The organism is Ferrimicrobium sp. (genome assembly GCF_027364955.1).
Lineage (GTDB): Bacteria > Actinomycetota > Acidimicrobiia > Acidimicrobiales > Acidimicrobiaceae > Ferrimicrobium.
Genome location: NZ_DAHXOI010000004.1, coordinates 1 through 57,671, shown reverse-complemented (window position 1 = coordinate 57,671; position 57,671 = coordinate 1). Strand labels below are relative to the sequence as shown.

General features: G+C 57.8%; 59 protein-coding genes and 1 other RNA gene (1 of these 60 running past the window's edge). 18 read left to right on the top strand and 42 right to left on the bottom strand.

Annotated features, from left to right (window positions below; genetic code table 11):
- Together M7Q83_RS04050 and M7Q83_RS04045 are read left to right on the top strand one after the other, a co-directional pair.
- Nucleotides 1–65 carry the 3' portion of an SRPBCC family protein gene (locus M7Q83_RS04050; protein WP_298335641.1) on the top strand. The gene continues 394 nt to the left of window position 1, outside the view, so 65 of the gene's 459 nt are visible here — the last part of the coding sequence; its start codon lies off the left edge, out of view; it ends in the stop codon at nucleotides 63–65.
- Between the two features lie 27 nt (nucleotides 66–92).
- Complete coding sequence (locus M7Q83_RS04045; protein WP_298335639.1) at nucleotides 93–2,420, top strand: DEAD/DEAH box helicase; 2,328 nt, start codon at nucleotides 93–95, stop codon at nucleotides 2,418–2,420.
- A gap of 82 nt (nucleotides 2,421–2,502) precedes the next feature.
- Here the strand turns inward: M7Q83_RS04045 and nth are convergent, their stop codons facing one another.
- Nucleotides 2,503–3,156, bottom strand: a complete 654-nt coding sequence (gene nth, locus M7Q83_RS04040) for an endonuclease III (protein ID WP_298335637.1) — start codon at nucleotides 3,154–3,156, stop codon at nucleotides 2,503–2,505.
- Between the two features lie 43 nt (nucleotides 3,157–3,199).
- Here nth and mshD point away from each other — a divergent pair, with 43 nt between their 5' ends.
- From mshD to M7Q83_RS04025, 3 genes are all read left to right on the top strand, one after another.
- Complete coding sequence (gene mshD / locus M7Q83_RS04035; protein ID WP_298335635.1) at nucleotides 3,200–4,132, top strand: mycothiol synthase; 933 nt, start codon at nucleotides 3,200–3,202, stop codon at nucleotides 4,130–4,132.
- A 125-nt stretch (nucleotides 4,133–4,257) separates the two neighbouring features.
- Nucleotides 4,258–4,446 carry an aminotransferase class V-fold PLP-dependent enzyme gene (locus M7Q83_RS04030; RefSeq protein ID WP_298335633.1) on the top strand — a complete coding sequence of 63 codons (189 nt, stop codon included), beginning with the start codon at nucleotides 4,258–4,260 and terminating at the stop codon, nucleotides 4,444–4,446.
- Nucleotides 4,447–4,540: 94 nt separating this feature from the next.
- On the top strand, nucleotides 4,541–4,702 hold the full coding sequence (locus tag M7Q83_RS04025) for a hypothetical protein (RefSeq protein WP_298335631.1): 162 nt from the start codon (nucleotides 4,541–4,543) through the stop codon (nucleotides 4,700–4,702).
- Between the two features lie 259 nt (nucleotides 4,703–4,961).
- Here the strand turns inward: M7Q83_RS04025 and M7Q83_RS04020 are convergent, their stop codons facing one another.
- From M7Q83_RS04020 to M7Q83_RS04010, 3 genes are read right to left on the bottom strand one after another with little or no spacing between them, the layout of a single operon-like run.
- Entirely contained in the window at nucleotides 4,962–5,147 is a 186-nt protein-coding gene (locus M7Q83_RS04020; protein ID WP_298335629.1) for a DUF6186 family protein, read from the bottom strand.
- Nucleotides 5,135–5,572 (bottom strand): hypothetical protein, encoded by a 438-nt coding sequence (locus M7Q83_RS04015; RefSeq protein WP_298335627.1) that lies wholly within the window; start codon nucleotides 5,570–5,572, stop codon nucleotides 5,135–5,137. The genes M7Q83_RS04020 and M7Q83_RS04015 overlap by 13 nt, the downstream gene beginning before the upstream one ends.
- A 47-nt stretch (nucleotides 5,573–5,619) precedes the next feature.
- Nucleotides 5,620–6,150, bottom strand: a complete 531-nt coding sequence (locus M7Q83_RS04010; RefSeq protein ID WP_298335625.1) for a hypothetical protein — start codon at nucleotides 6,148–6,150, stop codon at nucleotides 5,620–5,622.
- A 58-nt stretch (nucleotides 6,151–6,208) separates the two neighbouring features.
- On the opposite strand from M7Q83_RS04010, the gene M7Q83_RS04005 reads away from it, so the two are divergent.
- The 3 genes from M7Q83_RS04005 to M7Q83_RS03995 all read left to right on the top strand — a co-directional run bounded on the left by M7Q83_RS04005 (nucleotide 6,209) and on the right by M7Q83_RS03995 (nucleotide 8,107).
- Nucleotides 6,209–6,847: an exonuclease domain-containing protein gene (locus M7Q83_RS04005; protein ID WP_298335623.1), complete on the top strand. Its 639-nt coding sequence runs from the start codon at nucleotides 6,209–6,211 to the stop codon at nucleotides 6,845–6,847.
- A complete protein-coding gene (locus tag M7Q83_RS04000; RefSeq protein ID WP_298335621.1) occupies nucleotides 6,844–7,098 on the top strand; it encodes a hypothetical protein in 255 nt (84 codons plus the stop codon). The genes M7Q83_RS04005 and M7Q83_RS04000 overlap by 4 nt, the downstream gene beginning before the upstream one ends.
- Before the next feature lie 721 nt (nucleotides 7,099–7,819).
- Nucleotides 7,820–8,107, top strand: coding sequence for a hypothetical protein (locus M7Q83_RS03995; protein WP_298335620.1), 288 nt, complete (start codon nucleotides 7,820–7,822; stop codon nucleotides 8,105–8,107).
- On the opposite strand, the gene trpD is transcribed toward M7Q83_RS03995, so the two are convergent.
- Genes trpD through M7Q83_RS03980 form a run of 3 tightly spaced genes read right to left on the bottom strand, consistent with a single transcriptional unit; the run spans nucleotide 8,084 to nucleotide 12,114 of the window.
- Nucleotides 8,084–9,205, bottom strand: coding sequence for an anthranilate phosphoribosyltransferase (gene trpD / locus M7Q83_RS03990; RefSeq protein WP_298335618.1), 1,122 nt, complete (start codon nucleotides 9,203–9,205; stop codon nucleotides 8,084–8,086). The two genes, M7Q83_RS03995 and trpD, sit on opposite strands and share 24 nt — an antisense overlap.
- A 9-nt stretch (nucleotides 9,206–9,214) precedes the next feature.
- The gene (locus M7Q83_RS03985) at nucleotides 9,215–11,884 is read right to left on the bottom strand and encodes an EAL domain-containing protein (RefSeq protein ID WP_298335616.1); all 2,670 of its coding nucleotides are present in this window, start codon (nucleotides 11,882–11,884) and stop codon (nucleotides 9,215–9,217) included.
- Nucleotides 11,881–12,114: a hypothetical protein gene (locus tag M7Q83_RS03980; protein ID WP_298335614.1), complete on the bottom strand. Its 234-nt coding sequence runs from the start codon at nucleotides 12,112–12,114 to the stop codon at nucleotides 11,881–11,883. The genes M7Q83_RS03985 and M7Q83_RS03980 overlap by 4 nt, the downstream gene beginning before the upstream one ends.
- A 248-nt stretch (nucleotides 12,115–12,362) precedes the next feature.
- Between M7Q83_RS03980 and M7Q83_RS03975 the strand changes: the two genes are divergently transcribed.
- On the top strand, nucleotides 12,363–14,702 hold the full coding sequence (locus M7Q83_RS03975) for a diguanylate cyclase (protein WP_298335613.1): 2,340 nt from the start codon (nucleotides 12,363–12,365) through the stop codon (nucleotides 14,700–14,702).
- Nucleotides 14,703–14,868: 166 nt separating this feature from the next.
- Here the strand turns inward: M7Q83_RS03975 and M7Q83_RS03970 are convergent, their stop codons facing one another.
- The 4 genes from M7Q83_RS03970 to M7Q83_RS03955 form a co-directional block, all read right to left on the bottom strand.
- Nucleotides 14,869–16,044 (bottom strand): acyl-CoA dehydrogenase family protein, encoded by a 1,176-nt coding sequence (locus M7Q83_RS03970; protein WP_298335611.1) that lies wholly within the window; start codon nucleotides 16,042–16,044, stop codon nucleotides 14,869–14,871.
- A 69-nt stretch (nucleotides 16,045–16,113) separates the two neighbouring features.
- Entirely contained in the window at nucleotides 16,114–16,704 is a 591-nt protein-coding gene (locus M7Q83_RS03965) for a DUF3501 family protein (protein ID WP_298335609.1), read from the bottom strand.
- Entirely contained in the window at nucleotides 16,704–18,011 is a 1,308-nt protein-coding gene (locus M7Q83_RS03960) for a heterodisulfide reductase-related iron-sulfur binding cluster (RefSeq protein WP_298335607.1), read from the bottom strand. The genes M7Q83_RS03965 and M7Q83_RS03960 overlap by 1 nt, the downstream gene beginning before the upstream one ends.
- A gap of 710 nt (nucleotides 18,012–18,721) precedes the next feature.
- A complete protein-coding gene (locus M7Q83_RS03955) occupies nucleotides 18,722–19,141 on the bottom strand; it encodes a rubrerythrin family protein (protein ID WP_298335605.1) in 420 nt (139 codons plus the stop codon).
- A gap of 655 nt (nucleotides 19,142–19,796) precedes the next feature.
- On the opposite strand from M7Q83_RS03955, the gene M7Q83_RS03950 reads away from it, so the two are divergent.
- A complete protein-coding gene (locus tag M7Q83_RS03950) occupies nucleotides 19,797–21,206 on the top strand; it encodes an FGGY family carbohydrate kinase (RefSeq protein WP_298335603.1) in 1,410 nt (469 codons plus the stop codon).
- Between the two features lie 113 nt (nucleotides 21,207–21,319).
- Here M7Q83_RS03950 and M7Q83_RS03945 read toward each other — a convergent pair whose 3' ends face one another.
- Nucleotides 21,320–22,288 carry a cytochrome c oxidase assembly protein gene (locus M7Q83_RS03945; protein ID WP_298335601.1) on the bottom strand — a complete coding sequence of 323 codons (969 nt, stop codon included), beginning with the start codon at nucleotides 22,286–22,288 and terminating at the stop codon, nucleotides 21,320–21,322.
- Between the two features lie 176 nt (nucleotides 22,289–22,464).
- Here M7Q83_RS03945 and M7Q83_RS03940 point away from each other — a divergent pair, with 176 nt between their 5' ends.
- Nucleotides 22,465–23,544: a 5-(carboxyamino)imidazole ribonucleotide synthase gene (locus M7Q83_RS03940; RefSeq protein WP_298335599.1), complete on the top strand. Its 1,080-nt coding sequence runs from the start codon at nucleotides 22,465–22,467 to the stop codon at nucleotides 23,542–23,544.
- Nucleotides 23,537–24,025, top strand: a complete 489-nt coding sequence (purE, locus tag M7Q83_RS03935; protein WP_298335597.1) for a 5-(carboxyamino)imidazole ribonucleotide mutase — start codon at nucleotides 23,537–23,539, stop codon at nucleotides 24,023–24,025. The genes M7Q83_RS03940 and purE overlap by 8 nt, the downstream gene beginning before the upstream one ends.
- A 308-nt stretch (nucleotides 24,026–24,333) precedes the next feature.
- Here the strand turns inward: purE and M7Q83_RS03930 are convergent, their stop codons facing one another.
- Nucleotides 24,334–24,957, bottom strand: coding sequence for a GNAT family protein (locus tag M7Q83_RS03930; RefSeq protein ID WP_298335595.1), 624 nt, complete (start codon nucleotides 24,955–24,957; stop codon nucleotides 24,334–24,336).
- Between the two features lie 433 nt (nucleotides 24,958–25,390).
- Nucleotides 25,391–25,597 (bottom strand): hypothetical protein, encoded by a 207-nt coding sequence (locus M7Q83_RS03925; RefSeq protein WP_298335593.1) that lies wholly within the window; start codon nucleotides 25,595–25,597, stop codon nucleotides 25,391–25,393.
- An 88-nt stretch (nucleotides 25,598–25,685) separates the two neighbouring features.
- Between M7Q83_RS03925 and rnpB the strand changes: the two genes are divergently transcribed.
- Nucleotides 25,686–26,031, top strand: an RNA gene (gene rnpB / locus M7Q83_RS03920) — RNase P RNA component class A.
- 1,331 nt (nucleotides 26,032–27,362) lie between these two features.
- Here rnpB and M7Q83_RS03915 read toward each other — a convergent pair.
- A complete protein-coding gene (locus M7Q83_RS03915; protein ID WP_298335591.1) occupies nucleotides 27,363–28,109 on the bottom strand; it encodes a hypothetical protein in 747 nt (248 codons plus the stop codon).
- A gap of 80 nt (nucleotides 28,110–28,189) precedes the next feature.
- Here M7Q83_RS03915 and M7Q83_RS03910 point away from each other — a divergent pair, with 80 nt between their 5' ends.
- Nucleotides 28,190–28,384, top strand: coding sequence for a hypothetical protein (locus M7Q83_RS03910; protein WP_298335590.1), 195 nt, complete (start codon nucleotides 28,190–28,192; stop codon nucleotides 28,382–28,384).
- A 398-nt stretch (nucleotides 28,385–28,782) separates the two neighbouring features.
- On the opposite strand, the gene M7Q83_RS03905 is transcribed toward M7Q83_RS03910, so the two are convergent.
- Nucleotides 28,783–29,247, bottom strand: a complete 465-nt coding sequence (locus tag M7Q83_RS03905; protein ID WP_298335588.1) for an RDD family protein — start codon at nucleotides 29,245–29,247, stop codon at nucleotides 28,783–28,785.
- Nucleotides 29,240–30,460: an MFS transporter gene (locus tag M7Q83_RS03900; protein ID WP_298335586.1), complete on the bottom strand. Its 1,221-nt coding sequence runs from the start codon at nucleotides 30,458–30,460 to the stop codon at nucleotides 29,240–29,242. Before M7Q83_RS03900 ends, M7Q83_RS03905 begins: the two co-directional genes overlap by 8 nt.
- 71 nt (nucleotides 30,461–30,531) lie before the next feature.
- Here M7Q83_RS03900 and M7Q83_RS03895 point away from each other — a divergent pair, with 71 nt between their 5' ends.
- The 4 genes from M7Q83_RS03895 to M7Q83_RS03880 are packed head-to-tail and all read left to right on the top strand — an operon-like array spanning nucleotide 30,532 to nucleotide 32,309.
- Nucleotides 30,532–31,014, top strand: a complete 483-nt coding sequence (locus M7Q83_RS03895) for an inorganic diphosphatase (RefSeq protein WP_298335584.1) — start codon at nucleotides 30,532–30,534, stop codon at nucleotides 31,012–31,014.
- Nucleotides 31,014–31,337, top strand: a complete 324-nt coding sequence (locus M7Q83_RS03890) for a NifU family protein (protein ID WP_298335582.1) — start codon at nucleotides 31,014–31,016, stop codon at nucleotides 31,335–31,337. Before M7Q83_RS03895 ends, M7Q83_RS03890 begins: the two co-directional genes overlap by 1 nt.
- A 3-nt stretch (nucleotides 31,338–31,340) precedes the next feature.
- Nucleotides 31,341–32,075, top strand: a complete 735-nt coding sequence (locus tag M7Q83_RS03885) for an enoyl-CoA hydratase-related protein (RefSeq protein WP_298335580.1) — start codon at nucleotides 31,341–31,343, stop codon at nucleotides 32,073–32,075.
- 15 nt (nucleotides 32,076–32,090) lie between these two features.
- Nucleotides 32,091–32,309 (top strand): hypothetical protein, encoded by a 219-nt coding sequence (locus M7Q83_RS03880; protein ID WP_298335578.1) that lies wholly within the window; start codon nucleotides 32,091–32,093, stop codon nucleotides 32,307–32,309.
- 711 nt (nucleotides 32,310–33,020) lie between these two features.
- On the opposite strand, the gene M7Q83_RS03875 is transcribed toward M7Q83_RS03880, so the two are convergent.
- From M7Q83_RS03875 to M7Q83_RS03755, 25 genes are all read right to left on the bottom strand, one after another.
- Nucleotides 33,021–34,004, bottom strand: coding sequence for a class D sortase (locus M7Q83_RS03875; RefSeq protein WP_298335576.1), 984 nt, complete (start codon nucleotides 34,002–34,004; stop codon nucleotides 33,021–33,023).
- 414 nt (nucleotides 34,005–34,418) lie between these two features.
- Nucleotides 34,419–35,369, bottom strand: coding sequence for a glycosyltransferase family 2 protein (locus M7Q83_RS03870; protein ID WP_298335574.1), 951 nt, complete (start codon nucleotides 35,367–35,369; stop codon nucleotides 34,419–34,421).
- 69 nt (nucleotides 35,370–35,438) lie between these two features.
- Complete coding sequence (locus M7Q83_RS03865) at nucleotides 35,439–37,496, bottom strand: DUF2079 domain-containing protein (RefSeq protein WP_298335572.1); 2,058 nt, start codon at nucleotides 37,494–37,496, stop codon at nucleotides 35,439–35,441.
- Entirely contained in the window at nucleotides 37,493–39,568 is a 2,076-nt protein-coding gene (locus M7Q83_RS03860; protein WP_298335569.1) for a hypothetical protein, read from the bottom strand. Before M7Q83_RS03860 ends, M7Q83_RS03865 begins: the two co-directional genes overlap by 4 nt.
- Complete coding sequence (locus M7Q83_RS03855; RefSeq protein WP_298335567.1) at nucleotides 39,565–40,464, bottom strand: hypothetical protein; 900 nt, start codon at nucleotides 40,462–40,464, stop codon at nucleotides 39,565–39,567. The genes M7Q83_RS03860 and M7Q83_RS03855 overlap by 4 nt, the downstream gene beginning before the upstream one ends.
- Nucleotides 40,461–41,168 carry a hypothetical protein gene (locus M7Q83_RS03850; protein WP_298335565.1) on the bottom strand — a complete coding sequence of 236 codons (708 nt, stop codon included), beginning with the start codon at nucleotides 41,166–41,168 and terminating at the stop codon, nucleotides 40,461–40,463. The genes M7Q83_RS03855 and M7Q83_RS03850 overlap by 4 nt, the downstream gene beginning before the upstream one ends.
- A 723-nt stretch (nucleotides 41,169–41,891) precedes the next feature.
- Nucleotides 41,892–42,992 (bottom strand): PLP-dependent aspartate aminotransferase family protein, encoded by a 1,101-nt coding sequence (locus M7Q83_RS03845; RefSeq protein WP_298335563.1) that lies wholly within the window; start codon nucleotides 42,990–42,992, stop codon nucleotides 41,892–41,894.
- A 21-nt stretch (nucleotides 42,993–43,013) separates the two neighbouring features.
- A complete protein-coding gene (locus tag M7Q83_RS03840) occupies nucleotides 43,014–43,307 on the bottom strand; it encodes a DUF2469 family protein (RefSeq protein WP_298335561.1) in 294 nt (97 codons plus the stop codon).
- A 34-nt stretch (nucleotides 43,308–43,341) separates the two neighbouring features.
- Nucleotides 43,342–43,683: a 50S ribosomal protein L19 gene (gene rplS, locus M7Q83_RS03835; protein ID WP_298211152.1), complete on the bottom strand. Its 342-nt coding sequence runs from the start codon at nucleotides 43,681–43,683 to the stop codon at nucleotides 43,342–43,344.
- Nucleotides 43,680–44,447 carry a tRNA (guanosine(37)-N1)-methyltransferase TrmD gene (trmD, locus tag M7Q83_RS03830; protein WP_298335559.1) on the bottom strand — a complete coding sequence of 256 codons (768 nt, stop codon included), beginning with the start codon at nucleotides 44,445–44,447 and terminating at the stop codon, nucleotides 43,680–43,682. The genes rplS and trmD overlap by 4 nt, the downstream gene beginning before the upstream one ends.
- Complete coding sequence (locus M7Q83_RS03825; protein WP_298335558.1) at nucleotides 44,444–44,938, bottom strand: hypothetical protein; 495 nt, start codon at nucleotides 44,936–44,938, stop codon at nucleotides 44,444–44,446. Before M7Q83_RS03825 ends, trmD begins: the two co-directional genes overlap by 4 nt.
- Nucleotides 44,895–45,380, bottom strand: a complete 486-nt coding sequence (locus M7Q83_RS03820; protein ID WP_298335556.1) for a KH domain-containing protein — start codon at nucleotides 45,378–45,380, stop codon at nucleotides 44,895–44,897. The genes M7Q83_RS03825 and M7Q83_RS03820 overlap by 44 nt, the downstream gene beginning before the upstream one ends.
- Nucleotides 45,377–45,628, bottom strand: a complete 252-nt coding sequence (gene rpsP, locus M7Q83_RS03815) for a 30S ribosomal protein S16 (protein ID WP_298335554.1) — start codon at nucleotides 45,626–45,628, stop codon at nucleotides 45,377–45,379. Before rpsP ends, M7Q83_RS03820 begins: the two co-directional genes overlap by 4 nt.
- Nucleotides 45,629–45,700: 72 nt before the next feature.
- Entirely contained in the window at nucleotides 45,701–47,035 is a 1,335-nt protein-coding gene (gene ffh / locus M7Q83_RS03810; RefSeq protein WP_298335552.1) for a signal recognition particle protein, read from the bottom strand.
- Nucleotides 47,028–48,221 (bottom strand): signal recognition particle-docking protein FtsY, encoded by a 1,194-nt coding sequence (ftsY, locus tag M7Q83_RS03805; protein WP_298335550.1) that lies wholly within the window; start codon nucleotides 48,219–48,221, stop codon nucleotides 47,028–47,030. The genes ffh and ftsY overlap by 8 nt, the downstream gene beginning before the upstream one ends.
- Before the next feature lie 201 nt (nucleotides 48,222–48,422).
- Entirely contained in the window at nucleotides 48,423–51,791 is a 3,369-nt protein-coding gene (locus M7Q83_RS03800; protein WP_298335548.1) for an AAA family ATPase, read from the bottom strand.
- Nucleotides 51,791–52,627 (bottom strand): bifunctional DNA-formamidopyrimidine glycosylase/DNA-(apurinic or apyrimidinic site) lyase, encoded by an 837-nt coding sequence (gene mutM / locus M7Q83_RS03795; protein WP_298335544.1) that lies wholly within the window; start codon nucleotides 52,625–52,627, stop codon nucleotides 51,791–51,793. Before mutM ends, M7Q83_RS03800 begins: the two co-directional genes overlap by 1 nt.
- A complete protein-coding gene (gene rnc / locus M7Q83_RS03790) occupies nucleotides 52,620–53,390 on the bottom strand; it encodes a ribonuclease III (protein ID WP_298335542.1) in 771 nt (256 codons plus the stop codon). The genes mutM and rnc overlap by 8 nt, the downstream gene beginning before the upstream one ends.
- Before the next feature lie 2 nt (nucleotides 53,391–53,392).
- Nucleotides 53,393–53,671: an acyl carrier protein gene (locus M7Q83_RS03785; protein ID WP_298335540.1), complete on the bottom strand. Its 279-nt coding sequence runs from the start codon at nucleotides 53,669–53,671 to the stop codon at nucleotides 53,393–53,395.
- Complete coding sequence (plsX, locus tag M7Q83_RS03780) at nucleotides 53,664–54,647, bottom strand: phosphate acyltransferase PlsX (protein WP_298335538.1); 984 nt, start codon at nucleotides 54,645–54,647, stop codon at nucleotides 53,664–53,666. Before plsX ends, M7Q83_RS03785 begins: the two co-directional genes overlap by 8 nt.
- Before the next feature lie 4 nt (nucleotides 54,648–54,651).
- The gene (gene rpmF / locus M7Q83_RS03775; RefSeq protein ID WP_131493653.1) at nucleotides 54,652–54,834 is read right to left on the bottom strand and encodes a 50S ribosomal protein L32; all 183 of its coding nucleotides are present in this window, start codon (nucleotides 54,832–54,834) and stop codon (nucleotides 54,652–54,654) included.
- Between the two features lie 242 nt (nucleotides 54,835–55,076).
- Nucleotides 55,077–55,568 carry a DUF177 domain-containing protein gene (locus tag M7Q83_RS03770; RefSeq protein ID WP_298335534.1) on the bottom strand — a complete coding sequence of 164 codons (492 nt, stop codon included), beginning with the start codon at nucleotides 55,566–55,568 and terminating at the stop codon, nucleotides 55,077–55,079.
- Nucleotides 55,561–56,145, bottom strand: a complete 585-nt coding sequence (locus M7Q83_RS03765) for a hypothetical protein (RefSeq protein ID WP_298335533.1) — start codon at nucleotides 56,143–56,145, stop codon at nucleotides 55,561–55,563. Before M7Q83_RS03765 ends, M7Q83_RS03770 begins: the two co-directional genes overlap by 8 nt.
- Complete coding sequence (coaD, locus tag M7Q83_RS03760; RefSeq protein ID WP_298335531.1) at nucleotides 56,142–56,624, bottom strand: pantetheine-phosphate adenylyltransferase; 483 nt, start codon at nucleotides 56,622–56,624, stop codon at nucleotides 56,142–56,144. The genes M7Q83_RS03765 and coaD overlap by 4 nt, the downstream gene beginning before the upstream one ends.
- Nucleotides 56,625–56,937: 313 nt before the next feature.
- Nucleotides 56,938–57,486, bottom strand: a complete 549-nt coding sequence (locus M7Q83_RS03755) for an RsmD family RNA methyltransferase (protein ID WP_298335529.1) — start codon at nucleotides 57,484–57,486, stop codon at nucleotides 56,938–56,940.
- Nucleotides 57,487–57,671 lie beyond the last annotated feature (185 nt).

Below are 57,671 nucleotides of genomic sequence, written 5' to 3'. Positions count from 1 at the left end.
GGAGAGGCAATCTGCAGAGATTCGAGCAGTCGGCCATTCGACGGCTAGAATCGAAGAAGCCATGATCAAAGCCAAGCGACGACCCAGAGACTTTGCCCAGCGATCTTGAGGCGCGTTTTCGAGCGCTCTCGCACCGAGCGCCCGTCGCGTCGGAGCGTTCAGTCGATGGTGGCGTCTCCTCAATGGCCGACCTTCTTGAGCGCGCTGGCTTTTATCAAGGTCAGATTGTCCAGACGATCGTCATCCCGGCCCGCGATGCGCGTTTTCTCGAACCCACAACCCCACTCTCAGCGCAGACCAAACGCATCGCCGATACATTAGGGGGCCAGCTCTATACGCACCAGGCGCTTGTCTACGACCACGTCCAACTCGGCACCAACGTGGTACTTGCAACACCAACCGCATCAGGCAAAACCCTCGCCTTCGTGTTGCCGACACTTGAGCGGCTCCTCCGGGACCCACAGGCGACCGCTCTCTTTCTCTACCCCACAAAGGCGCTCGCCTACGACCAACTCGAGCGCCTACAGGAGCTCGACCGGAGCCTTAGTGGATCACTTCGCCCTGCCGTCTACGATGGCGACACACCAACCAGCGAACGGGCAAAGATTCGAGCAAATGCTCGCATCATTATCTCAAATCCACATGGTCTGCATCTTTACCTTGGCTGGCATGCAAGTTGGGAATCGTTCCTGGCCAATCTCAGCGTCGTGGTGATCGACGAGGCTCACCACTACGTCGGCAGCCTTGGCGCCTCGTTCGGGGGCCTACTGTGGCGTCTGCAACGGCTGACAGCTCACTATGGTGCCCGACCAGTGCTCATCGCGGCCTCTGGGACGATCGCCAATCCGCAAGAACACCTCGAGACGCTGACCGGGCTGCCCTTCGTCGTGGTGGATCAAAGTGGCGCCAGCCAATCAGCACGCACGATCCTCTTCTGGGACTGTACCCGGGACCCCAAAACTCCTCCCTCAACGCAGGCCGCCTACCTCACGCGTCATCTCGTCCGCATGCGTCGCTCCGTCGTCGTCTTTTCCAACACTCGTGCCCAGGCGGAGTACGTCGCGATGGCAGGTTCCGATCGAAGCCATCGCATCTTGCCCTACCGGTCTGGCTACTCCCCGGAGATGCGCCGTCGAGTCGAACATGAACTACGTTCGGGTGCAATCCGCGGCGTCTCAGCCACCAGCGCGCTCGAACTTGGTGTCGATATCGGTTCCCTCGATACTGTCGTACTCAATGGTTACCCAGGTTCGATCTCATCCCTTTGGCAGCGCCTTGGCCGGGCTGGCAGGACCAACCTTGAGGCTCTCGGCATCGTGATGGTTGGCGGGGATCCGATCTCTCGTTCGCTCCTCGCCAACGCCAGCGAACTCCTTGAGCGCAGCCCAGAACATGCCATCGCCGCCTCTGACGACACCGACATCCTCACCCGTCATCTCCTCCTCGCCGCTGCCGAGCTCCCCCTGAGCGAGGAATCAGTGACTGATGGACCTGGGGCCAGAGCCGCTCTTGCCGATCTTTTGGGTCGTGACCTTCTGATCCGAGACGGAGCTCACTATCTCTCCACTCGACAGCGCCCCCACCTCTCCACTCCATTCATGGAGCGAGAGGCAAGCTACGAAATCCACTTTCAAGGCACACGCGATCATCGAACCGTGGAACGCATATCGATCCGCCAGGCACTTCGTGAAGCGCACAAGGGAGCTGTCTTCCTACACTTTGGCACCCCATTTCGAGTGCAACGCGTCGATGCCGAACATCGACAGATCTTTTGCATTCCTGAGACCGATGGCCATCATACGCAGCCAACGCTGTTTCGATCGCTCTCTCAAGGAAGAACGCTTGAGCGCCTCGAGCCCCATCCACTACTCGCAATGGAACGTATCGAAGCGCTCGTCGTAGAGCAGGTGACTGGGTACAAGGAGTTTGACCACCAATCACGTCAGGTGGCCAAACGCAAGGTCGCCAGCCCCGTCATCTCAAGCCCGGCCGAAGCCGTCGTGATCGCCTGTGCCGACCCCATCTACCTCGGTATCGAACCTGAGGAATTCTTCGCCGCACTCCATGCGCTTGAACACGCGCTCACCAAAGTACTACCCCTGTTGACCAACGGAGGTACCTCTGATCTGGCGAGCCTCACCCTCCGCAACGGCGACGAACCGTCGATAGTGATCTACTACCTTACCAAGTCGCATCCATCCGCGATGATCACCAAAGTCATGGAACATCTCGGCGAAGCCCTCCATCTCGCCGAGCGCATGATCACCGAATGTTCCTGCGCCAACGGATGCGCCTTCTGTGTCCTTGACCCCCGGTGTGACGACGAGGTGATCGACAAAGACGCCGCAATCAGCCTCTCTGGATCCCTCCAAAAACTACTTCACCATCCCGAGCCACCTACGCAGGGCAACGACGACTGAGCTATCTTTTGCGAAGCAGCGTCACAAGCGCTGCCCAGAGATATCAGTGATCTGTACCTTGCTCCCCTACCATCGTGCGAATCTACGAGGAGACACGTACCGACGAGGGCGCGGAATCGCAGTAGGAAGCGAGCTCACAGCGAAAACACGAAGGTGTCTTTGCTCGGCAGATGCGCCTGCCGTGCAGGATGAGTTGCAGCGAGAACGAACCCCACCGATCCTGGGGAACGAGTGTGCAAAGATCCTGTTCGATCGCCTCGGGAGTCTGTGCACTACTCAGACCCAGTCGGCTGGACAGCCGACTGACATGGGTATCGACAGGAAGGCCTGGTAGGCCAAAGTAGACAGACCGGACAACATTGGCCGTCTTGCGGCCTACGCCAGGGAGGGAGATGAGCTCGGACAGATCGCTCGGAACCTCCCCCTCGTACTGGGAAGCAATCCGATCCGCAAGTGCGACCACATGGCTCGCCTTGGTTCGGTAGAAACCAGTCGAGTAGATAAGCTGCGCCACCTCCTCGACCGCCGCCGAACCAAGGGCGTCGGGCGTCGGAAAACGCGCAAAGAGCGGCTGGGTAACCGAGTTCACCACGGCGTCAGTCGTCTGAGCTGAAAGCACCGTAGCAACCAAGAGCTGGAATGGGGTCTCGAAATGGAGCGCGCACAACGTTTTTGCATCGCCTGGGTAAAGGCTAGCAAGTTGCTTGATGATCTGCTCGACCTGTTGTCTTCCCACCGTAGTGACCCTCCCCTACCCTTGCCTACGTTAGCCTAGTACTATGGCTCATCTTGATGTACGCACGCTCAACCCTGACCGCCATCTTTCTTCCATCATCTCGCTGGCGCAAGAGGTTGAAACGGTGGAGCATCATCGAGCACTTGCCGACCACCGCTGGATCGACCTCACCAACCACCATGCAGAGAGCCTCGAATCGCTCGTCGTCGTCGATTTAGACACTGAGGTCGTAGCCGGCATTCTCACCCGTAATGCGACGAACAAGGGAATAGAGTTCGAGCTGGCCATCCGCCCGAGTTACCCTTATGCACTCGTAGTCCAAGAGCTCCTCGATCGAGCGCTGAGCGATTCCACCATACCTACGACCCAACGCGTGAGCCTCTGGATACCCAACCCCAATCAGGAGCGTGACCGCCTCTATCGTAGTCTCGGCTTTCATGCCGATCGCGAAGTACTCCAGATGCGACGAACCCTTCCCTTCGAGGGTCGCTTACGCTCTGAGGCACTCAAGTTCCGAACCTTTCAACCCGGCGTAGACGAGGCCGCCTGGCTTAGCGTCAACAACCGAGCCTTTGAATGGCACCCAGATCAAGGTGACTGGGATCTCGCCACCCTGCGCGAACGAGAGGGTGAGCCGTGGTTCGATCCCAACGGATTCTTTGTCGTCGATGACGGGACTCGCATGCAAGGATTCTGCTGGACCAAGATTCATCACGACTGTCAACCTCCCGTCGGCGAGATCTACGTGATCGCTGTCGATCCAGAGGATGCCGGCAAGGGAATCGGTAAAGCGCTGCTGTTCGAAGGCATGCACTACTTAGGAGAGGTACGCAAACTCTCCTCCATCATGCTCTATGTCGAACGCAGCAACGAGGGTGCCCAAGCGCTCTACCAAAGCTACGGCTTCTCCATTGACCACGCGGACCGCCGCTACGTGCTTTTCCCTTCAACGAACGCGCTGCCAGACGACCACTAGGTCCCCTCTCGCCTGGAGTCCACAAGAACCCGAATCACCATGACGATAGACATCAATATGTCGGTGTTGCCTCTATTAAGCCAAGTGAACCTTATCTCATACAGACTGATCGGGGCATCGAGATCATGAGGGTTGGCGAAGAGGATCTCATCGATGCTATCGGCGCCTCCGTTACCCTGGTCGCTGTATCAGCAGTCCAGAGCGTCAGTGAGCACATTACTGATTTGCAAGCGCTCAAACAGCGGACCAAGCAAACTGGAGCTATGGTGGCAGTGGATGCCACGCAGGCCGCCGGCTGGCTTCCTCTCTCTTGACGGCCTCGATGCCATCGTCAGTTCCGGCTACAAATGGCTATTGTCCCCTCGTCACACGGCCTAGCTCGCGCGCTCCCAACGTCTTGGGGCCATGATGAAGCCGCTCTATGCGAACTGGTGTGCCGGTGACAGTATCGCCAACTCCTACTACGGAACTCAACTCCATCTCGCCAAGAGCGCCGCAAGGACCCCTCTCCTGCGTGGCTGTCGTGGATCGGAGCAGGAGAGTCCCTTGCACTCATCGATCATCGCGTGATCAGCGCAATGCATGACCACGGCGTCGCTCTCACCGCCGAACTTCTCACTCGGCTCGACCAACCTCTGCCGAAGAGGGCCACAGCGATCGCCTCGCTCAAGCTAGTACTGCCCATCGACCAAACCTTCCTTCCCATGACGGTATCCCTGTGGAGAGGCATCCTGCACTACGACGTTCGATCCCAGGCAGGGCAATGGTAGATCCTCGTCCGCTCGGATAGGACAATGCCATGGTCCTATCAGGATGTCCTGAGAACCTCCTAGCGCACGAGAAAGTGCCAGCCGACCCAAGCCCATCCGAGGGTCAAGGCAATCGCTCCAATCGGCCGCGAGCGCAGGGCTGCGACGAGATCACACAGTCGATGCCCTCGGATGTGAGTAACCACTGCCGTCACCAGCAGGCCCGTCGCGATGAACGCCCAGATCGCTAAACTTAGGCTCCGCATATCGCCAACCAGACGCCAAGACCGAGCCAGGCAATAAAAAGAATCACCCGTGCCTCAATACCGTAACCGAGCGCGCCATTGATGATCGATGAGATCGTCGGATGGGAGGGCCGCGCACCACCAAACAGGTTCAATAGCTCAAATGTGAGTACCGCCAAGGCCGCGAGCGACCACGTCCATACTGCCACCCTATCGAAGGAGTGTGGAGCTTCGTGTTGCACCTTACGATAGAAGACAACGATAACCACCGCAATGGCGATACCCGTCAGCACCTCAGCTCGGCGGGTAAAGGTATGGCTCAGCGCTTCTAGATACGTCCATGTGAGCCCAAAGGCTCCACCTGCAAGTAACAAAATGGTGTGTCGCAGCCCAATGAGGCGCCTCGCACCACCTGCGAGTAGTCGAATGAAACGCCTCAGCCTCATGAGTAGCTTTGCTCCACCTGCGAGTAATTGGATGGAGCGTCGCAGCCTCATGCGTCGCTTCGCACCAACTTGGAGCGCATCAAAGCAAGTCCAACGACGGTTGTTCCAAGCGCCACGAGGGAGAACACCATGGGCACAAACCCATCAGCGTGGTGTAGCACCAGAAAGCCCAAGAGGACAAGGAGCGCAGGAAGAATGAGGACTCCGCGCATTCGATAACCTAGTTGATGGAGCCGTGCTGCGTCATAGGCCGCGATCCGCCCCTCAAGTTCGAGATCAAAGCCAGACAGACAACCAGCGGACCCCGCCGCTGCACAGTTGGCGCACTGTGCGCCACAGCTATCAGTGACGTCGGGCTCACCCTTGGCCCTTGAACCGATCACAACAGCCGCACCAACAATGAGTCCGGCGACGAGTCCACCAAGCGCGACCATCATGGCATCGAGCCCCAAGAGTTTCAGACAAAGGGAGATCATGCCGGCAAAGAACGCTCCGATTGCAATCGCCCAGACAAACCTGACAAGCACCATCCGATGATAGAACGCACTGGCTTGGTGTTTGCTAAAAGATTGGGTCACGTGAGTTATTCTACCTCCCGGATCCTGTTGTCAGAAACCCGACGTAGGATGATGGATCATGGGCATCGCGACCACTCATGCCGCTCTTCATCCCGCAACGACACAATTACAAGCGACGACGTTCGTTATCGTCGATACCGAGACCACTGGTGGATCTGCAAACTATCACCACCTGACTGAGGTGGCTGCGCTCAAGGTCTGTGGCGGACACGTCATTGGCCACCTTCGATCGCTCATAGTGAACCGCTTGCCCATCCCCGCCATGATCGTGACGCTCACCGGTATCACTGATGCGATGTGTTGCGTCGCACCGGAAGAGATAGAGGTCCTAGGGGCCTTTACCTCCTTTGTCGGCGACGCAACCCTTGTGGGCCACAACCTGCGCTTCGACCTGAGTTTTCTTAACGCTGCCCTCTCCCGTTGGCATGCTCCCGCGCTCAACGGTCCAACGATCGACACCCTGAGCCTCGCACGTCGTCTACTCCGGGGCGAGGTCGAGAACTTTAAACTCGCGACGCTTGCAGAGTACTTGGGCCTTCGTCGACCAACTCATCGAGCCCTTGCCGACGTACTAACCACGACCGACCTCCTCCACGAACTCATCGGTCGCCTCGGCAGCATGGGCGTCACCACACTTGAAGATCTCGAACACTTTTCCACACCAAAATCATCCCGTCATGATCTGACCCGTACATGAACGACGCGCTTGCTCTGGAGAAGGCCGATTCCTTTGAACCGTTCTTTGGAGCGCCGATTCCCATCACGAACCTCACCGAGTTCGCTGGTTGGCCAGCTGGCTGCGCACATGAAGTCAACAGAGGAGAGGGAGCTGGAGGTAACCGCGCTCGCAGGTACTGGTTTCCTCCCTTTGGTCGCACCAACACCTTCGCATTTGGTCCGATTCCGGTCACTAACAACCTCCGGTTTGGTGTTACCGCGAACCCATAGGATCTCAAGCGAACGCCGGGACGGTCGAGTGGCGGCAACGGTGGCTGTCCAAATGGTACCCCTGGCCCATACCGACGATGGCGGTAGCTCGATCAAGATTCTGATGTCATGCTGGGGCTTGGTTGGTCTCGAGGTCTCTCGATGGAGGGCACCCTCCCCGAACATCTCGCAGGAAGGTGGATCGGTCGAGGAGGGGTTGATACTGAGATCTAAGGCGGACGATGCAGATCACGTAGCCTCTAGGAACCTCGCATTAAAGATCGAAGATCGCCAGATCAACCGGTTCACTCCCTATACGGAAGTGAAGAAGATCCTTGACGCGAGATTCCTACACCGAATGAAAAATCGGAATATCCCAGTGGATGTCGAGGCTACCGCTCACGGCAGGACTCCAAGAATATCACGACAACCCAAGTTGGAGGTGGTGGGAGGTGTACAACCACCGACTCGCCTTAGTTCTGTCCCATTGGGTGGGGCAGAACATAAGAAGGCGTCTTACAAACGAAGTGGACCAGGTACGAGGGGCCTTCCGATATCAATGTGTATGTGCCTCGGAGCGGAACCCATCAACACAACGCGTCTTGCACTAAGCGAACTGTTATCAGACACATCTAGTGGCAAGGTTATAGCAATCGCTTGACGGTGATCCTTAGGTCTCGGTATCAATGGGTGTGGCACTTAGAAAATAAACCAGTGAGAATGAAAAGGAAGACCTGTTCGAATGGCTACGTACGAGCAAGCGGTCGGGAACCAGACGACTCACGAAGTAACGGCCCTACGCTGGTCAACCGACTCCACAACGGCGTACCGATTCCTGGTCGATCTTGGTACCGAAGGAGCGCTTATTTCAGACGATCCCCTTTTCAACACCTGGGTCATCAGCCATTGTCCACCAACGATGAACTTTCAGCAATCGCCTCGATCCTCGTCAATCGCCGTTCCCACAAAGAACGATCTCGTCATCGCCAACGACCGCATGCATCCGCTATCCAGGCTGGCGCGCCACTAAGTCATCGAGATACGCCCCTGCGCGTCCACTTGTGAGCGTCAGTATGGCACGATCAACCCCTTCGGCGATGGTGGTCACCAGGTCAGCGGCGTAGAGGGCTGCACCCGCATTGAAGGCCACGAGGTCGCGTCGCGCGTCGCAGATACGTCCATGTAAGATGTCGTGAAGAATATTAGCATTCTCTTTTGCGTCTCCGCCCTGAAGCATCGCTAGGTTCGTTGGCTCAAAACCGTAGTCGTTTGGCTCAATGACATAGGAATCCACCTCGTGCCCAGCTCGTACCTCCCATACACGAGTCGGCGCCGTCAGACTCACCTCGTCCATGCCATCGTCGCCAGAGACGATCAGGGCATGCTGCGAACCCAACGCAAGAAGCACATTTGCCATCGTTGGCGCCAAACTTCGGTCAAACACACCGACTAACTGATACCGCGCACGCCCGGGATTGACAAGAGGTCCAAGAAAGTTGAAGGCGGTGGGAATCCCAAGGGCACGTCGAATCGGTGCAACCGCCGCCATCGCGGGATGAAAGCGAGTTGCTAAGGCAAAACCAAATCCCGTCGTCTCCACCATATGAGCGACCTCAGCAGCATCGAGACCAACATTGATACCAAGTTGCTCGAGGACATCAGCTGAACCAGTCTTCGAACTCGCAGCACGGCCACCATGCTTGAGCACCCGAGCACCAGCGGCACTCGCCAGCAGGCCCGCCGCGGTCGAAACATTGATCGTCCCTTGGCGATCTCCACCCGTTCCGCAAGTATCGAGGATCTCGCCATTGACAGGAACGGCGACCATATGAGAGCCCATCGCTCGGGCAAAACCGAGTAACTCCTCAACCGACTCCTCTCGTTGACGAAGCAACACCAAAACGCCTGCAATGATCGGAGCCGGTACCGCACCATCGAAGACGACTTCAAGCATCTGATGCGCCTCGCTCTCGCTGAGCCGTTCCCCTTGCATAAGGCGGGCAAGAAGCGCAGACCAAGCGAGATCAGTGCCCGGATCGGTCACAGGAGTAGACGGTCGCGCCGGTACTCCAGTTGGCGTAGCAAGGGTCGAAGCGGCATCAGGATGCGACATCATGGGATCAGGCATGTGCCTATGCTAGACGCGGGTGTTGGAGGACTCATCTCTCCCAAGAAGCTTTAGCAGAGCTGCTTCGCGGAGCGGTCGAGCAAGATGAAAACCCTGGACCTCGGGCACGCCGAGCTCTTTTAAGACGTCAAGACAAGCTTGGTCACCCACCCCCTCTGCCACCACAGAGATGCCGAGCTCTTTCGCGAGTGCTGCGAGACCGGCAACCAATCCCCGGTCGCCACCGGAGCCGAGGTCTTTGACGAACTGCCGGTCGATCTTGACAATATCCACCGGCATGATCTGCAGATGACGAAACGACGACGTTCCGACTCCGAAATCATCCAATGCAATCAAGAAACCTTCACTCTTGAGGCGGCGCATCATACGGGCGATCCGGTCAATCAGCAGATCAGAGAGCTCCGTCTCTGTCAACTCGATGACCACCATGTCACGTGGAATGCCGAGCCGATCAGCTAACTGGCAAAAATCCTTTACCGTCCGTCCCTCAGCAGCATTCACACCGCTCAAATTGATAGAAAGACGCATCTGACCAGCCAGCCCCGCTGAACGCCAACGTGCAAAACGCATCATCGCTTCCGCACGAACAAAGGCATCGAGCTGGTCCATCAGACGATACTGAAGCGCAAGCGACAGGAATCGACCTGGCAACAGGAGGCCTTCGGTGGGGTGCTGCCATCGCACCAAGGTCTCCGCTCCTGTGACCGACCCGCTCTGGGTATCAAAAAGCGGTTGGAACCGCAGTAGCAGAGCACCACCGCGTTCATCTCCACGCAACACGCGTACCAAATCCGGACCTAGTTCGATCTCTACCGCATCTTGGGTACCGCGATGCAAGTGCAGGAGATCAGGGCGCCGGCGTGAGAACTTGTCCTGATACATCGCCGAATCAGCGACGGACATCAACTGGTCCAGATCGACCGTCGTCGTGGATCCCGTCGCCATCCCGACCGCGGCGGTCACCCGTAGCTCAATCGTCCCAACCGCTACCGGGTTGAAGGAGATCGCCGCTGCGAGGCGATCCGCCAGCTGGCGAATCACCCTGATCGAATCCATCCCAATGACAAGTACGGCAAACTCATCGCCACCGATTCTGCCAACGACATCGAGTGGGCGCACGCTCGTGCGAATGCGATTCGCTACCTCATTGAGTACTCGATCACCAATCGCATGACCAAACTGATCGTTGACAACCTTAAGACCGTCAACGTCAATAAAGAGAACTCCGACTAGCCTCTCCTCGCCATCGTCAAAGTAGGCGTTAGCATGCTCAAAAAACCCCGCACGATTGTTGAGCCCCGTCAAGGGGTCCATATGTGCTAATTGGCGCACTCGCCGGCGCTCCACGTTGCGTTCTTGAATGTCGCGAACAGCCAGCAAGGTGCCAGTGACGCCAGAGGCTGCATCAACAAAACGACGCCGATAGGACTCCGTCACAAACGTTGATCCGTCCAGTCGCAGGCGTTCCTCTTCTTCCACCTGTGCGCCCTGATCGGAGAGGGTCCTCAAAGGCTTACTTTCAAATTGGGAGGCCAGCATTCCGCGCAACGAGACGTTCTCTTCGCCTCCATGCAACCGCGCAAAGGCTCGGTTATGGAGGGCAATCACCTCCTCGTCGTCAACCAAAGCCACCCCGTCTGGCATAAAATCCAACACCTGTGATGCAAGCGCAGATCGCTCCTGACCGGCAACCACGAAACTGAGGGTCTGTCGTTGGGCCACGATCGCACCTGCGAACCGGGCAAGCTCGCGAACGGTCTGGAAATCTCGGAGAGAAAATCGATAGGGTGAAGGGCTAAAAACGGCAATCAGTGCGACCAATGTCCCAGTCGTATCCACAATCGGAACGACAACCGCTGAGTCGTTCTCCGTCTCGCCTCGAATCGATGCGATGGCCTCCTCGTCCGTGGTTGTCCGATCCGCTAATGAGCCGATCAGCACCGCTTCCCCAGTGGTTCCGACCCAGGCGAGCAACCCACTGTGACGGTCGATGATGTCACCAGGCTGACGCATCGTCTCGCCAACGGCTGCCGAAACCCAGGTGGCATTTGGACGGACCTCAACCACCAACGCGCTATGAGCGCCGGTGAGGAGGCGAGCCTCGCGTCCGAACTGCATCCAAGGGACAGCGGTATCATTGACGCTTAGCAAGCCCTCTAAGAGACGCTGATTGGTTCGAACGCGTCGATTCAGCCAACGCCTCGACCGTTCCTGAGCATAGCTCTCGCCCGCGACCCGAACAGCTGGCGCAGCCTGCTCAAGCAGTCGGTAATCGTCAATCGATAGTTGCTCCAAGTCGATCATCGCAAGCATCAACGACTCACCAAGGCGCAGCAGCGTGAGCGAGGTTCCACGGATACGAAGCAACCAATTGTCGGTCCCTCCAGCGACGAACGGTGGAGGCTCAAGACCGACAAAATCAGCAAACTCCTTGCCGCGCTCAGCTACAACGAGCCGTAACCGTCCGAAACCGGGCTCAACTTCCATGACGGTGATCGGTGTTGCAAAGCGCTCATACAGGACATCCAAGAGCTCGAGCAGGACCCCACGTGAACCGAGATCACCTGCCAGGATGCGTGAAATGCTGCGCATCAACGCGGCGTCGGGCGGCGCACTCACCGGGGGTAGATTCGCAACAGAGGCGCCAATAACCGGGAAGTGATTGGCGTCTAGGCTCACCGCAACCGCATCCGTTCCTGCGAGACCGCACCCTTCATCGGCGCGTATTGTCCAAAAGAAAACCCGGATATGCGCAAGAAACTCACCCCAGCAAACGCACCGTCGCTCGACGAATCGCCACCTGGAGTACCGGCACCCAATGGAAAACGGTACCGCCCGGCGAGACGGTTAAACCGCGCCTCAAGCGAACCGACCGTACGCAGCGTCAGCATCGGACGCCGTTGACACACAAGGCACCTACCACGAGAAATACCCAAGCGACCTATGCAGCAACAAACCCACCACGACCACGATCCTAGCAACAATTACCACTCCTTGTGTGCAGACCATAGAGATTTGCCCAAGAAATCTTCAACGTGCGTTGATCACCTGCAAAACCGAATGCGCAAAACACCTGCGGGTTCTTGTTGCTAAACTAGGTTTGAATCACGACCCAAGGAGCCATCGTTGGAAGTAGATTACTCTATGGATGCATGCGGTGGGAATCGTGTCCGAATCTAGCTATGTCTTTCGAGAGATCTCGGCGATCATTGGGTCAAGTGAGACGCTTGAGCAACGGATCGCGCGGCTCAAGGAACTCTGCATTACGTGCTTTGATCAATCACAGTTCGTCGAAGGATTCGAGTGCACCGACCCAGAGAGCTTCACCACACTCGCCCTGAACCAGCTGCGCGGCTTTCAACTCATCGTTCCACAGGATCGCACTCGCGGCACAAAGGAGTGGGACACCGCGCTCGCGCAGGCCTTCGTCAACGCCTACGCGCTCTTGATGCACCAGCTCCAGGTTGAGCTTGACCAAAGCGGCGCCCTCCTCGAAGTCCACGCTACCAATCAGATGATTATGGCCCTACTGGGGTTAGACAAAGGTACGGCCGACTGGCAACGCGTCACAGAGGGAATTCTCGAACGGCTCTTTGGGGCCGAGGCGCACGTGTTTGCGCTCGCTGACGCGCCTACCACCTCACCAATTGCCGCCTGGGCGGCCAAAGTAGGTCAGAATTTACACTTTACTGACCTGTTAGTCCATGGCGTAACCATTATTGAGAGGGATATGCCGATGCGCTCCGTCTTAGTAGCCATTGACCGTGCAGCCGGATATGGAATGACAGTGAGTTCCACTACCGTACGCAGTTTCGATGCCACGAAGCTCGCCGTGCTCCAGGATTGCCTAAGCATTTATATCGCCGGCATTGCACTCTTCGGACATTTTCAACAGCAGCAGAATGAAGCTTCTCTTGCCTCATCGATCCTCTCAAACATTGATATCGGAGTTCTTGGTGTCAACGAGGGCGGTAGAGTCGTCTTGGCAAATCGCCAAGCGGGTGAACTCCTAGGCCATAGCCCCAGCGAACTCGTACGATCGCCGACTCCACTCATCGTCAGCCAGTTCGAAGAATACTTCTCGCTGCTCGGATCCCTACCCACGCCCTGGCTCACCACGAATGCGCTGCTACGAAAGCGGAGTGGCAAACCACAACCAGCATCACTCTCCATCCGTCGTATCGAGACAGAACGCGATGTCAGCTACCGGTATCTCATCACCCTGGTCGACACCACACGCTCGCACTTAGAGCTTGAGGAGTGGCGCTGGCATGCCACGCATGACCCACTCACAGGGCTCTTGAATCGCAATGGGCTTGCTGGCGAGCTCCAACAACTCACCCATGCGTCGGTGATGGTGCTCTTCTTGGACATCAACCGTTTTAAAATCATCAACGACCTCCTTGGTCATCGAGGTGGTGATCGAGTAATAACGACCGTTGCTCAACGCCTCATCGCCGGTGCCAAACCAACCGACATCGTTGCCCGAGTGGGTGGTGATGAGTTTGTCGTCATTGGAGCGGTGAATACACCGTTCCGGGGACTCAAACGCGTCGCCCAACGTATCGTTGAGGCTATCACCTCCCAGCCTGTCGACATTGGGGACCGGCAGCTAGCCGTGTCGGTCTCCGTCGGCGCTGCCCTCGAGACCTTCCACGGCAGTATCGATGCGCTCCTGGATCGCGCTGACCATACCATGTACATCGCCAAACAAGAGGGGCAAAACTTACGCATTGCCCATGGTGACGACGAGAGGTTCACTGTCGATACCCAACTCACCGACCCGAACCTCTTCGACTTCCTCCGTGCCCGTGACGCTAGCCAAGTCGCCGCCGTTGAGATGCCTTGGGTGCGACTCGCCGACGGAGAATTGGCTGGAGTTGACCTTTCGCTCACGTGGCAGGAACCTATCCAAGAGACACCACGCGACTACGCGATGCGCAACCACCTTCGCGATGAGTACAACTGGCTACTTGTGCACCATCTCCTTCGACGTCAAGCGGTTCGCGGACCCTTTGGAGTCTCACCGCTGATGCCCAACCAGTACTTCATCAACAGGATCGAGCGCCTTTGTCAAACTGGGTACCTGAATCCACAAAAAGTACAACTCGTCTTTCGATCGATTGAACTCGCTACCAATGAGGCGTTGGAGAAGGCGAGCACTATCGCAGGACATGCCCAGCGACTCGGCATCAACGTCGCCCTACGTTGGCGCTCAGGGGAAGGGGGCGAGGTCACAAGCCTTGCCAAACTCCGTCCCGACCAGGTGCAGATCGATGTGAGCGATTGGGCCAATCGCCCAACGAACGCGCGAACGATTCAAGCCATTGCCGCCTTTGTAAACGCGCTCGAAACCCAGGTCGCCTTCTTGCACCCAACCGCAAAATTTGTCGCGCAGTTACAAGCTCACCAACTACGCGAACTCCTACCAGGTGCGCTCTTGGAAGGCCTAACCGGGATCGCACGAGAACCTGACGAGCGAACTACGCCGGACTGAGCACACGCTGGTCTCATTGGCCTTGACCCAACACGACTACTCTTGCAGCCTGGCTTGCGTCATGGCTTGGATGTTGCACCTGTATGCGTCAGGCTCCATGGCTGAACAGGTGCGTAGCTGCAACAACACAAGGATTGCAGCCTCGCACGCATCCATTAGCTAACGATCAGTCCCACCAAAGGTCACCCCTCAGCACACCCTGACCGATCAGACCAAGTTGAACCTGGGTGGTTCCTTCCACAATGGTCAACTGTTTTGCATCGCGATAATACATCTCCGTTGGATGGTCCTGCATGTACCCAGCAGCGCCGAGCAGCTGTACCGCAAGGGATGAGGCACGGACTGCCATCTCTGTGGCGTAGTACTTTGACATGGAGAGGAAGGGAACAAACTCGCGAGTGAACTCACCTCGATCGGCCATCCAGGCCGCCCGGTACGTCAGCAGTCGAGCCGCCTCGATCTCCGTGGCCATCTTAGCGATCTCCCATTGAATCCCTTGAAAGTCGGCAATGGCATGGCCAAATGCGCCGCGTTCTTTGACGTAGTTCACCGCATACATGAGCGCACCCTCAGCGAGCCCAAGACCGCGAGCGGCCACAATAGGACGCATGGAGTTCAACCCGAGCATGGCAAGACGAAAGCCACCGACCTCGCCGATCACATTCTCCCCTGGTACGTGCACCGACTCAAGCAACAGCTCACCGGTGTCAACTCCCTTGACCCCCATCTTTTTATCGACCCGGGGCACCGATACACCCTCAGTGCTACGGTCGACGATGAAGGCGGTAATCGAATCATGACGCCGAGAGTTGGGATCTCCCGTCTTGGCAAAGACGGTATACCAGTCTGCTTGGGCAACACCGGAGATCCATACCTTAGAGCCTGAGAGTATCCACCCTCCCTCGACGTCGGGGTCGGGCACCGCACTCGTACGCATGCCGGCTACATCCGAGCCTGCCCCAACCTCCGAGAGTCCGAAGGAAGCACGCTGCTCACCACGGGCGATACCGGGGAGATAGCGTCGCTTTTGCTCCTCGGAACCCGCGATCATGACCGGACCGGTGGGGAGTCTGGAGAGTAACAGCATCAACGCGGCAGTATTGGAGTACTTGGCGACCTCCTCGATCGCAATCGTCAGGCCAAGTATGCCCGCACCTGAGCCTTCGTATGCTTCGGGAATGCAGAGTCCAAAAAGTCCTGTAGCACCAAAAAGTTCGAAGAGGTCCTGGGGATACTCTCCGGTAAGGTCAATCTCCCGGGCTCGTGGAGCTACCTTCTCTTTCGCCAACTTACGCACCGTATCGCGAAGTTGGGCGAGATCGTCATCGAACTCGAAGTCCACCGGGCACCTCCCTTAACCATGGTTGTGAACACTTGTGGTCGGTGCATCATGCACCCACCACTGCCGAACTCAGCCTATTTGCCAGTCTGCTGCGAGCGACCGCTTGAGTTCATCTCCGAGAACCGTCTCAGCCTCATAGGCAGGATGGTGGACGAACAGACGCACTTGGCGGTCCACAAAAGAGGTAGCCGCCCTCTCGGGAAGCGAGAAACGCAGATAATGGACGGATGCAGTGACGTCGGAACGAGAGAGCTGTTCGGCATGGGCTGGGTCAATCGTCCCCGGCACGCCCACCTCATCGACCATCAGTTCGAGCGAACGCTCTACGCCAGCTAGCTTTGGCAACCATTCTTCGAGTTCTGCCTTGGAGGTCAGCTCAACAAACAGCGTCGCGACAAGTTCATGTTCTCGAGGTATGAGCTCGTTATAGACATCAAGCTCGGCTTGGATATCCTCATCTCGCATCATGCGTTCCGCTCTGGCCATCTCCTGCACCTGAAAACGCATCGTCGCCTTATTCTCGAAGACGACGGAGATCATGGTTCCGAGTGACACGCGGCGTACTCGCTTGAGGTCAATCACCTCTTGGCGCATCTCGGCACGAACCTTCTCATAGGCGCGTAGATCCAAAATGTCGTTCACGGTGAGCGTTCGCATCATCAATTTCCTTTCAAGGGAGGTTGGGTTTCAAGACCCATTAACTTTCTTACCAGCGAAATCGGGTGTTCGACCCTGACGCCCAGCGCCTCATCGATGGCGGTGTTGGCCAAGTGGCAATCTCCGACGATCGTGGTCGCCTTCGTTTTGGCGATCTGGTCGGCCAAGGATGCGGACATCCGTAGCGAGGAGGTGGCGTTCTCGCTCCGGTAGCCCCAGGTTCCATCGATGCCGGAGCACTTTGCAACAACCCGGACTTTAACTCCAAGCTTTTTCAGCAGGTCGCGCCCTTTGAGCCCTACGTTTTGGGCTTGCGTGTGGCAGGCTGCGTGAAACACTACCTCCTCGTCAAGTTCAACGTTGCCCAACGTCATCGAGCGATCTTTACGCATAAGATTCACCAAATACTCGCTCGGATCAAAGGTGTGCTGCGAAACTCGCTCCGCCTGCTCACCCGGTACGTAGATGGGGTAGTCTCGCTTGACCACATAGGCGCACGTTGGCTGCGAGACGATGATGTCTTTGCCTTGTCGCACGACCTCATCGAGTCGTTCGACATTCGCTCGCGCCTGTCGAGTGAACTCATCGACATTACCCTGGTGCAACCAGGGGGCCCCACAACACTTGACACCTTCAGGTAGCGAGCAGGCGATGTCCTGACTCTCGTAGACGGTGGTCACATCAGCACCGATCTGGGGGGCCATATATTCGATGAAACAGGTCGGAAAAATAGCCACCGTTGCCCGTGGCGCACTGATGAATCGAGGCAGCCGATCCTTGAACCAACGGGAGAAACGAACCTTGCCATAGGAGGGGAGCAGGCGTTGGCTCGACACGCCAGCGACTTGCTCCATGACTCTGCGAATACCTGTGTTCGGGCGCGAGACGATCGGATTCACTACCCCTGACAACGCCTGATTCAGGGCACCGACGGTGTCCGTGCGCGCCAGCACCTGATCGGTGACACGACTCCGAAGATCTCGCTGATGATTGGCGGTACGGACCGCCTGTGCGCGCAACATCAGTCGCGGAAAATCAAGCGCCCATTCGTGCGGCGGGATATAGGGGCACTTGACGTAGCAGATCTTGCAACCAAAGCAGGCATCCACCACGGCATCCTGTTCGGTCGGGGTCAAATCAGCATGCTGTTGATCCTTGGAATCAACGAAGTTAAATAACATTGGAAATGAGTCACAGTAGTTGAAACACATGCGACACCCATGGCAGAGTTCAAAAACCCGGCCGAGTTCCTCACGTAGATCCCCTTCGTCATAGTACTTTGGCTCACTCGGGTCATAGGTTGTCGTCATCTGTTCCTACCTCATCTTCATCTCTCTGGATCATGGTTATGAACGCCATGGAGACACCTATCACGGGGTGCCACCTTGCATCGTAGCCCTGCCAAGAACGATCCGCCGTTGCAACCTGCAACTCATGATCGCGGCCCACCGGTGTACGACAGCATGGCTGGCTCGTACCCGTTTCGTGCCTATCAGTTTCACGAAGGCTTATCTCCTCACCGCGATCTAACCGTACACAACCCAGGAGCACCGGCCGTCTTGATTCGGCCAGCTTGATCAGGTCACGACGACCAATTCATCCTTCGGGGCGACTCCGTCTCTTTTGGCCATGGTCACGATGCAGACCTTTCATCTTGCGCGCAGACGAATCACCTCATTGGCGAGCACTACCGCGCTTCTGCAGTGTGCCAATCACCCAAGAGGGCTTCGAATCACGGGACGACCCAACGTCTAGTTCAGTGGCTGCCCACCCAGCTGAACAGCCTCGCAGTCTGCACTGTGCCAACCATTCCAACCAAGGGAGCAGCCAGAACCCTCCGTCAATCGAGGCACCTTTGACCGCTATTGCAAGAGCTGACATGCTGGCGACCGCTGGCAGGGATCGGCATCACCCTATCGATGAACGATGATCCGAGCCCCACCAACACGTCTACGCCGTCCCAATCTGTCAACGGTGCCTGCCCAAGATTCTCAGGCAGACCTCAACAGATCAAGTCCGATTATGAGATCGACTCGAGTCCCTGGCCAAAGCGCCCGGCATGGCTCTTCTCTGCACGAGCAAGAACCTCAAACCACTCTGCTACCTCGACAAAACCCTCATCGCGAGCCGTGCGGGCAAAACCTGGGTACATCTCGGTGTACTCATAGGTCTCTCCTTCGATCGCGGAACGAAGGTTGTCCTCAGTTGCCCCCACCTTCGCACCGGTGACAGGGTCACCTACTTCAGCGAGGAAATCGAAGTGACCGAAGGCATGTCCAGTCTCACCCTCGGCCACCGAGCGGAACAGCGCGGCAACGTCGGGGTAGCCTTCGACATCGGCCTTCTGGGCAAAATAGAGATAACGTCGATTCGCTTGGCTCTCACCAGCGAACGCCTCCTTCAAATTTTCGGCGGTCTTTGACGTCTTCAGCTCAGCCATGAACTTCCTTTCCTGTCTCTCGTAGCAAGCCGGCCTCGAGTGTCGCTGCACCGACGGCCAGTATTGACAATCAGCATGTTGTATGACCAGCTCCATGCCCATGAGGGCGGCATCATCTAGAACCATTCCACCTTTGGAGATTGTCAAAACACGCTGACCGCTCCATCCTAGTCTTGACGAGAACTCTCTCACCCGCCTGGTAGGCGATGTTCATCTCAACGTCCGTGACCACCGAAGTTGGCCCCTCATGAAGCAGGTGTCGTAACCTCTGATGACAAAGCAATCCCCACCAAGCCACATAGGTGCTAAGTTGGCACGATGACCCAAGGAGCCCTATCCAACACCCGCATCATGATCAGCCCCACTGCTGGTATGTCGATCGAAAAAAACCGCTGGGAACGATGAGCCACCCCCTCGCCTGCATCATCCCCAACCACAAGACAGCCTCCACCGACGAATCGACCGGGCCTCCACTCATGGGCCCCTATTGGGACCCGAGGAGACCCTCTCGACTGACCACACCACGACAACCTCGCGACCAGCCAGTTCCTGACCTCCAGCACAGCGGTACTGTCGTTACCCCCCAGTTGGATGGTGCCCCGATCTCATTTGGCCAACCCGAACCGGGTGTTGCTGAAGGAATCGAGGTTCGGCGATGACAACAGTGGCGGTCCTCGATGTTGGCTCGAGTTCACTACGGGCCTCGCTCGTCGATGAAAGCTTGGCGGTACTTGCCAGCTACGCGACCCCCCTGCAACTCCTACGTGAAGGCACGGCGAACGTGACCTTTGATCCGATGGAGATGCTGCATCGATGTCAACAACTGCTGGGCAAGGTCGCCTCTGCTGGTTCCTTTGATCGCATCGCGATCACGAATCAACGATCCAGCGCCATAGCCTTTGAGCGCAACCGACCTCGAGCGATCGGGATGGCAATTAGTTGGGAGGACTTACGAACTGCAAGTCAGTGTCTCGCCCTTTCGCGCGCAGGTGCCGCATTCGCCCCCAATCAATCCGCAACCAAGTTCGCCTGGCTCTTGGATCGCTATGGATCTGAATACCCTGATCTCATGGTCGGCACAATCGATACCTGGCTGACCTTCGCCCTTACTGAAGGCAGGGTGCTCGCTACCGATGCCACGAACGCAGCGATGACCGGCTTAGTCGACTCCTCTGGCGTCCGTTGGGATACCTCCAAGCTGGAGCTACTGGGGATGAGCATCGACAACCTTGCACCGATCATCGATGTCGTCGCCAATCGCGGTGACTACGTAACGGCAAATGGTCCAGCCTCCATCATGGTCACGCTCGCAGATCAGCAGGCCTCACTCGCTGGCCAACGCGCGAAGGCGAAGGTCACCCTTGGAACCTCCGCGGTAGCCGACGTCGACCTGGCCGAGGACACCCCTCGCTATGATCGTCGAGGCCCTCAGGGTACCTTTCCGATCATCACCGCCACCGCATCAGGACGCGCCACCTTTGGACTCGAGGCCTTCTGGATGAACGCAGGCTCGGCCATTGGCTGGCTCGTGCGCAATGGGCTCTTGAACAGCCCCGATGACTCCGAACAGGTCGCAGCCAAGGCGATACCCGAGGCGATCCCCACCGTCGTGCCAGCTCACTCAGGAATTGGTGCTCCGATCTGGGACTTTGGTGGTCGGTGTGTCATCGCCAACCTAGCCCCCACTGCCGGTCGACCGGAAATCGTCCATGGATTCCTTCTCGGCATCGCCTGCGCCGCCGCCGACCTTATCGGAGCGCTCACCCACGACAGCAGTGCACGACTGGAATCAATCGGCCTCGATGGCAAGGTCGCCTCGAACACCATCGTCGCCTCCGCTCTCGCAGCGCTTACCCCACAACCTCTCGTACTCTCTCCCAGCCCTGAGGCGACAACCCTCGGAGCAGCGCGTCTTGCGCTCGGCATCCCACGAGAAGCTCTCCCGAGAGGGCGTATCGTCGAGCCTGGAGACACCGCCTTCTTGGCGCACTACTACGAGCAGTATCATCAGGGTTTGGAGTTAGCTCGAGAGGCACTGCCTGCGCTCAGCAGGGTCTCGTTCTAGCAGGGTCTCGCCGCCAAAGTGCAACGGACGTTCACAGCCGCGAGCGATGCTCTACGTTGACGGACGGCCCCTTGAACCCGGTATGCAGACACCGCACGGTGCGCGACGAGAGTCTAAACCGGCCGCGAATTGTTGTCGTAGTTCGCTACCGATGGAGTCGGCCGAGCCACGCGGACTCGCCGAAGGACAAAACTACGGAAGGTATCGGTGATATTGTTCTCACCACGCTCTTCATCGGTGAGCGCATCACGCAGAACATAGATCCCAGCAATAAACCACGGCACCGCACCAAAGACCCAGAGAATGCCGGCAGCGATCTGCTGATCAGCCAAGAGCGACATGGTGCGATAGGTACCCATCGCCCAGTCAAAGGCTGAGTACCAAGCACCCGACGATAGCCCCAGTAGGATTGCTAGCAGCATGCACGACATCGAGACCGAAGCGATGTGAGCGAACCTCAGAATGCCATTTTCGTGATAACGGCGCCGTCCCTGATCGATCGCGACGTACCACATGAAGACACCAGCGAAGAAGAAGGAGAACATCATCAGCTCCATCCTCCCCGACGACTGCATCGCCCAATCAAAGGGACCAGGGACGTGCCAGATCCACATGGCGCTATCGAATGCGATCACCGCCGCCCACGGCGAGCTGACCACTCGCGCGAAGCGCGCTACACGATCATGAGAAGCAAGTCCTCGGTACCCCCGCCGCATGCGTTCCATCAGTGGAGCTGGAACTCCTTCGGCCATCTCTGCCCAAGGATCGGAGATAATCAGGAAGGGTGGGGCAAATACCATGAGGTCGAGGTGCCAAATCATGTGCACCCACTGATAGACCATCGCCCACGTTGGAATCGGCGAGAAGAAACCTACCACCATGAAAACATTCGCGATCAACATGGCAAGCGCCCTGCGCTCATAACCCGCCCGAATCTCCGGTGACATCTGGGTGCGCATACGACGAATGTGTCCCCGCCAGTAGGCAGCGATAGGCAGCCCACAAAGAATGACCGCGTACCAATCGACGTGCCAGTTATCAACGACGTAGCCGAGAACTGAACCCGCCTTCACAATGACCATCGACATCGCCATTAGGTACACGTGCAAACCCAACCTCTCAACCCGTTTACCTTGTAGGCTAGCAGACTCGCAAACGTTAGGTTCGAACCTACTCAACAACGAAAGGTCCCACCCTGAATGTATGCAGGCATCTTTGATAACTACCATTCCGCACCGCTAGATCGAGCAGGTCAACGATGACCACGCCACGCATTGGCGTCATTGGCGGGGGACAGCTTGCTCGTATGCTCTTTGGCGCAGCCCTCGATCTCGACCTTGCGATCTCATTCCTGGTGCGCCCGGGCGACGAAGGTATCGTAGGCCAAGCCGCCAACGTCACTGTCGACGAGCTGAACCTTGCCTCGCTCGAACGCTTTGCAAGCCAAGTCGACATCCTCACCTTTGAACACGAGTTGACTCCCGTCGACGCCCTCAAGGAACTCGAACAGCGAGGTATTTGTCTCCGGCCATCTGCTGACACAATGGCCATTGCTGCCAACAAGCTGGCCCAGCGAGAGCTCTTCCAACGGCTCAAACTCCCGATCCCCCGTTTTGTCAAGTTGAATGCTGACACCGTCTTTGAACTGCCCTGTATCGCGAAAGCGATCGCCGGCGGCTATGACGGTCGTGGTGTCCGTTGGATCAACGAACCCGCAGAACTCGATACTCTCGTCGTGAGTGATACCCCCTGGCTCCTTGAGGAACTCCTCGAAGTGGACACGGAGATCGCGGTGCTCACCGTCTCCACGCCCGAAGGAGACATCACGACCTATCCACCAGTGCGAACAATCCAACGCGACGGTATCTGTGTGGAGGTGCAGTGGCCATCTGGAGCAACCGACGAACTCGAGGGTAGGGCACGGGCAATCGCCACCGCGATCGCCCGTGAATTGGCCTACGTCGGCGTCTTGGCCGTCGAGTTCTTCGTAGTCGCCGGCAAGCTGTACGTGAATGAGATTGCTCCCCGAGTACATAACAGTGGCCACATGACGATCGAAGCGGCTTCGACATCACAGTTCGAGAACCACCTCCGTGCGATCGCTGGACTTCCGCTGGGTCCTACCAACTTCACCACACCCGCAACGATGGTGAACCTATTAGGGAAGCTCGGGCCGCTCGAGGCCTACGAACCGCCACCGAACACCCGCCTCCATCTCTATGGCAAAGAGGGTCGACCAGAACGCAAGGTCGGCCATGTAACTGCGACGGCGGCAACCGTCGCCGAGGCCGCGCAGCTCGCCCATCGAGCCAGAGATAAGATCTGCATCCATGAGTAATGCGCATATCGCAATCGTGATGGGATCGGACTCCGACTACTCGGTGATGTCCCAAGCGGTAGAGGTCTGTAACGCCTTTGCGCTCCCCTACCACGCACAGGTCCTCTCCGCACATCGCACCCCACACGATATGCTCGACTTCGCAACCACTGCAGCCGAAAAAGGCTACAAAGTGATCATCGCGGGTGCTGGTGGCGCGGCCCACCTGCCTGGGATGCTCGCAGCAGCCACCGTTTTGCCAGTCATCGGGGTGCCCATTCGCCTTGCGAACCTCGAGGGCCTTGACTCCCTTCTCTCCATCGTGCAGATGCCCCGTGGAGTACCAGTCGCAACCGTAGGAATCAACAATGCGGCCAACGCAGCGCTCCTCGCCATCCGCATTCTTGCGACCAGTGACCCCATACTCGCAGAGCAAATGGAGCACTATCTCAAGACGAACGCCGAGGCATCACGCAATAAGACGCTGCCGTTGACGCCTTAAAGACCTGGGGGGACCCGGACCTCACAATCTCCGCACCAGACCCCTGCCAGGGGATGTCTGCACAAGCCCATTGCACCAGATGGAACCTGTATCCCTGGGAGAGTTTCCCATCGCACCATAGAAATTGCGCCATCAAAGAGGCCTACCATCATGCCTCGCACGTTGTGGCGACAGGCCCAAAATCAACCCGAATGACGAAAGGAGCAACATTCGCACACGGCAGGGTTACCAGCGCAAAGTCGTGCAATCCGAAGTATTGTCTACACCCTGACTACATCCTGGCCCGGAACCAGGGACCGTCACTGCGCTCAGTCGCGAGCCTTAGCCAGAAGTTGTGCACCTGCGCTTGACGGCCAATCCTGGCCACGCATTCGCCACTGACGCTCGACCCCGACCTCCCCAGGCGCTTCAGGCTCACGTTGGCACGAACCGATGATGGCATATCCAAGGCGCTGGGGTACCCCAGCGCTCGCATGGTTGGCCTCATCATGGTGAATCTCAACCCGATCAACACCTGGGACGGAGAAGGCCGCTTCAGTAAGAAGAGCGGCAGCTAGGGTCGCGACCCCTCGACGGGTGTACCGAACATCGACCCAGTATCCGATCTCAAGTGCACCTTTACCCACTCGGGCATGAAGACCAAAGCAACCCAGGAACGGGTGCTCGTCATTACATGGAATGTAAATTGCCTCGGTAACGAGTTCTCCGCCTCGCCGTGTCTGAGCTGCAACCAGCTCCTCAGCCATTTCTTGGGTGTAGTCAGTTGCCGCCCACGGCATCCATGGTCGCAGGTGGGCCTGAGAGGCAGTGACCGCCTCAAAGAGTCGCGGAACGTCACTCTCCTCGATGAGACGGCATCGAAGCCAACCAGCACTCTGCATCTCAGGTAACGCAAACTGAAACCCTTCGCTACTGTCTCGGTCCGACATCATTCATTCACCTTCCCCAAAGAGTTACGTTTGCCAACAAAACATGTCCTGCCACCACCTCGGCGACACCAATTCAGTCCCCTGCCTTGTAGAACCGCCAGGGAGACCTCCGTCAACACCCGACTTCACGACACGATCTATCTATAATCACCATCGGGACAATCACCATCGGGACAATCGAGCTGACGCTCTCTCTTCCCACTGGTGATTGGAGTGACTCCGAGACAGTGATGAGACAGAGAGAACTCCACGGCCTAGTTTTGCGCTTGCGCCAGCTGGTAGAGGACCGTACACGAACCTCTTGGGCTAAGGGCTCACCATGGCAGAGCGCAGTCCGACCCCCGTTGGAGCCAGCGCAATCCACCTCAATCGTGTATCCACCAAGTCAGCCTTCAGAACACCTCCCATACGATGGGGCAAGCACCCAGGGAGTGAACTACTGCTGAGAGTGATAGATCGGCGAGCCGACCGGTGCCCCAGCGTATCCATTCACCGTGTGGCCAACGGCAGGATACTGCCAGGAGCGCTCTCCAAGAGATCCTTGCTGGGCGAGCACTCCGCCGATCATCACGATCACAATGATCGCGATCAACACCAATAATGCCGCAATCGGCTTTGGAATCTTATGGATCTCGGTGTCCACTACTCCCCACCTTCCCTTGGTTGCACGGACCCAAGTATAGGCAACGATGGGCCAGATGGCAAACTCGACGATCTAGCATGGACAGGACGAAGGGGATCGGGTGATCGCGGAGCGAAAGCTCTGAGGAAGGTCGGGGCTCCATAGGGCAGGATGCTGGCTAACGGCCAGTCGGGGTGACTCGCAGGAAAGTGCAACAGAGAACAGACCGCCGTCGGTTGTCAGCAGCAATGCTTGACCCAACGGTAAGGGTGAAACGGTGCGGTAAGAGCGCACCAGCAGCTTCGGTGACGAAGTTGGCTCGGCAAACCCCATCCGGAGCAAGGCCAAATTTGAGTTAGGGCTGCCCGTCCGTTACGACTCGTGGTAGGCCGCATAGATGGATGATCACCCAAGCGCAAGCTGGACAGAACCCCGCCTACAGATCCCCTTCGTCCTCGGCCACGAGCAACGCGCCGCACTCCTCGCATGGTGGCAAGGCTGACGGATTCGATGCGACCCTCCCGCGCAGCGCACTGGAGAGGGCCATATGGCAATTACCACAGTAACCACCATGCACCAGTGCGAGCGCTGGCCGTACCCCTCGCTCATGGGCGGCTCTGATCAGCTGGGCAGTAGGTTCGGGTAACTGAGCAATCAACGCATTGAGCTCAGTCAGTTTTGCCTCACTCTCGGCCATCAGCTCGCCGCGAAGTCGCTCCTGATCATCTAACAGGGTAGCGTAACTGGCTCGTTTGAGTTCGAGTTCGGCAACCGCATCCGCGAGTTTGACCTTGCGCTCCTCGGACTCCTCCATCAACTCAAGTTCGGCCTCTTCGACCGCATCGAGCTTGCCTTGCAGCACCTCGGTCTCATGCTCGATCTGGGTTACTTGACGATAATCACGCGCACCCTCTGCGGCCCGAACCCGGTGGAGTCGAGCCGCCAGATCAGCCTGTTCAGCTGCTAGCTCCTCGGCTCGCGCAGTTGCGGCCACCTCAGCAGCTTCGAGGCTCCGGACCTGCTCTTCGAGTCGGGAAATACTCTGCTTGGCCTCCCTTCGCGCATCACGCAACCCGGGTGCCTCTAGGGCTGAACCGGTGCGCTGTAACTCCGTCTCCAACTGAACGACTTCACGAAGTGCTGGCATAGATAATTACGCTAGCACCCTAGCCCCAAGACTTGCGGCGACCTCGATCCAAAGACTTTCTGGAACCACGGACAGGAACCGTTGCAACTAGCTTCCCATGACCATTGACCGCGCATGCCGCAGAGCCACTTGCGAACCGTGACAACGCCGCGACGATCGGTGAGAAACAGCAGTACGGGATGCAGCCATCACACCGCCTCCTAAATGCCGTAGAGTAAGCGATCGACCAACTAGTGTATCGGCTGCTGAAAGAGCATTGCCACGCTAGGACGACCGTCGTTGGTCGTCATCTCTTGCAGGACCATAACGCACCACGCATTCGGCCATTCATTGACTTCCCCACCACATCGCCCCCATCTGGGCCGGGCCGCAGCATGTGACACAAACTGAAGCAAAACGTGCACCCTGGATCCCGAAATGAGCAGGATCAGAAGCTGCCATTGCTAGCAGATGCTAGCGAGGACGACTTCGAACTCCCTACGCTCAGTCGCTAGCTTCTCCCACGCTCAGACCTCCCACTCGGCGCGACCGTATCTGTTGGTACCCAAGACCAGCGCACGATCGTCACCATTGCAACGTTCCTACCATCGATGGCGCGCTCACGATTGCAGGCAGCCCCGATAGGTCGCGCAACGATCGTTATTGAGCGATGCCGACGATCGGGGCAGAGAGAGGGTGGGTTCCACTCAGACCAGTGAGGCCATCGGAGTAGGTGTTGCCAAGGAAATCAGCGTCACCGAAGCTGTAGATGAATCCTGCCTTGGTCGCCATCCAGTAACCGTCACCATTGGCCGTTGGAAGGATGCCAACCACCTGAGAAACGAGGGGATGGCTACCACCTAGCCCACTCAGCCCGAGCGAGTAGGTATTGCCGTAGAAGCCAGCATCACCAAAGTTAAAGATACCACCATCGGCGCCCACCAACCAGTATCCACCGCCATTGGGAGTCGTCGCCATAGCAACAATCGGGGCAGAGAGGGGGTGTTTCCCACCCAGACCGGTGAGGCCATCGGAGTAGGTGTTGCCGTAGAACTTCGCATCGCCAAAGCTAAAGATTCCGCCGTCCTTGCCGACCAGCCAGTATCCACCGCCCATCGGGTCTTCAACCACGCCGACAATCGGAGCTGCAAGCGGCCGTGATCCGGTGAGTCCGGTAATGCCGTCGCTGTAGGTAGTACCGTAGAATCCCGACGCGCCAAAGTTGAAGACACCACCGTCAGCGCCAGCGAGGTGATAGCCCACCGCAGGCATTCCAGTTGTCACCGAAGCACTTGTCAAACTTGTAGCTGGCAAAGCGACGCTGCCAGAAGATACCGCGACCCCAAGGAGACCAGCCAGACTTAGTACTCCCAAACTAGCCATCAAACCACCACGGCGAACTTTCATTGACATCTCCTCGTCTCGGTGCAACCGGCATCAGTAGAAGACCGATCACACTGGTCCTTCGAAACCGCCAACGAATCTGGATGCCAAGAGAAGACGATTTCTTCCGCATCGTCGCGACCGAGGAGACACACAGTGACCCTGCGACGTTGGATGCAAGCGCTCTGATGTCTCGGCGTACACGTGCCAGCAAGGAGGGTCACGAGACGAGGGTGAGTGATGAAGGCACCCTCTCATCGAATGCGTTCCATTCCACTACGCATAGAATCGCCTGGTGAGCCCCAATTTTAGCGACCGTCCCCTTCCTAGATGACGAACCAGGACACAGGTAAACCCACAAAGAGTTATCCATCGCACAGGCGTAACCTGCGGGTGGTTAGTGGGATTATCAGAGGTAGCGACCCGCGCAAACACGGCAAGCATGCATCAGAGCCAAGCCGTTCAGTGGGTGATCAACAAACCATGTCACTTGTTCTCACTGACTCGCTCAACTGCTACACCGAATAGGTTGGGTTCGTCCTCATCACCCACAAAGGGCTGATCTCCTTGGAGCCGTTGCCTGCTCACCAGCAGAGCATCACGCTCTGCTAAAGACCGCTTGTTCCTTGTCGCGACGGTTTCAGCCTGTTTGGGACCGAGGAGCGAATGCAGTATTGATGATCACCAGGGCAATGGTCTACGGGGTGACGGTGGCAGACTCCCGGACGACGATGGTGCGAGCAACACGGTCCTGTAGCGTCCGTCGCTCCGGATCAAAGAGCGCTGGCAAATAGCCAAGGAATATCACAGCCATCGAGACAAAGGCGATGACCAGTCGAATGAGGACAATTCCTGTCTCAAGCTCATTGCCGTCCGCGGAGACCACTCGTACGTGCGCCGCACGCGCTCCGAGCGTCTGACCGTTGACCATGATTCGCATCACGACGAAGTACCCAACAACAAGAACGATGTTGATGGTGTAAATAATCGGACCCATCTCAAAGCGAACAACCGAGAAGATCGGGTTTTCAAGTCCACCCATGCCTCCGAGTAGTAGCTCGACTATCAAACTACCAAAGAAAACGATCAGCGCGTCAAAGATAAAAGCTTCGACTCGACGACCGATCGAAGCAAGCTCCGCGCCCGGTACTGCATCACTCACTCTGTCGCTCCATCCCACTCGTTACATCCACATGATCGATCGCTTGGATCCATCGGCGCTCGCGAAGCGCCAACACACCCCACACCACGAGGCCCAGCACGCCAGCAATGGTACCAGCGATCGTGACATCTGCCCAACCGCCGATCCCATAAAGTATTGAGGCAAGACTGGAGCCGAGCACGCCGCCTAGGAAATAGAAGACCATGTACACCATCGTGATGCGCCCTTGCGCTCCTGGTGCGAGCTGATAGATCAGACTCTGATTCGACAGCTGTGCACCCTGGATGCCAGCGTCAAGGGTTGCCGTCAAGACGATGAACAGCACGATCGAATCGTGTGTCAGGAAGAAGGCAAAGTACGACAATGCAATGAGCGAAAAGGAGACGACCGTCGTGAATGCAGTATGTCCCCTATCCGCTAAGGCACCGACGACACGAGCTGAAAGCACACCTGCCAACCCGGCGAAGCCAAAGAGCCCGATCAGGCCCGAACTGAGGTGATAGGGATGCGCTGACAACGCAAAGGCCATCGTCGTCCAGAAGATCGAAAACGCGCCAAAACTCAACATCCCAAGGAAGGAGCGAAGACGCAGGATCGGCTCCCTCTGCAAGAGACGGAAACCATCACGCCACATGTCAACAAAGGCAATTGCATGTTTGTCTGCCTCTGCTGGAAGGCGTAGCCAGACAATGAGTGCGAGAATGGCCGAAGCGAGGGCCGCGACAAGAAAGACGCTGTGGTAACCAGCGAGATCAGCGAGCGCCCCCGAATAGGTGCGCGCGAGCACGATGCCCGCCAACAACCCAGCCATCACTTTTGCAATCTCAGAGGATCGCACCTCCGGCGGGGCTGCCGCCGCCACGTAGGTGACGGCCAGCTGAGCGACGACCGAGAAGATGCCAACCCCTATCAGTGACACACCCAAAGGGATCGTACCGGTGACGAGTCCCGCACCGACATCGAAGAGGCCAGCCAACAACAGTGACAACACGATTAAGAACCGCCGGTCGAAGCGATCGCCAAGCGGAAGCAAGACGCCGAGACCGACGACGAAGCCGGCCTGTGTGACGGTGATCAAAAAGCCCGCGTTACCGCCGGAGAGATGGAGCGCGACTGACACGATATGCAGCAATGGCTGCAGATAGTAGGTATTCGCCACCCCAACACCAGCCACAATCGCGAGCAAGAGTGTAGGTATGCGCTTATGAGTCATAGAGTTACTTTGTTTACCAGCCTATCAGGACAGGTAGACTTCTAGGGTACCTCGAGTAAGGAGCACGACCTATGGACCCGATTACCGCAATCATCGAGATCCCGCGCGGATCCAAAAACAAGTACGAAGTCGACCACGAGACCGGAGCTGTCTGGCTCGACCGCACCCTCTTTACACCGATGAGCTATCCGCTCGATTACGGCTTTATCGATAACACCCTTGGAGAGGATGGTGACCCGCTCGACATCCTGCTCCTCGTCGACGTGCCGACCTTCCCAGGGTGCCATGTGAAGGTCCGACCAGTGGCATGCTTTATCATGTCAGACGAGAGTGGGCGCGATGTAAAAATTCTTGGCGTCCCCGCCAAGGATGTTCGTTATGAGCGCTACCAGGAGTTGAACGACGTGCCGACGCATATCCAGGACGAAGTCGAGCACTTCTTTAGCCACTATAAGGATCTTGAGCCGGGTAAGTCAGTCACCATTGAGGGTTGGCGCGACCTCGCCCAAGCGCATGACGAAATCGAAGCCTCCGTCAAGAGGTATCAGCATTGATGAGCACCGTTGACCAGGAGCGCCGTTCCCAACTCGAAGCGCTGATTACCAAACTCCGACCTGCCGTACAAGCCGACGGCGGTGATCTGTACCTTGCCTCCGTCGATACCGAGACCGGCAGGGTCGTCGTTGGCCTCTCAGGTGCGTGCTCAAGTTGCGCGATCTCGACGACCACGGTCAAACTCGGTGTGGAACGTGTTCTCAAGGCCAAACTCCCCTGGGTCACCGATGTCGAGGGCGATCTTGACACGTCACTCGACTTCGAGGAGAGCGCGCGCCTTGGCACTGGCGCCTATGTGCCGATCTCGATTCGCAAGAGCTGACCCGTGGGGGTAGTCGAGCGCTCAGACCATTGTGCGACCGCGATCCTCAGGATCAATCGGGCCCAAAAGAAGAACGCACTCAGGCTTGAGGACTTCGACGAACTCGCAGACGCACTCACTACCGCCGATCACGACCACGCAGTGCGGGTGATCGTCGTCACTGGCACCGCAGATAGCTTCTCTGCAGGCGCCGATCTCAAGTCACTCGCCAACTACGAGCAGAACCCCCTTGCCCATCTCGCACGGGTGCATCGCTGCGCACGAACACTCGCCACCGTGGCAAAACCAACCATTGCTGCTATCAACGGCATCGCCGTGGGAGCTGGGCTCAACCTCGCACTCGCCTGCGATCTGGCCATCGCCGGTCGCTCGGTAATGGTAAGCGAGATTTTCCTCGATCGAGGTCTCACGCTCGATTACGGCGGTTCGGCACTTCTTGTCCAGCGGATTGGACTCCATCGAGCCAAGGAGCTGGCTTTCTTCGCCACGCGGCTGGTCGGTGAAGAGTTACTCGCCTGGGGCCTGGTCAACGCCGTGGTCGATGACGACCGCGTCCTGTCCACCTCGCTTGAGTGGGCCGATCGGCTTGCGCAACGCTCACCCACTGCCCTAGCTCTCACCAAATCCCTCCTCAACCGTGCGGCAGCTTCGCTGACCCAAGCGATCGACCTTGAAGTGATTGCCCAAGTGGCCGCACTGTCGGACCCAAGTATCGCCTCGACCCTCACCAACTTCTAACTCGAGGCTTTTGCGATGGCCGAAGAGGGTATCGACCCCATCACCAAAGCAGTCGCCGAGATCCGTTTCGTACAACCCTACCAAGCGACTAAATGGTATCTCTGCCCGGGCTGCAACACCGAAATCCCACCGGGAACCGGGCACTTTGTCGTCGTACCGATCGACAATGTCGAACTACGTCGTCATTGGCATCGACGTTGTCTCAACTGGGAAGCAGAACACGGGCGGATCTAATGCAATAGCATTGATACAAGGACCAGCAACCATGACCCAGAGAAGATCTTTGACGGGTTCCGGGCATCGAGGGTTGGGGCCAATTGGACTGGTTGGGATAGTTGTTGAGATATAGATTCATACGCCTTCAAGCGCCTCGGGGGTTAGAGTGCAGGCGTCCCCTTGGTAGCACCTGGTGAAGGATTTAACCGGTCGCGCCAGCGAAGGCTTCAGCCAGGGCCTGAGGGAGAACAACCAGGACTCCCGATCGCCCCAGTGCAAACTGTGCCGGCGAGATCCAGTGGAAGGCCCCTCCCTTATATATCGAGCGGAACTCGATACTACCCGACAGGCAGTTCAACAGCGAACTCTTGAGCTCGGTCGCTGAGGCACAGTTGTTGACCAATCAATAGCGCAAGGACTACAACCAAACCCGAGCGTGTAGCTCCCTTGGATACTTACCTGCGCAAGTGTTCTTGGCCCTTGACGTGACAACCCAGCGGATGGTACTCACTCGATCAGCGGCCAAGTACCGGCAACAACGCCTACATGCGAAACCTACTTCCGAGTCGAAGCGGCATAGGGCCTAGATGCTAGTATCGGGGGTCGTCGCGCGAACGAAGTGGACTAGACACGACGGGCCTTGCAGATCTAAACCTGCTCAAAGACTCCTTGGTTGCGCTCCAGGAGGCCTGAATTCCAAAGAGCTAATCTATGGTTGTGCATCGGGAATCAATTGACTACTTGCGTGATCGACGTCGCATTCAACCGCACCTTGAGCGCACGAATAACAAAATGTTGAACCACCTGCACTTGTCCAGCCGCCGTCTTGAGATTGACTGCGGCAGTTCCAGCGATAGCATGTCGACCATCGATTGTTTCTGACAAGTTCGCAAGTGAATCAAATCCTTGATAACCATGGAGTAACGGAGTAACTTCACGCGGTGAGTCATGACTCACCGCAACGAGCTGGGAAACACTTTGAGCACTCGCTGCGTGCAACAACGCGATTAACCAGTTCACCTCAGCACTAGCCAACGAGTAAGGGGCGCTGGATCCCGACCATGACGCGGATGGTTCACCGGTGATAACGAAAGAACCCATCGGGAGATTGTTGGCATCGAGGTTAAGGTTCTCGCTCGCAATTGGCGGGGGAATGCCAATGGGCCGAAAGTGATCCTCCCTCGGGATCCTCGGAACATTGTCAACGGCTGACGATGCCACCAGTGTTGCACCCACGAGGTATCGATATGACGTGAGGTACAGAGCATTGAGTGGCCAGCATGCCTCAAGAACGACACTAGGCGTTGCAGTATCGACCACTGGCGAACCTGTATGGACAACTTTGTGCCAGTCCACTCGATAGACCTGCTGTTGTGTCGGAGTATCAACCTCAACAAGACTCCCGCGTCGCAGACCTCCGAGACCAGAGAACCAACTCACGTTATGAGCGGCGATGATTGACGTTCCTGCCACACCGGGCATCACACTGGAGGGGAGATGTCCAACCGCAACATTCAAGACGTTATCGCCAACTCCCTGCTCCACCGGTGCAACCAGGCTGATCCCGGGAATCCGGAGCAACGCAATCACCCCGGTGGGCCATGGCTTTCCTTGTCGGGCATCGACAACCGCTCTGATTTTCTCCCCGCCAACAATCGATGATCGAGCATAGAACAGCCCAATCCTGCCGACGAGAAGCAATCCCAACGCCACACAGAGCGCGCCAATTCCAAAGAGCAACTTTAGACCACGGCCAGTCCTGCTGTGGCGTCCTCGCAACCGAAGCATCACCAACGCCGTTGATTACACATCAAGATAAACACCGTTCGACAATCGCTCCTCTCCATTGTGTCGGCGGGAACAGCGCAAACATTGAGGTCAATCCAGGACTCGACCTTCATACACGTCGCTCCTACCGACCCGGACCCCCGATTGAGCAGGCAACCGCGCGTATCACGAATCACATCAATCGGCTTTTCGCATGCGAGCCGACCCCACTTCTCTACCGACCGGAAAGCCGCTCCGGAAAGATCGATCAACTTCGTACTCGTCTCCCACCAACCAAGGGAAATATCAGTCGCAACTAGAGCTACTTCGATCCACCCCTTCGCGTCGTCAAAGCAACCATCAGACGGCTTGAGTCGAAGGCATCCGAGCCTCCTCGCCATGAGGCGTGCCCACCAGTGCGGGTGGATCAGCTATCAGTCCGGCTATTCGATCACCGTCTCCCGCCGAACCCACCTCAAGAAGTGACTGGGACATTGGTCGTGGAGCATGGAACTCAACAGTTTTCGCCACCGGTGAAAGAGAGCCCCGCTCACCATGGACTGACTTGGTTACCCCGGTAAAAATTCCTCGGCCGTGGCCATCGAAAGATCGTCGACATGCTAGCGACGTGCGCACCACTCCAAGACCATAACGGATCGACCGTCGAAAGCTGATCGAGGACGAGTCCGGCGAATAACGAGTTGGACAGGAAACCTCTCCAATGCGTGCACCACTGGCAACCGCATAGGCCAACGCCTCGCTATCAAAGACGAAATCATTGGAGAACTGATGGAAGGGCATCGACACAAGCAGATCTCGCGAGAAGGCGCGCAAGCCTGTGTGATACTCAGATAATTTCTGTCCCACCACAGCATTCTCAAAAGCTGTGAGAACGCGATTAGCCAGGTACCGCCACCAAGGCATCCCACCTTCCCGGGCACCATTACCAAGAAATCGTGATCCAAGTGCCATGTCGTAGTGGCCCGATGCGATGAGACCAGCAAGCGACGGAATCAAGCGGGGTGAATACTGATAATCCCCAAGCACCATGACAACAATATCTGCATGATCATCTAGCGCAAGCCCATAACAGGTCCGCTGATTGGCACCATAACCTTGATTCATTTTATGGGCAACGACCAACGCATTACAACTCTTTGCTCTTTGGAGCGTATGATCATGACTCGCATCATCGACCACAATGACCCGGTCCACAACACCAAAGTCAATCTCGGCACTAGTGGCCTCAATGTTCCGCTCTGCGCTGTAGGCAGGAACCACCACGACTACTCGTTGACCCCCCCCTAACATGATCTATCCCCATCACGCTAATCCTTTCCTCTTTTCGACCTAAATGACCAAGACCAGAACGGTGAATCCTTAGCCCTGGCCAATTCCAGCGAACAAAGCCGATCGCAGAACCGCCACACCCTCTCGGCCACTCCCCATCCAGACCCCGTCGAGAGTGACGGCGGAACCCTTGGGCACAAAGACTCGCAACTCGAAGGCATCTTCGGGAATCGGGGGTACAAATCGGGTCTGGAACGGAAATATGCCATCGGAGAACGCCGCTGATGGCGGCGTCAAACGCGGAGTCACAAACGGCATCGTGATGAGCTCCGTCGACGCGGAGCTGAGGAAGCGCTGAGCGACAAGGGCACCGGCCGGATCATCCCAAACCTGCAGCGAAGCCTGCCCTGAGACTGAGAGCGACACAATCGCCTCATCGCGTGTCCTCGGAGGAAAGGCCACGGTAAAATCCTGGAGGGCAAACCCAGGCCCGTGAAAAGACTCGGCACAACCTTCATACGTTCCATGCAGCGGCGAACGGCTAGTGAGACTGTGAGCGAGTGAGCCACAGACACCGGTCGCCCCAGGTGTGAGTTGCACGTCGCGCGATCCTGGGCCCGGGTTCCAACGAACCCAGTAGACAGGGCCCGAAAACACCTGCAATCGGGCACCAGGAAGCTGCGCCACCATTGAGACTTCCGAGAGCAGCACACCTGGACCACAGTACTCTGCACCAACTTCAGGCGCGACAACAACGTTTAACGGAATTCCATGCGTTGGAACAATGGTGCTTGACCTGCACTTAAGAGGCTGAAATTGTTGGTGTCGAGTAGCAAAGTCACCGATAATCCCGTTCGGAGCAACGACCTCTTGGCGAACGGGTATCTCCGCCTCGATCGTAGCCAGCGAAGCTCCCGCCTGAGCAGAGGGGGCGATCCCCACTACGTTCCCCACCAGACGTGGGGCAAAGACCACCACCCAACCGGTGGACCACACGACACTGGCTATTCCTACAGTTAACCCAACCGCTCGTCGGTGACGGGGACCGTAGAGCCACAGTAATACGCCAACCGAACCGAGCAACAGCGCGTCGCTCACAGGAACAGTCTGAAAGTTGCCTGCGTACGCGAATTGCACTGGCGTCAGCCAAGCGGCCAACCCTACTAATGCCATCTGCCCTACTCCTTCAGCGCTGAAGACCCCGAGCACCCCGGCGGCCCCGATCAGGGCCCAGACGTCGGGAAGCGATCTGAATAGGCGATCGAGCGCTCTGGCTGGGTGATGCAGAACCCCGATCGCGATGCCAGCTAAGTGATGATGCCCTGGCGCCAACGCCCCATAAAGCACCGCTGCACCACCCCAAGCATCCGGTGGAAGAATACTCCCGGGTGCCACTAGGACGAGTCCACCGGCGACGATAATGACGGCACCAACCTGCCAGCGTCGTCGTAACAGCGCAGCGATCCCAAGCCCCACCACCACCAATCCACCGGTATCGCCAGTTAGCAGCAAGAGGGTAACCAGAACGACCAGCCAGAGGGTGCGACGTCGCTCGAGGGCGATCGCCGCCAATACCAACAGACATCCTTGGAGGGCCTTATCGTGATAGTCAAAACTTGCCGACCAGTAGAGCCAGATGTCGATGAGACCGAGGAGCGCTGGTACGAGGGTGAGCACCTCAAGGCGCGCGCCTGAGATACCACGCTCTCGCCCTCGCACCCAGGCATAAGTGGCCACGATCGGACCAATGAGGGCCAGGGGCAAGGCCTGGAGAAGAATCAACAACGTGATCTTCACAGGAAGATGAAGCAGACCGACGAGCAGCAGCGCCAACGGCCAGGTGAGGAGATCATAGTGATTCCTCATGAAAGGAGAGTATGCAATACCAACGAAATAATGAGGATTTAGATCACCACGGGCGATGGCACTATAGGCACTTGCGTCGACGGAATAGTCCCAACTCAACGCTCCTCCCTCAACGATCCGCAGCTCCTCAACGCAGAGGATCACAAACTGAAGGAGACCAAGTCCCCAGGCGACCTTGACCACCCCATCGAGCGCCCCCAGTCGTCGCACCAAGCGAGCCCCACGATTGCGCAATCCTACAAGAGAGCGTATCGGTGGTGCCTCGCTGATGACGGTAGTCATCGTTCACTTCTCCTCTGGACAAAGCGAATTGGCACGATTTGGGAATAGCCGTAGGGGTAGAAGCCCTGGGTCGACACGAGGTTTGCCTCAAAGCTGATCGGGTCTGGTTGTGACCCATGATCAACGATGCGAAAAACTGCTACTCCCCCGGGTCCGGTCAACTCCTCCACCGGAGTGGCTCCGGGAGCAGAACGATTGATGGCGGCACTCCCGTACAGTAGACCTCGCTGGGCATAGACCGCCTGGCCGAGATAGACAGGAACGCCAGCCTCGCGAACGCGTTCATCGAGTCGATTGACCAACTCCGCATCCAGGGTAACGGTCTTGCCAAACGAAATCGGGTGGTTAAGTGCATCCGGAACGAGGACCACGTGTAGCAAACCTGGCTCGTAGAGGGCAGACGGGGCAACGAAGTTCTTTGCAAAGGACACCATCTGAAAACCACCGGCTACAGATGGCTGAGCAGGAAAATTCGGTGCGCCGACGACGACGGTTTTGCTGGAGTGCGCAGGAATAATCGTCGGTCCTGACAACCGCACCCAGGGCGAACTAAAGGAGCCTGCCAATTCGGCCACGTAGTTAGGTGTGATCGGGTGGTTCGACGAATTTGCAACCGCCAAAGTCACCCGGTCAATCGTGGCGAGTTGGCCAGAGGTATGAACGCCAACAATGCGAACCCTGAGTGGTGGAGGGGAGGCTACCCAGAGTACAAGAGCCCCCAGCGTGATCGTCCCCAACGCCGCAAGGGTAATCAATAATGGGCGTCTCGATAGTTCGACACGACTCCGAGGCCAGCTCCCTAGCGCCACCAACGCCGCGGGAATAAGGTTGACGAAGTACGAACCAAAGGAGCGGGTCGCAAAAAAGAGGGCCAAGACTGGTAACGCAAACGCCAACCAACCATGTTGGGGCCAGGCAAACCAAAGAATGACAAGGCCTCCAGCCATATAGACGATGGATAAAAGCGTCAACCAGGAGAAGCCGCCGCCGCCAACTCCAAACGCCAGGGTGAGCGCTATTAGTCCCTGACCCGCCGGCACCACGGAGGAATCAAAGGGAGTGAGGACCCCTGCGAGCCAAGCGTGTGGAGCCCATAGGACAAAGGGAACCTGCCAGACCATGAACGCGGACGCAGCGATCGTCACAAAGAGTCCCAACCGAGTCCACGCAGCCCTCCACCCCTCCCTGTCAGCAACGACAAGGAGCACGACTTCAGCGAGAAACGGAGCGATCAACCAAGGCGTCTGCTTGATCGCCATCGCAGTACCGAGAAGCAGCGGTGCGATCCAGCCCCATCGACTACGGCGCAAATAGTGGGGCATTGACGCAGCCACTCCAACCAAGAGCGGAACATAAAGCGCATCTGTCACTCCGCCAACCGCATAGGCAATATAGGCAGAGAGACTTACTAAGACAAGGACCAGTGGTCGCCAGTCGTTGCGGACCGTGACCCAGGTGAGCAAAATCGTTATAGCCCACGCGGTAATGTCTACGATCTCCCCCGCCTGCATGTGGATCCCGGCCAACAGCATCGGTACGTAGACAAGGAATGAGAGCGCAGGGTAGGACAGGCTGGTGACTGGCGATCCATTGAAACGCAGGGTATAGGCATCTGGTGATACCTGATAGCGAGGAAAGGCGTTAGCAAGAGACGCTCGATAGGGATCGACTCCATGCAACAGGAGATGGGCTGCATACTGGTCAAATGCGAGTTCATCCGTCGCGTAGGCGGGAGCCAACAAGATCTGCTGCCAAGCCCAGGCGACGAACGCTCCAAGGACAACCGCCAAGATCACGTAGTGAACAAATCGCGCCCTTGGCGAACTTGCTAGCCACGGAGATGCAACAGCGATGCCAAGACCCGATGCCACCGCACCCACATCAGCTACGCTGAACCACACACCCTCACCGACGCCTAACCCAAAACGAAGCCCCCAGAGGACGAGAACCGCACCGACCAGCATCCAGGGACCCGCACCCTGAGCGACACCCGCAACCCCCAGACTGGGACTTATCTCCTCTGATCGCTTCTCGGCCACTTCACGCGCAGGAAGTACATCGAGGGTTTTCACGACGTCGACGCCACCTGAATATTGGCCGCATTTGGCAAGCTCGCGAGTTCAATCAGATGTTGACTGGTAAGGTCAGTCTGAATGGCAACTGCACCCTTTGGTGCTGGCAGCACGCGAACGTCGCGTTCAGTCGCCAGGTCCACGACAGCCACATTGCGAATTTGAGCAGAACCCTTTAGTACAAAGAGATGGTTTCCACCAGGTCCCATAGCCAGGGCACGGCCTGAGTGTCCCACGATGAAATCTCCAATCTCCTGACCGGTTGTCGTGGTGTACACAGCCACGACCCCCTGTGATTCCAGCCCATACAACTCATTCGGGGTTTGCAACGACGATGCAATCGCAACGGTCTGTAACGCTACCGGGATAGTTGAGGAGGCCTCACGGGTTGCAACGTCTAAGAGGGCAACGGCACGGGCACGGCTGGTACCCTCGAGGACGAGAATGGATCCTCCATCGCTACCCACGCTCAACGATAGCACCGGTTCCGCGACAGGAACGGAGGCAAACTCACGGCCGCTCTCGGCGTACAGTTGCACCGCTCCTACCGAGCTGCCCCCAAAGCCAACCGCGATATCACCATTGGGCAGCTGAGTGATCGACTGTGCAAGATTCGAAACAGAAAAGCTCCCAATCTCTTGTTGATCAGCGATATCGTAAAGGAACACCCCCTTCGAATGGTCCGTCCCAGCAAGCACCGCAATGGTACCATTCGATTGCAATGGCCCCATCGCCAGGGCATCCGAAGAGACTGGAATAATCTCACTGGGACGCTGGTGGGTTGAACCAGACGCAGGACTCTTGTGGGCAGTAGATGCTGTCGCAGCACCACAGGCACCAAGTAGCGCGCCAAGGCCCAGCGCCAGCACTCCGATCTGGTAAAACTTAAACCTCAAGCCTGTCGGCGCCTTGATGCAACCATGAGCGAACCGCCAAAAACGAGAAGCAGTCCGGCACCAGCAGCCTCGGGAAGGAAATTCTTTCCCGTTACGGGAGAGGTGGCTCCTGGAACCACTGAAGAGGAAGACGCCGGTGTTGCCACCGCAAGGCCCGGGTCGCTGGTGACGGTGATGACCGCCTGACCGTTCGTTGCCGTCGCATTATTAACAATGTAAGGATTCCCGACAACAGGATACTCAATCACCTTGGACTTTGATGTAATCGAACTCGACTGAATAGTGACCGTCACGCCTGACGCGAACGTGCCAGAGAGCGCCTGCCCGGTGGCACTGTCGAGCACTTCAACACCAACACCAGCTCCAACGGTGTCCCCAAAGAGCCCTAGGCTCGCGAGGGAAGAGGTGAGAGAGGAGAGGGTGGGCTCGGTCACCACGAGTTGGACGACTACGTTCCCGAAGGCACCTGGGGGTACGGAGATGGTTACGTTCGAAACGTTGGAGGTTGCATGAAACGTTTGCGTCTTCGACGAAGGAGCAACGCTTTGGCTCAGAACGGTGGTTTGGAAACCAGCAATGGGAGCCGGAGCTGAAGGACTGCTTGGAGTAGGGCTACCACTGGCCCATGCAGCCGGTGTCATTCCCAAGACTGCGACCAACCCCGCCACCGTCGAAACGGCTACTCCCCGCACCACAGCTCTCATCAACCAACCTCCTAGCAACCTCAATCTTCAAAGAAGATAAACCTGATCGATCTCCCCAAACATTGAGAGAAGGGCATTCACCGTCCATTCCAAATGTCAGCGTCAATCGACTACCTAAGCTGTCGGCAGATCTGGATCCCTTCTTAACGTCCATCTACCACGAACGTCCACATAGGTGACCGCTGGTCCCACGCCGCAATGGGCCAAACCATAAGCAATCGTGAACCAATAGAACGCTTGCTGTCATTCCATCATGAGACTCCATCCCAAAGCCCCGATTGGCACCATATTCGCGCTCCTGTGGTCTTATCACCACTATGTCGATTTATTCGCACCACCCCAATCGATCGGGTCCAACCAATGACTTGCTATGACTGACTCCAGTGCCCTAGCCATCAGAGCCGAGACATCGTAAATCATCACCAGTGACGATAGGAGTCGGATGCGCTGTTGGACTTTACCCGTTGAGATGAGTAGCCAATCGGTAAGCGCTCGTTGGAACACACGAATAAGCGATCACAATACCGGAGCGCCTATAAGGGAACTCATGGCTCAATTCGCTCCACGCAAACCGCGTGTCACCAAATTGCGTCCTATGGTTCAACCGAGTTTCGCTATTCAACATGAGCACAATCTTGCTTGGCAATGCGATCACATCCAACGGTTCAAGCCATTCCGACGGCTTGAACCGTCAGCAATCGTTGCTAGCAGTCGCAGTAGACATCACGAGGCGGGGTCGTCTACCCCCGCAGCACGCAATGCCTGATCGATGTCGGCCCAGAGGTCCTCGGTCGCCTCGAGCCCAATACTGAGCCGGACCAGACCGGCCGGGAGTCGCTCCTCACCGCTGTACTTCGAGCGTCGTTCAGCAAGACTCTCCACGCCACCTAAGGAGGTGGCATGATGAAAGACTCCCAACTGGGTCACAAACCGGTCTGCGCGGTCTGCGGTGTCGAGAATCAGCGACAACAATGCACCACCTGCGCTCTGCTGACGACCTTCCCCGACGAGCTTCTCATCAAACCCAGGGTAACAGACCGCCTCGCGACCAAGTCGCTCGACGAGCGCATTTGCCAGCCATTGTGCCGAGGCCGAGGCATGACGAACTCGCACGCCGAGCGTCTTGGCGCCACGAAAGCAGAGATAGGCCTCAACGGGGCCGATGATCGAACCGACCACCGCACGAATCTCAAAGAGCCGCTCGGCGAGCTCCTCATCAGCGACAATCACCAAGCCAGCGAGGACATCAGAGTGCCCAGAGATGAACTTCGTGGCCGAATGCACGACGATATCCGCCCCGAGCCTCAGCGGGCTCTGGAGGATCGGAGTGGCGACGGTGTTGTCAACTGCGAGCAAGGCACCCTGCGCGTGGCAGGCCTCGGCGAGCGCAGCGATATCGTAGGCGACCAAGAGGGGGTTTGACGGTGACTCAATCATCAACACATCACCCTCCTGCAGGGTGGTGAGCCCACTAGGGTGGTGCAGGGAGGCCTCCGAGACGTACGTGCACGGGATCAGCGCACGCTGATTGAGGAAATCCGCTAGATCGCGGGAGCCTACATAGGTGTCCTCGGAGATGACCAACCGAGAGCTCGCCAGCAGTGAAGAGGCAAACATCGCCGCCTGACCTGAGGCAAAGGAGACCCCGGTGCCACCCTCAAGCTCCCCGATCAGGGTTTCGAGTGCCTCCCAGGTGGAGTTGGAATGTCGACCATAGACAACTCGCTGCCCTTCATAGTAGGTCGCGTTCAGCGATACCGCAGGATTGGGGCCATGCAGGCGATCTTCGACCACCGGAAGCTGTAACTTCGTAAAGGTATCCATCTATCCCCATCACTTCGGAGCCTAAGCAGACGGTTTTGCGATCTCCTCGATGTTGACATCTTTAAACGAGATGACTCGGACTCGCTCGACGAAACGGACTGGACGATACATATCCCAGACCCACGCGTCTTCGAGCACCACATCGACGAAATTGACACCCTCTTGCTGTTTTGGCTCGACCTGTACTTCATTCGCCAAGTAAAAACGGCGCTCCGTCTCTACTACGAACTTAAACAGGGGAAGTACGGCCTTATATTCCTGATAGAGCGCGAGCTCCACCTCGGTCTCAAATCGCTCGAGATCCTCGGAACTCATGCCAACCAAAACCTCGGCCCGAACAGCGAGTGGTTCATCGCTTCTCTTTGATCTTCGCCGCCTTACCGATTCGGTCGCGCAGGTAATAGAGCTTTGCTCGTCGAACGTCGCCGCGTGTGACGACCTCGATCTTCGCAATAATCGGTGAGTGGATGGGGAAAATGCGCTCAACGCCAACACTGAAGCTAACCTTGCGTACCGTGAAGGTCTCCCCAAGACCGGATCCGTTCCTGGCAATGACGGCCCCTTGAAATACCTGGATACGCTCTCTTGAGCCCTCCACCACGCGAACATGAACCTTGAGCGTATCGCCAGGGGCAAAGTCGGGGATATCCGTCTTGAGGGACTCCTGGTCTAACATGTCGGTGGGCTTCATCGCTCCAAACGCTCCTTGTTCATAGTTTGCAACAGTTCATCATACCCGTAGCGATGGAGGAGCTCTACCTCTTGGGGCGAGATCCCCCCTCGAGCGTCAATCAAGTCAGGACGCCGCTGGAGGGTCCGCACGAGACGTTGTGCGTAGCGCCAGCGGTTCACCTCTTCATGGTTGCCCGACAACAACACCTCGGGGACCTCGTGCCCGTCAAGGACCCGTGGGCGGGTGTATTGGGGATATTCAAGCAGCTGGTCGAGGGCGAAGGACTCCTCCCTTGCACTCTCTTCGTTGCCGAGCACACCAGTGAACAAGCGAGCGGTCGCCTCGATGATCATGAGCGCCGCCAGCTCTCCTCCGGCTAAAACAAAATCACCAATGGAGATCAGTCGATCACACGCGTCCTCGATGCGCGCATCAAAACCCTCGTAGCGACCACAGATGAGCGTGAAACCATCTGCCTGACTCAACTCGAGCGCATCAGCTTGGCGAAAGGTCGCACCAGCTGGACTGAGCCCAATGGTGGGCCGAACCACCCGTGGATCAGCCAAAGCCCGCAGCACCGGCTCGGGCATCATCAACATCCCCGGACCGCCGCCATAGGGGGCATCGTCGATGGAACGACGAGGATCATCGGTGTAGGAGCGAAGATCGAGCACGGTGACCTCAAGCAAGGAGCGCTGGGTGGCTCTCCCCAACACCGATGCGTCGAGGTACTGCTCGATCAGCTGGGGGAAGATGGTCACAACCGTGACCCGTAAGGTCATAGCTCGAAGAGCCCCTCAGGTGCCTCGATGAGCACGTGCTCACCTTCGACCTCAAGGATGAACAGAGTGGGCACCAAGGCCCCGCTCTCGAGTACCATCAACTCGCTCGCTGGATTCGCCTGCACGGCAACAACGACCCCATGCGCAAGGTGATGCTGATCGATGACCGACTTGCCGATGAGTTGGCCAACCAGGGTAACTGGTGGCTCATCGAGGGGCTCTGCATAGAGCGTGAGACCGGAGTAGCGTTTGGCCTCCTCCATGGAGTTCACGCCCTCCAGCCGGACTAAGAGCCGATCACCCAGTGGGCGTACTCCCGAGATTACAAGTTCTTGATCAAGTCGAGTGATGACACGTAGGCCCGGGTGAATACGCCCAGGAACATCACTTAAGGGACGTAGGTAGAGTTCGCCAGCCAGTCCATGACTGCGTCCGAGTTGAGCTACCTCAACCCTGTCGACGGGGTCGGTCGTCTCTTCGTGGTCCACCACGCCTACCACCGTTATTTCCACCCCTCGAAGGACGTCCACGACCACCGCCTGGGCGGCCGTCGGAGAACTCAACCTGGGCGCTCAGGCCAGAACGCTGAGCAGCAGCCCCGACGATGGTGCGAATAGCCGTCGCTGTTCGGCCACCACGCCCAATGACCTTACCGAGCTCGCCCTGGGGTACGGTCACACTCACCTTGACCTCGCCCTCATGAGCACCCTCGGCATGGCGTACCGTGATCTGATCCTGCCCACCTCGTACCAGCGAACGCGACAGGTAGCCAACCAGCGAGCTAATGTACTCGCCTGATTGGGTCACCGAGCCAGCGGGCTCAGCAGCGTTACTCGCCTCAGTAGTGGCGACGGTGTTTTGAGCCTCAGGAGCTTCATTCTCCTGGCTCGTCTCCACCAGTTCTTCATGCATGACCTCTTCATGCTCGGTCATTGTTCACCCTCTTTGCTTGCTAGCTCTAGAATCTTGGAGACACGCTCGGTCGGGGTGGCACCCTTGTCGATCCAGCGCTTTGCCGCATCGACATCGACGTGGAATTTGGACGGCTCATTGCGCGGGGAGTACCAACCGATGATCTCGAGGAATCGGCCATCGCGAGCGACGCGCGAGTCAGCGACGACGATCCGATAGTGCGGTTGCTTCTTCTTACCGGTGCGAGCTAGGCGCAACTTGACTGCCACAGAACTTCTCCTCAACAAACTTAGTCAACGTTGGAAACGATCAACCTCTAAAGTGTAGGCGCTCGCCGACATCTACCTGCGCTTCTTGCGCTTGCTCTTGGCACGGCTACGTGTCGCCGATGGTGGCCCTACCCCCATCTGGCGCATCATCTTATTCATATCTCGGAACTGTTTGAGCAACGTATTGACCTGCAATTGGGTTGTCCCAGAACCCGCCGCAATGCGGGCCCGCCGGGAGGTGTCGATCATCGTCGGGTTTTTGCGCTCAGCCTTGGTCATCGAGGAGACAATTGCCTCGATGCGACTGATCTCACCCTCATCGATCTCCTGATTCTTGAGCTCCTTTGGCACACCTGGCAGCATAGAAAGCACTCCCTTCAAGGGGCCCATCCTGCGAACTTGTCGGAGCTGTTCGAGAAAATCCTCGAGATCGAAGTTGCCAGAGCGAAGACGGTCAGCACCCTTCTTGGCGACCTCCTCATCCATGGTGTCCTGAGCCCGTTCGATCAGGCTGAGGACGTCACCCATCCCAAGGATGCGTGAGGCCATCCGGTCTGGGTAGAAGGGCTCAAAATCCTCAAGCTTTTCTCCAACGGAGGCAAACGCAATCGGTTTGCCCACCACCTCTTTGACCGAGAGGGCGGCACCACCACGTGCGTCCCCATCGAGCTTGGTGAGTATGACCGCCGAGAGTTCAAGTCGCTCATCAAAGGCTCGCGCCGTCACTACCGCATCCTGGCCGATCATCGCGTCAACTACCAGAAAGCGCAGATGCGCCTGGGTAGCCTTTTGGATCTCGCTCACCTCGTTCATCAACGCATCGTCGATAGCGAGCCGCCCAGCGGTGTCGATGATCACGACATCGCGGGCGAGTCGCTTGGCTTCAGCGACGCCCTTCGTGGCGACCTCTACGGGGGTGCTGGGTTCGCTAAAGACAGGGACACCCGCCTGCTCGCCGAGGATCTCCAGCTGGCGCACCGCACCAGGTCGAGCCAGGTCAGCGGCGATCAGATACGGAGAGCGTCCCTGTCGCCGGAGCAAGAGGGCTAACTTGGCCGCAGCAGTCGTCTTTCCCGATCCTTGCAGACCCGCGAGAAGCAGAATCGTCGGGGGTGTCGAAGCGAAACGAATACGGTAGGTGTCCTGCCCAAGCACATCGATCAACTCGTTATGTACGGCTTTGACCACCTGTTGACCAGGGGTTAACGAAGGCGAACTCATGGCACCAACGGCTGCCTGGCCGACCCGTTCGCTGATGAGGTTCACGACGCCGATGTTGACGTCAGCCTCAAGAAGGGCTCGACGGATCTCGGCGAGCGCCTCGTCTACGTCGGCTTGCGTAAGCCTGGTCTTCCCGCGAATACGCGATAATGCCCCCTCGAGGCGTTCTCCAAGAGTCTCAAACATCCGAATCTTCTCCTAGCAGCGCAGCGACAAAGGCCTTGGGATCAAAGGGGGCGAGGTCCGCCAACCCCTCTCCGAGCCCCGCCAGTTTAATCGGGAGGCCGAACTGGGACTCGATAGCGAGTGCTACTCCCCCCTTGGCACTCCCATCGAGTTTGGTCAGTACAATCCCCGTCACCTCCGCGGCACCGTGAAAGACTTCGGCCTGACGCAGTCCATTCTGACCAGTGGTAGCGTCGATCACCAACAGCACTTCGGTGACTTCGCCAGAGGACTTTGCCGCCACACGACGAATCTTCTTCAACTCCTCCATCAAATTGGTCTTTGTCTGCAAGCGCCCGGCGGTATCACAGAGCACCACGTCACTACCGACGGCCCTGGCATGCTCAATGGCGTCAAAGATCACTGAGGCAGGGTCCGCTCCCGGCTGGCCCGAGACCACCTCGACACCGGTTAAGGCTGCCCAGACACCGACCTGTTCGGTAGCCGCCGCTCGAAAGGTGTCACCTGCAGCGATCATGACCGAACGCCCAGCTACGGTCAACAAGCTCGCAATCTTGCCGATCGTGGTGGTCTTGCCGGTACCGTTCACCCCCACCACCAGTATGACGCTCGGTTTTGTCTCCTTTGAGAACTCGAGCTCCCTCGTCGTGGCCAAGAACTTCGACTCCAGCAGTTCGGTCAGTGCTTGGCGGAGCGCGCTTGGCGATGGGCTTTTCCCGAGCTGGGATCTCAACTCGGCGACGATCTCGGCGGCCAACGACGGCCCCATATCAGAAAGGATCAGCGTCTCCTCAAGACGGGTCCATTCTGCAGCATCGATGCCCGCATCACTTGAACGCAATCGGGAAAACAGCGAGGCAAACGGGCCGCGGGAACGAGTGAGTGAGGCGCTGATCGAGGCTGGTGGTGGAATCGTGGAAGGCGAACCATCGCCTGTTTCGGCCTCACCAGGCGCTGCATCCTTTCTATCCGGGACGAGAGACTCCGGTGGAGCGTCCCGAGAGGAGACACGAGTGGGGTCCTGGTCATCGCCAGTTTGGCTGTCGATCTCGGGAGTCTTGGTCGCAACCGCTGTTGCGGCGGAGCCGTCAACCTGGCGTCGACCCGAATGCGAACGAGTCCGAACAAGCGCCAACCCGAACGCAAGGATGACAAAGAGTACGACAAGGATAAGCAGTGATTCCATTGCTACTCATCGTAGACCCCTAGGCATGGCATCTTGGCCATCTACCTTCGTCACACTCGTGAGCGCCGAAGCGAAACCGGTGTCCTCGGCTAGCTCAGCCGATTGGCAAGGGCCGAGATACCCATGGTGTGTGCACACCGGCCAGTCATAGCTGCCACCTCGCAACGGTGAAACCCGTCATTGCCGGGCCGGTCAGTCATCTCAACCAACGTCGGGAAACTCACCCTCGATATAGTCTTGCGGTGCATCGGTGAGCACATGGCGAACGACCGTAGAGGACCCCCGCGGTGACATCGATATTCCAATCAACACCGCCGCGACCTCCATTGTCCTGCGTTGGTGGGTCACCACGATCACCTGGCAGTCGCGACTCACATCTTCGATCAACGTTGCAAAGGCAGAGAGATTTTTGTCATCAAGAGCGGCCTCAACCTCATCGAGTACCACAAAAGGGACTGGCCGTACTTTGAGCACGGCAAAGAGGAACGCCAACGACACCAGCGATCGTTCTCCGCCTGAGAGCAGTCCGAGCCGGCGCACGCGCTTGGCCGGTATCTTGATGTCGAGGCTGATCGGACTCGTCAAGGGGGCCTCTGGGTCATCGAGGAGCACCGCTCCGCTGCCTCCACGAAACAAGCGCTCCATCAGTCGATCGAACTCGACCGTGACCTCAGCGATCATCGCACCAATACGAGCCGACATCTCGTTTTCGAGCAGGACGAACGCCCGCTGTGCCTGCTCATGGGCCTCGCGTACGTCAGTGGTCTCCACACGAAACCGCTCCAGCTCCTCCTCGAGTTCGGCTAGCTCCAAGGCTGCCAATGAATTCACCTGGCCCACCTGGGTGATCTGACCCTCGAGCTCCACCAGAATCGCCTCAGCGACCGTTGGTGCGATACCCTCGGGCAAGACCGCTTGACGGATATGCGCCAGTGGCATACCTGTCGCTCGCTGCGCCGCCTCCTCCTCGGTGAGGAGCCGGCTCCGCAACCGACTCTCCTCGGTGGCATGGTGCAGCCGCAGATTGGCGAGGTTTTCACGCTCGAGCGCCCGAAGCGCCTGTCGCTCCTTTGCAAGTGCGTACTCTCGCTCCTCTTCGGCCCGCGCCGTGGTCACTCGATCCTCGAGCGGGCGCAGAAGGTTGCCCTGTTCGCGGAGTTGGTCAGCGAGCGAACCGAGCTGGCCAAGGAGCGCACGCACTCGCGCTAATGGTGCCACCTGGTGCTGGCCAACCCGCTCGACGCGCTGCTGGAGAGCCGTCTCTCGTGCTTCGAACTCCGTGAGTCGCTCACTCGCAGCCTTGGATTGGGCGGCAAGGTCCGCCGCTTTGAGACGAATGCTCACATCGCGACGCTCAAGCTCTCCTCGCTTGTTCTCGTACGCTTGCATTGTCTGTCGGCGTTCTTCGAGTTGCGCGGTTGCGACTCCGAGTTGTGCATCGATTTGGGCGAGTTCTGCATCGACATCGAGGAACTCCTCTTCGGCGTCCTGAGGACTATCCTGCAAGAACTCCAGTTCGACGGCGAGTGTTCCAGCCTCCGAACCCAAGCTCGCCAGACGGCTCGCAATCTGCGCCTCCTGTCGGGCAAGCGTATCCACTTGGGCTTCAGCGGCTGCCAACGATTCCTGCAGGGTCTTGACCCGTGATCGGGTCGTGCTCACCTGTGCAACCATCTCTTGGCTCTCACACATGAGCTCGGCTAGTTCTCGCTGATGCGTAGCCAGCTGCAACTGCGCAACCGCGCGTTGGGAGGCACCGACGCGGAGCAGACCCTCGCGATAGATGGTCCCACTCCGATCGACCATCGTCCCCTCGTAGTCGCCCTGGCGAAGGTGCGCAAGCACGCTCTCCACCAAACGAACCCCATGAAACCGCGGACCCAGCCAGCTCGGCGCCTGTTCGAGAAAGATCGACGCATCATCGGAGCCACCGCTCACGGGTACATAGCCCACAAAGGAATCCCTTTGTTGGGCGTCCAAGGCAGCGAGTAGTTCATCGATGGTGTCATACACGTGGGCGTCACTGAGCTCCCCAAGCACCCCTGCGACGGCCTGTGCGAGTCCATCGCGGGGGACGAGGGTCTGACCTAGCGAGGTGGCCGCGTCGCTCCCTGCAAGCTTGAGCAACGAATTTACCTGGGAGCCAAGTGCGCGCAGCTGACCCTGTAATTCTCGTTCCCGACCACTCGCCTCCGTCAGCTCCTCTCGCGCGTTGGCGAGCTCGAGTCGTTGGGGATCCAAACCCGCGGCGAGATCTTGACGCGCAAGCACTACCTTGGCGAGTTCAGCCTCCCGCTCTTTGCGTTCTGCCTCGATCGCATCGACGCGGGCACTCGCTCGTGCCCAACGTTGTTGGCGCGACTCCTCCTCAGTGCGGCGGCGCTGCTCTTCTGCGGATCGTCGGCGCTGCTCCGCCAGCAGATGCGACCGCCGACCACGCAGCTCGGCCACCTGGGCCTCAAGTTCAACGGGGCGGGCGGGGGCCTCTTCATCAAAGTGATGTCGTTCAACCCCGAGCTCGACGCGTTGTGCTTGGAGCGCCTCGCCTTCGTGCTCAAGTGCATCGATTCGTCGGATCACGTCACGTTTGGACGCCTCAATCCGGCCGATCTCATCGCTCATCATGGTCAGTTCCGCATCGCTTCGAACGATCCTGGCCTCGAGCTCCGTGAGCGGAGACATCGCCGCGAGCACCTCCCCACGCAGGTCAGCCGCCTCTTGCCGGGTCGCCCGCAGGCGAAGGAGCAGCGGCTCCAGCATCGAAGGGCGCTCCTGGGTGTCACCTTGAGGCTCCTGGAGTTCGCTCAGCCGAGCGGCAACCTTGGCGAGCTCCTCCTCAGCTTGTTGTGCCTGTGCACGGTAGTCCTCAAGCCGTCGCCTGAGCACCCACAGTGCGACCGCATCCCTTCGCTTGGTCAGCTCAGCTCGTTGTTCATAGAGCGAGACCTGGGCACGTAACGGCTTGATCCGACGGCGCAACTCCCTCTCCTTGACCGACACCTCATGGAGACTCTGGGTCACACTCTCGACATGGCGCTGCGACTGGTTCAATCGCCGACGGAGCGTGGTCACCTGCGCCGCATCCTCAAGAACTCCGCGGAGCTCGTCCCCTTTCGCGTTAGCGAGTGACTCGATCTCCCCCTGAGAGATAATCACGTGCTGGGTCTTACCGAGATTCGCCTCGCTCAGCGTGTCAACCAGATCCACCAGACGGCACTGCGCGCCATTGAGCCGATATTGGGTATCACCAGCGCGGGTGATCACGCGACTCATCGCAATCTCAGCCATCGGTAACGCTACCTGATGGTCCCCATTGTCAAACTCGATGGTCACCTCAGCACGCCCCAGCGGCTGGCGGCCATCGCCACCGGCGTAGATCAGCTCCTCCATCTTTGCCAGCCGCAGCAACCGCGGGCTCTGCGCTCCAAGAACCCACGCCAATGCGTCAACAACATTGGACTTACCAGAACCATTCGGTCCTACAATCGCGGTCACCCCTGCATCAAACTCGATCGTGACCGAGTCAGCGAAGGATTTAAAACCCATCATCTTAAGTCGCTGGAGTCTCACTACAACCTCCGTTGGCACTTTGGGCAAAAATGCGAATACCTACCCTGATATCGCAGACGTTCGATCACCGTGTAGCACAAGAGGCAGCGCCGCTGCTGGCGCTGATAGACAAGAAGCGAGGGATAGTAGCGACCCACCCCCTCAAGGTTGCGATAGCTGCGATCCATGAACGTCGATCCCTCAGCGTCAATCGCCTCCTCGAGCACCTGGTGAATCGCACTGGTCAACGACCACAATCGGTCGTTCCCCATCTGGGCACAGCGCTCTTCAGGGTGGATACCCACTCGGTAGAGCACCTCGTCTGCGTACATATTGCCAAGTCCCGCCATCACCTTCTGGTCCATGATAAAGGTCTTCACCGAGCGTTGGGTGTGGTTGAAGCGATCGGTGACGTGTTCGGCCACCCTATGGGGATCGCCGAGCAGATCGATTCCCAGTCCATTCAGCTCCGGAGCATATGGCCACCGTGGGAGCCACTCGTGAACCAGGAACACCTCACCAAAGGTTCTCGGGTCGACAAGAGCGAGTGTACGCCCACTCGCGAGTGTCAGAGCAAACTGGGTGTGGCGCCCTAGCTCGCCGCCACAGCTGAGGCGCAAGTAACCCGACATGCCGAAATGAACCACGAGGGCTGATCCATTCTCCAGACAGATTGCGAGAAATTTTCCCGCTCGGTCGACTCGTGTCACCCGCTCGGGCCGCATCCGCGCAACGCCCATCGCATCCCCACGACGCAGGACCCTCGGTCCTAAGCGTGCAACCGTCTCTGCCACATCACCGACTATCCTGGCCGCCAGCTGGCGTCGGATGGTCTCGACCTCGGGCAGTTCAGGCACCGGGTAGTGACCCCTTTTCCTCATTGGATTGCGCACTGGCGGCCTCTGCGGCCTCCTCCTCGGAGGCTGAGTAGGCGAACGAACCAACCACCTCCAGCTGCTCGAGCGCCGCTCGACAGGCAGCCTGTTCAGCCTCCTTGCGGGAGTGGCCGACCCCCTCGAAACTCCCAAGATCTGGGACAGATAGACGCACACGAAAGAGACGCTCATGGTCTGGGCCACTCCAGTCCACGTCATAGTGGGGCGCGCCCCGTCGGTGTTGCGCCAGCAGTTCATAGAGATGCGACTTATAGTCACCAAGGATCTCATCATCGCTGGCTTGGGCTAGCAACGGTTCAAGAACAGCTCCCACAAAACGACGCGCGCTATCGAGGCCCTTGGCCTCATAGACCGCCCCGACGATGGCCTCAAGGGCGTTCGAGAGGGCGTTAGCACTCTTGGCATCCGTCTGACCGACGACTAAGAGTTCTCCGAGACCGAGCTCCTTGGCGAGCTCCCCAAGGGCGACACGACTCACGAGTGCCGCCCGAAGTTTTGTCAACCTCCCCTCGGTGGCCTGGGGGAAACGATGATAGAGCTGATCGGTAACTACCAGCTCTAAAACCGCATCGCCAAGCAGCTCCAGTCGTTCATTCGAATCGAGCGTGTCGCTAGCTCCCGATCGATGGGTGAGTGCCTGGGCAAAGAGCGGATCATCGACAAAATCTGTCGGCAGTAGTGAGAGCATCCTCACTTGGGAATTCCGAGCACGCCGGACGGTCAACGTTACTGGCTAACTCCGAGTACCTGGACGACATAGTCGACCGCATCACGCATGGTGCGAAGATCCTCAAGATCATCGTCCTCAATGCGAAACTGATGTTCCCCTTTCGAGAACTCACCCTCGATCGCTTCAACCAACTCAATCAAAGCGAGCGAGTCAGCATCGAGATCATCGACAAAAGAAGAACCCTCACTGATGCGGTCTTCACTAATCTCCAGTATCTCCGCGAGTTGATGACGAATGACTTGGAAGATCTCTTCCCTCGTTGGTGGGTTACTCACCTGTACTCCCCTCTAATCTTCGAATCGTCCCGACCACATCGGCCTGGGCGAGTTGACGTGCATTGCGGATACCACTCGCGACGGCACGGGTGTTGGAGGCACCGTGACCGATCAAAAATAATCCATTCACACCCAACAATGCGGCGGCTCCCGTGTCATCGGGAGTCATCTGGTTCCACAGCGGCAACAACTTGGGTAGTGCGAGATCGAGCACCCCGTCATCACCCGAGGATAAGGCAGCGAGGATCGCTTGGGCGAAGAGGTGCGCAGCACCCTCTAGGGACTTCAGTACAACATTCCCAGTAAACCCATCGGTGACGACAACGTCGACTCGGTCACTCATGATATCCCGACCCTCGACGTTACCCAGAAAGTTAATCGATGGTTCATCGACAAGGAGTTGATAGGTCTCCTTCACCAACGAGTTGCCCTTCCCTGGCTCCTCGCCGATGGAGAGCAGTCCGACGCGGGGTCGATCGATATTGAGACGAGCTGCACAGAACACCGAACCCATGACCGCGAATTGATGGAGCCAGGCTGGTGTGACCTCGGTGTTGGCGCCCGCATCCAACATGATCGTGGAGGTGGTTCCCGGCACCGGGAGCTCTACCGTAATCGCTGGGCGGGCCACCCCGCGAATACGCCCAACCTTGACCAGGGCGGTTGCCATTGCAGCCCCGGAGTTGCCAAAGGTAATCAAGGCACTCACTTGCTGTTCCTTGAGCAGAGTGGCACCAACCACCATGGAGGCATCTCGTTTGCGTCGAGGTGCGGTCGCTGGGTCATCGCTCATGAGGATCTCCTCGCTCGCGTGGACCACACGCACACGAGCATCCCCTACCAACGGGCGGCATGCCTCTTCAGTTCCGACGACGACGATCTCGCCACCAGTGGAGTCAAGTGCCTCAAGGACACCTTCAACGATCACTGCTGGGCCGCTATCGCCCCCCATGAGGTCGACGGCAACAGGATTCACGTGGTTACGCTTCTACCTCGAGCGCTTGGCGACCCTTATAGTAACCACAGCTTGGGCAGACATAGTGCGGTCGCTTAGGACTCGAACAGGTTGGGCAAAGGCTGGCAGCTGGCGCCATCAGCTTCCACGAGGAAGCTCTACGACTCCTCGTCTTTGCCTTCGACGTAGATCGCTTAGGAACCGCCATGACCACTCACTCCTCTGTTGCTATGATGTGCACCGCCTGGGCAACTTCGCCCAACTGCGCGTACCCTCCGGAATTCAAATTGACCAAGTAACTCTAATCGCTCTGGCTACGAACCATGTCAGCGACCCGGCCAGCTGCGACACGTGCAAAACGCACCGTATCACCTCATCCGACCCACCTGGGCGCCGAGCAAGAACAAAGGATCCTGGCACGATGGGCATTTGTCAGTACGACGCGCTCGACTAGAGCTGGTCGAGTGCAGCCCAGCGGGGGTCACCGCTATCGCCAGAACATCCACAGGGTCCCTCGTTAAGATCAGCCCCACAGTACTGGCACAGGCCCTTGCAATCGTCTCGACAGAGTGGGACCGGCGGTAAGCCTAGTACACAGAGATCGCTGACCGCAGCCCGGAGATCAAGGGTCTCTCCTCGAAAGCCGTAGTGTTCTTCCGTATCATCACCCTCAGCGAAGAGTTCTCGCGACCGACCGACCACCTCGCCAGTCACCTCTCCAAGGCAGCGCACGCACTCTCCCACATAGCTCGTATGGACTTCGAGTGAGACAAAGACGCCCTCTCCCACCGCCTCGGCGCGTCCATCGACGCGAATCAATGCATCATCAGGGATCCGTGACGAGGTAACAAAGAGTTCGGGAATACTTCCCTGCAGTACGAAATCGAAGGCACGATCACTGCCTTTAAGCAGATTCGAAACCGAGATCTCAAAATCATGCACCGTTCTCCTCGCCTTCCTCGTGCTTGTCCGGAGAGGATCCCGGCTCACCGGGTTGGAAAAAATCACCTGCCGACTCGGGTTCTGCGGCTCGGGGTTCTGTAGCTCGGGGTTCTGAGCTGTCTGCGAGTCGTTGCCGTCCACGTCGCGTCTGGTCTAAGAGATCCGAGAGGACAATCTCAAAATTAGCCAGACGACGATCAATGTAGTCCTCGGTCTGGCGCTTCAAATGATTTGCCTGTTCGCTTGCCTGTGTACGGATACTGTGCGCTCCGGCCTGCGCGGCCTGCATGAGCTCACTCTGTTCAATCATCGCCTCCGCTCGCCGACGTGCCTCGGCCAAGAGCTGCTCAGCCTCAAGTCTCGTTCGCTCTAGCACTTGGGTTCGCTCCGCGAGCACCTCGCGAGCCTCGGCGACCTCCCGAGGGGATGCATCGAGGCAACGATCGATGAGCTCGAGTGCCTGATCACGGGGGATCATGACCGATGCCGAAAGTGGCACCCCTTTGCCATCGGCCACCATCGCTCGTAGTTTCTGGAGTAGTTCAGTTATCGACTCTGGCTCGGCTGCTGCGGTCACGATCGTTGGTTCCGTTCGCGAAGGGCTGCATCAACCGGCTTGGGTACCAAGGACGCAACATTACCCCCATAGGCGGCCACCTCTCTGATCAGTTTCGATGAGAGGTACGAATACTCTGAGGAGGTTGGCACAAACAGGGTGTCGATGCCGGAGAGCTCCCGGTTCATCTGGGCCATCTGGAGCTCGATCTCGAAATCTGAGACGGCCCGTAATCCTCGGACAATCACCGTTGCTTCGACTTCCCGAGCGAGGTTGACGACTAACGATGCCAGTGCAACAACGGTAACGTTCTCCATGCCCTCAACGGCGAGCCGCACGAGCTCCATCCGTTCTTCAAGCGAAAAAAGAGGACCCGCCTTTTGGGGGTTGCGCATCGCGGCCACCACCACCTCATCAAAGAGCCGGCTAGCCCGTTCGACGACCTCAAGATGACCGTTGTGGAAAGGATCAAAGGACCCAGGAAACAGCGCGCGCCTCATGACAACGTCACCACCCTCTCTTCTCTACGTAGATTCTTAGCTGCTACCACCTGCAAGGGTCGCACCCCGTTCTGCGCTCGCGCCTTGTTATGAACTCGTGCCCTGTTGTGAGCTCGCGCCAGGTTCTCGCCAACTGAGTTGCAACTGGTTTGGCGACCGGCCAACCGTTGCGCGACCTTCCCTAGGATCCAGGTAGCTTGAACCGTCATCACTGGCATGCCCCTACCATGCACCTCTGCACCACGAGCGCTCTGACCAGCCTCGCACCCCATCATTTTGTCCCCTTTGTGACTCGCGCAAAACCACTCTGCGATCATCGGACCTCTTGCCCCTCATGCTCAACTGGCTCAAAGAGCCCCAGACGCGTGTCTCCGTAACGACGCCACCAGCACACCTTCCAACGTGGACCAAGCGTCACCTCGCTAGTAGACTCTACCACTACGAACCGAGCAGATGGCAACCTCCGGCCAAGCTCTTCAAACCCTGTGTAGCGATAGGGTGGATCGAGGAAAACGATCGTAAACGCATCGTCACGCAGACGATCGAGACACCCGAGGGCCTCCATCGCATACCAACGCATTTGATCAGTGATACCCAGGACCAGCGCCTGTCCACGTACCTGCTGTGCCAGACTGGCATTGCAGTCGTTGTAGACGACCGAGGAGGCACCCCGCGAGATCGCCTCAAAGCCAACAGCCCCTGATCCTCCGAAGAGGTCTAGCCAGCTCGTCCCCTCGAGGGACATCATGCTCTCGAGAATGGAAAACAGTGCTTCCCGTAAGCGCTCCGTCGTCGGACGGACCCCAGCGGGAACACGGAGCTTCAACTTTCGCCCGCCTAAGGTGCCTGCGACAATTCTCACCACAGTATCGCCTCTTGCCTCTCTCGACCATAGCCACCCCCACGTGAGGGCAGCCAGGATCGACGTAGCGCATCACCCCGAAGGCGATCATGATCGCTTCGGTGTCGAACAGTTAGCGATTTCATGGTAGTCCATTCCATCGCCTCGCAAGACCGCTAAGCGGCTTGCTCCGGGGCACCTGCAAT

Coding starts and splice junctions, on each gene's coding strand:
- M7Q83_RS03890 (WP_298335582.1), top strand. CDS start 31,014: ATGAGCACCGTTGACCAGGAGCGCCGTTCCCAACTCGAAGCGCTGATT.
- M7Q83_RS04015 (WP_298335627.1), bottom strand. CDS start 5,572: ATGAGGCTGAGGCGTTTCATTCGACTACTCGCAGGTGGTGCGAGGCGC.
- M7Q83_RS04025 (WP_298335631.1), top strand. CDS start 4,541: ATGAAGCCGCTCTATGCGAACTGGTGTGCCGGTGACAGTATCGCCAAC.
- M7Q83_RS03930 (WP_298335595.1), bottom strand. CDS start 24,957: ATGATGTCGGACCGAGACAGTAGCGAAGGGTTTCAGTTTGCGTTACCT.
- M7Q83_RS03895 (WP_298335584.1), top strand. CDS start 30,532: ATGGACCCGATTACCGCAATCATCGAGATCCCGCGCGGATCCAAAAAC.
- M7Q83_RS03880 (WP_298335578.1), top strand. CDS start 32,091: ATGGCCGAAGAGGGTATCGACCCCATCACCAAAGCAGTCGCCGAGATC.
- M7Q83_RS03820 (WP_298335556.1), bottom strand. CDS start 45,380: ATGACCGAGCATGAAGAGGTCATGCATGAAGAACTGGTGGAGACGAGC.
- mshD (WP_298335635.1), top strand. CDS start 3,200: ATGGCTCATCTTGATGTACGCACGCTCAACCCTGACCGCCATCTTTCT.
- M7Q83_RS03940 (WP_298335599.1), top strand. CDS start 22,465: ATGACCACGCCACGCATTGGCGTCATTGGCGGGGGACAGCTTGCTCGT.
- ffh (WP_298335552.1), bottom strand. CDS start 47,035: ATGTTTGAGACTCTTGGAGAACGCCTCGAGGGGGCATTATCGCGTATT.
- M7Q83_RS03900 (WP_298335586.1), bottom strand. CDS start 30,460: ATGACTCATAAGCGCATACCTACACTCTTGCTCGCGATTGTGGCTGGT.
- M7Q83_RS03865 (WP_298335572.1), bottom strand. CDS start 37,496: ATGACTACCGTCATCAGCGAGGCACCACCGATACGCTCTCTTGTAGGA.
- M7Q83_RS03870 (WP_298335574.1), bottom strand. CDS start 35,369: ATGTTAGGGGGGGGTCAACGAGTAGTCGTGGTGGTTCCTGCCTACAGC.
- M7Q83_RS04030 (WP_298335633.1), top strand. CDS start 4,258: ATGAGGGTTGGCGAAGAGGATCTCATCGATGCTATCGGCGCCTCCGTT.
- M7Q83_RS03995 (WP_298335620.1), top strand. CDS start 7,820: ATGGCTACGTACGAGCAAGCGGTCGGGAACCAGACGACTCACGAAGTA.
- M7Q83_RS03950 (WP_298335603.1), top strand. CDS start 19,797: ATGACAACAGTGGCGGTCCTCGATGTTGGCTCGAGTTCACTACGGGCC.
- trpD (WP_298335618.1), bottom strand. CDS start 9,205: ATGCCTGATCCCATGATGTCGCATCCTGATGCCGCTTCGACCCTTGCT.
- purE (WP_298335597.1), top strand. CDS start 23,537: ATGAGTAATGCGCATATCGCAATCGTGATGGGATCGGACTCCGACTAC.
- M7Q83_RS03955 (WP_298335605.1), bottom strand. CDS start 19,141: ATGGCTGAGCTGAAGACGTCAAAGACCGCCGAAAATTTGAAGGAGGCG.
- M7Q83_RS03845 (WP_298335563.1), bottom strand. CDS start 42,992: ATGGATACCTTTACGAAGTTACAGCTTCCGGTGGTCGAAGATCGCCTG.
- M7Q83_RS03840 (WP_298335561.1), bottom strand. CDS start 43,307: ATGAGTTCCGAGGATCTCGAGCGATTTGAGACCGAGGTGGAGCTCGCG.
- ftsY (WP_298335550.1), bottom strand. CDS start 48,221: ATGGAATCACTGCTTATCCTTGTCGTACTCTTTGTCATCCTTGCGTTC.
- M7Q83_RS03915 (WP_298335591.1), bottom strand. CDS start 28,109: ATGAAAGTTCGCCGTGGTGGTTTGATGGCTAGTTTGGGAGTACTAAGT.
- coaD (WP_298335531.1), bottom strand. CDS start 56,624: ATGAGGCGCGCGCTGTTTCCTGGGTCCTTTGATCCTTTCCACAACGGT.
- M7Q83_RS03945 (WP_298335601.1), bottom strand. CDS start 22,288: ATGGTCATTGTGAAGGCGGGTTCAGTTCTCGGCTACGTCGTTGATAAC.
- M7Q83_RS03910 (WP_298335590.1), top strand. CDS start 28,190: ATGCCAAGAGAAGACGATTTCTTCCGCATCGTCGCGACCGAGGAGACA.
- M7Q83_RS03965 (WP_298335609.1), bottom strand. CDS start 16,704: ATGATGCGAACGCTCACCGTGAACGACATTTTGGATCTACGCGCCTAT.
- M7Q83_RS04000 (WP_298335621.1), top strand. CDS start 6,844: ATGAACGACGCGCTTGCTCTGGAGAAGGCCGATTCCTTTGAACCGTTC.
- M7Q83_RS04020 (WP_298335629.1), bottom strand. CDS start 5,147: ATGCGGAGCCTAAGTTTAGCGATCTGGGCGTTCATCGCGACGGGCCTG.
- rpmF (WP_131493653.1), bottom strand. CDS start 54,834: ATGGCGGTTCCTAAGCGATCTACGTCGAAGGCAAAGACGAGGAGTCGT.
- M7Q83_RS04005 (WP_298335623.1), top strand. CDS start 6,209: ATGGGCATCGCGACCACTCATGCCGCTCTTCATCCCGCAACGACACAA.
- M7Q83_RS03850 (WP_298335565.1), bottom strand. CDS start 41,168: ATGAGAGCTGTGGTGCGGGGAGTAGCCGTTTCGACGGTGGCGGGGTTG.
- M7Q83_RS03960 (WP_298335607.1), bottom strand. CDS start 18,011: ATGACGACAACCTATGACCCGAGTGAGCCAAAGTACTATGACGAAGGG.
- rplS (WP_298211152.1), bottom strand. CDS start 43,683: ATGAAGCCCACCGACATGTTAGACCAGGAGTCCCTCAAGACGGATATC.
- trmD (WP_298335559.1), bottom strand. CDS start 44,447: ATGACCTTACGGGTCACGGTTGTGACCATCTTCCCCCAGCTGATCGAG.